The following is a 56,820-nucleotide window of genomic DNA, read 5'->3' as shown; positions in this document are numbered from 1 at the left end:
ATTGCGCGCGCAAGTACGGCCTCGCGCGCTACCTGCGCTTCGGCGCCGACGTCGCGCATGCGCGTTACGACGAAGCCGCCGCGCTGTGGCGCGTCACGCTCGCCGACGGCACGACGCTGAGCGCCGCCGTGCTCGTCAGCGGCACCGGGCAACTGAGCCGCCCCGCGATGCCCGACCTGCCCGGCATCGACACGTTCCGCGGCCGCGCATTCCACTCCGCGCACTGGGATCACGACTATGCGCTCGCCGGCAAGCGCGTGGCGGTGGTCGGCACCGGTGCGTCGGCGATCCAGTTCGTCCCCGCGATCGCCGGCGACGTGCAGCGCCTGACCGTGTTCCAGCGTTCGCCGGCCTACGTGATGCCGCGCCCCGACCGTGCGTACCGTCCGTGGGAAAAGGCGCTGTTCCGCACGCTTCCGTGGGCGATGAAGCTGCATCGCGCATCGATCTACCTGCGCTACGAATCGCGCGCGATCGCGTTCACGCGCCTGCACGGGTTGATGAAGGTCGCGGTCGGCCGGCCCTTCCGCAAGCTGCTCGCGCGCGACGTGCCGGACGCCGCGTTGCGCGCACGGCTCACGCCCGACTACCCGATCGGCTGCAAGCGCATCCTGCTGTCGAGCGACTACCTGGCCGCGATGAGCCGCGACAACGTCGAACTCGTCACGCAGCGGATCCGGCGCGTGACGGAGCGCGGCATCGAGACTGTCGACGGCGTGCATCATCCGGTCGATGCCATCGTCTACGGCACGGGGTTCGCGGCGACCGAGTTCCTGTCGCCGATGCGCATCACGGGCCGCGACGGGCTCGACCTGAACGACGCATGGCGGCGCGGCGCGCAGGCGTATCTCGGGCTTACCGTGCCCGGTTTTCCGAACTTCTTCATGCTGTACGGCCCGAACACCAATCTCGGCCACAACTCGATCGTCTACATGCTCGAAAGCCAGATCGCGCACGTGATGCGCTGCCTGCACGCGATGCGGCGCAACGGCGCGCGCGAGATCGACGTCGACGCGCGCCGCTACCGGCGCTTCAACGCGCATGTGCAGCAGCGGCTCGAAGGATCGGTGTGGAACAGTTGCAAGAGCTGGTATGTCGATGCATCGGGACACAACAGCACGAACTGGCCGGGCTTCACGCTGACCTACCGGTGGATCACCCGCTTCACCGGGATGTCCGCCTACCGCTTCACGCATCCGGTGCCCGAATCGGCTGCCCCGACGCGCGACGTCGTGGTCGCGCCGCCCGCCGGCCCGCTGGAGGCGCTCACGGCCGCCTCGCTGCGCGGTTTCCTGCGCGTGGCGTTCCGGCCGCTGATCGGGCCGCCGTTCGGTGCACGCATGCAACGCCGCGTCGTCGCGCTGCTGTCGCCGCTGATGCCCGGCACGGGCGGCACGCTGCGCTACCGTACGCACGCGCACCGCGTGCCGGTCGAAGTGGTTGCGCCGAAACGCGGCGACACGGGCGGCGCGATCCTCTACCTCCACGGCGGCGCATTCTGCCTCGGCGGGCCGCATACGCATCGCGGCGTGACGACGCGGCTCGCGAACGATGCCGGCCTGCCGGTGTGGGTGCCCGATTACCGGCTGGCCCCCGAGCATCCGGGCCCGGCCGCGCTCGACGACGCGCTGGCCGTCTATGACGCGATGCGCGCGCAGGGTTACGCGCCGCACCGGATCGCGCTCGCGGGCGATTCGGCCGGCGGTGCGCTGGCACTGGCACTGGCCATCGCGCTGCGCGAGCGCGGCGAGCCGGCCGCCGCCGCGTTGCTGCTGATCTCGCCCGTGACCGATCCCGCGCTCGGCGGCGCGACGCTGGCTTCGCGCCGCCACGACGATCCGATGATCCGCCGCGGCTGGCTCGAGCAAGGGCTGCGCTGGTATCACGGCGCCGGATCGGCGGCGGCCCGCGGCCCGCTCGATACCGACCTGAGCGGCCTGCCGCCGATGCTCGTCCAGGCCGGCGACCAGGAAGTGCTGCTGTCGGACGCGCAGCGGCTGGCCAGTCACGCGCAGGCCTGCGGCGTGCCGTGCCGGCTGGAGATTCATGCGGCGCGCTGGCATGTGTTTCATCTGCAGTCGTTTTACCTGCGCTCGGCGCGGAACGCGTTGCGCACGCTGGCGGAGTTTGCGTCGGCACGCGTTGCCGCGACGGCATGACGATGCAACGGTAACGCACGAGGATTTTCCGGCGGACGCACCGCGCGATGCGCCCGCCGTCGGACTGTTCGCGCACTTGCTTCACGTCCCGCTCATGGCGCGTGCCCTCGGCACGCGCCATCGACACCGGCCATTCGGCCGAATCGCCACGCCAGGTAACGGATGAAAGAATGATCTTCGTCCGGGAAGCCGGTTTCGCCGCCTGCACTGCAACTGCCACGCATGCGGCGTCCTGTGTCGTTCCGGCTCGCCGATGCGCGCACGCCCCTGCGCACACCACCCGGCAACGCGCACGACAGCCTCCTTTCTCATCCACCTTTTTTGTAGCTTATAAGTTACAATGCTCTCCAAGTTCGAACTTCTTCGCTACCAGCGCGACGATGGTCGCGAGCCCTTCACCGAATGGTTGAACGCCGTGCGCGACAAGCTTGCTCAGGCCCGGATTCGCGAACGCCTGCGCCGCGTGCAGACGGGCAACTTCGGCGATTGCGAGCCTGTCGGCGAAGGCGTGATCGAACTGCGCGTCCACGTCGGCGCCGGCTATCGCGTGTATTTCGGGCGGTATGGCGGCGCACTGGTGCTGCTGCTGTCAGGCGGCGACAAAAGCAGCCAACCCGACGACATCTGGCGCGCCAAGGAACACTGGTCGAACTGGAAACGGAGGCAAACATGACCAAGCTCAAAGGTGCGGTATCGCACCACGACGCGGAAGTCGCCGAACTCGGCGCCGACCGCGAACTCGCAGTGGCCTATCTGCGCGTCGCGATGGAGTCGCTCGACGATCCCGACAACCGCGCGGCCGGCCTGCTCGCGCTGCGCACCGTCGCGGAAGCGTACGGCGGGCTCGGCGCGGTCGCGGCCGAAGCCGGCATCAGCCGCGAATCGCTGTATCGCACGCTGTCCCCCAACGGCAACCCGACGCTGAAAACGCTGCTCGCGGTGCTCAAGACCGTCGGCTTGCGCCTGTCCGTCGTCCCCGCGCAGCCGGCGCACGCGTAAGCGGCGCACGGCCCGCTCACGGCCTGACCATCCATACCAGCAGCATCTCGGCCGGCGCGGCCGTCGTCCCCGCCGGCGGATGCTCGATCGTCGGCTCGACCGCCAGCGCCTTCGCGATCGACGCCGCATCGTCGATCGTCGTCGAGCGCACGACCGTCATCAGCCGCGCCGGCCGATGCAGCGTCTCGCGATACAACGCGCCGTACCACAGCGGCCGCATGCCGAGCGCGTCCTGCAACACGTACGGATAACGCCACAGCCGCAGCACGAGGCGACTTTCCGGCTGGCCCGGATCGACGCGCACGAACACGCGGCGCGTGCTTTCGCCGTGCGTGTAACGCGGCAGCACCGGCAGCGCGTCGGCGGGCGCCTGCGGCAGCAGCCAGCGCAGCGCGGTGGCGGGCGACCACGGCGTCGCGCGCTGCCAGCCGGCCTGCGCGAGATGCCGGTCGAGCGTGTCCGACGTCGCGCTCCATTGCAGCGGCAGATATTCCTCGCGGTCGCCGCCGATCTCGGTACGCCGCACCGGCACGCGCTGCCATCCGCCGCGCAGCCACTGGTCGACGGTCATCGCGACCACGTCGCCGACATGCGGGCGCGCCGCGCGGTCGAGCTGCCATTGCGCGGGAACCGTCCATACGCCGGCCGTCGCGAGCACCACGGTCACCGCGATGAGCGCACCCCTCGGCTGCACGTGCTCGCGCACGCGCCAGTACGCATGGGCACCGGCCAGCAACGCGAACCAGGCCAGCCCGAGGCTCCAGCCGCCCAGCAGGCCCGACAGCCACGTGTCTCCGACATACAGCCGCGCGAAACCGCCGAGCACGATCCACAGCACCACCGCGGTCACGACCGGGATCCGCCACCGCGCGGGCCGGTCACGCGTCAGCACCCAGCCGAGGCCACTGCTTGCGAGAATCGCGAACGCGGCTTCGGCATCGGGCAGCGGTACGTGCAGCGCGCCGGGCGGCAGGCTCGCGGGCGTCGCGCCGGGTACGCCCGCACCGAACGCCGGCACGAGCACGACGGCGACGCCGACGGTCGCGAGCCACCACGCGGCGGTCAGCCAGCAGCGATGGATCATCAGCCAGACGAGAAACGCGGCCGCGACGATCAGCCCCGTATCGTGCCCGTGCAATACGGCAAGCGCGCGCATCACGGCGTCCACCGGCGGTGTGCGCAGGTTCTGCAGGAACGCATACAGCGCGATGTCCGCGTGCGTCAGCGGATCGTTCGCGACGACATCCTGCACGAGGCCCGCGAACAGCCACACACAGCCGACGAACAACAGCGCGAGCGCGGGCACCGCGCCCGGCAGGCCGCGCACGTATGCGATCGCGCCGTGCAGCCGCGCGCCGAACCGCGGCCAGCGGTGCGCGCATGCGTGCCCCCCTTCGACGAGCGCACGACGCAACAGCGGCCAACCGCGCCGCAGCGCGATGCGCACGCCGATCCACACGAGCGCGACCAGCGCCGCGACCACCAGCAGGATCACGGCAACCCGCACGCTGATCGCCGCCGCGAGCGCGGCCGACGCACCGAACACGATACCCGGCGCGACGTGCACGGGCGCCCAGATGAGTGCCGAGACGATGTTGACCGGATAGAACGACCGGCGCGGCAGCGTCGCGCAGCCGACGACGACCGGCACGACCGCGCGCACCGGCGCAAGAAAACGTGCGAGCACGATGCTCTTCACGCCATGGCGCAGCACGAACTCCTCGCCGCGCCCGTAGGCGTTCGCATAACCGAAGCGCGCCCATGCGTTGCGGATCATCCCGCGGTAGTGCCGCCCGAGCTCGTAGCTGATGCCGTCGCCGATCACGGCGCCGACTGCCGCGACGCCGATCGTCGTCCAGCCGTCGAGCGCGCCCGCGCCGATCAGCGCACCGGCCGCGAACATCACGGCGCCGGCCGGCACGACCGTGCCGATCAGCGCGATCGCCTCGGCGCACGCGGTCACGAACACGACCGCGAGCACGAGCAGCGGATGTGCGGCGATCGCGCCGATCCACGCGTGGATCGTGTCGCTCATTGCACGCTCCATGGCGAAGCGAGCCGGCGTGAGAACACCGGGCCGGCGATGGCATGGCGAGCGTTCATCGGGCGGTGCGCGCGGTCGCGCGGGCTTGGCGGATCAATCGAATTCGTGCTGCCGCGCGTCGGCCTCGAGCGGCGCGTCGTGGTAGCCGACCGTCGCGATCTCCTGCAGATAGCGCGCGAGAAACGCGCCGATCGATCCGGCGGCCTCGTACTGATGCACGTGGCGGAATTCGTGGGTCAGCAGGCGGCGCGTGTCCTGTCCGCGCAGCACGTACACCGCATGACCGAGCGTGAGCCCGATCGTCCCCGGCGACAACAGGCCCGTGTCGCGGGCGATCGCGGCGAGCGTCGGCGTCTCCGGAAACGGCATGCGCTCGACGATCACCAAGCGGGTCCGCTCCGGCTGCGCGACGCCCACCGCGCGCGCGTCGTCGGCCTGCGCCGGCGTCAGCGGCGCACCCTGCGCGATCCCGCGCGCCGCCTCCGCTTCGGCCCACGCGACGGCGGCAGGCAGTGCGGACGGCAGGATATCGGCAAGATCGATCATCACGGGGCTCCTCGTTAGTGTCGTGGCATCGGGCACCAGTTTAGTCCCGAATCCGGACGGTTCGCGGGGCGGTTCGCTGGACGGCTTGCGACCCGCAACCCGCCCGGCGCCCGCCGCCGCGATCGTCCGGGAATACCCTGATTCGCGACCGCCCCGCCGCGTATGTTTTCCCGGAAATTATTTCGTTTCAGTACACATTCATCGAAAACCCATCTCGAAAATTTCCCGGATGTGTACCGTTTTCGGATTCGGCGGAATATATTGATCAGAAGAACGGCCGCGGCGACCACCGGACAGCAGGGCGCGGCGTCATCCCGAAGAGGATCGCTAGATGATCAGGGTAATTCTGGCTGACGATCACGCAGTCATGCGGGACGGACTGCGTCACATCCTGGAAACGGCCGGCGGTTTCGAAATCGTCGGCGAGGCGAGCGACGGCTCGGCCACGCTCGCGCTGGTCGAGCGCGGTGCCGCCGACGTGCTGCTGCTCGACCTGTCGATGCCCGCGCCGACCGGCATCGAGCTGATCCGGCTGGTGAAGCACCACGCGCCGTCGCTGCGCATGCTCGTGCTGACGATGCACGCGGAGGCGCAATACGCGGCGCGCGCGTTCAAGGCCGGCGCAACCGGCTACCTGACGAAAGACAGCGCGACCGCGGAGCTCGTGGAGGCGGTCGGCAAGGTCGCGGCGGGCGGCGTCTACGTGAGCCCGTCGGCGGCCGAAAGCCTCGCGCTCACGCTGCGCGCGCCGGCCGCGGCACTGCCGCACGAACGGCTGTCCGCGCGCGAGCTCGACGTGATGCGCCGCATCGTCGCCGGCCAGACCGTCACGCAGATCGCGACCGAACTCGCGCTCAGCGCGAAGACGGTCAGCACGTACAAGACACGGATCCTCGAGAAGATGGAACTGCCGCACGAAGCCGCGCTGGTCCGCTACGCGGTGCGCCACGACCTCGACCCCGGCGGCGACGCATGACGGCCGCCTTCCACCTTCCGCCCTCGCCCCCGGACGACGACACCTCCGACGCGTCGCGCCTGTTCATGTCGTCGCTGCCGCCGGGCCGGCGCGAACGGCGGCTCGCGCTCGCGACCGTGCTCGTGTCCGCCGTGATCTTCGCCGCGCTTGCGCCATTCGCGGGCAGGCCGCTTGCGCCGGGCTGGGCGTTCATCCCCGTGTACCAGTCGGCGATCGTCGTCAACGACATGGTGACGGCCGGCCTGCTGCTCGGCCAGTACGCGATCCTGCGCGAGAAGCCGCTGCTCGTGCTCGCGGGCGGCTACCTGTTCACGGGTTTCATGGCCGGCACCCACATGCTGACCTTTCCCGGGCTGTTCGCGCCGACCGGCCTGCTCGGCGCCGGCGACCAGACCACCGCCTGGCTCTACCTGTTCTGGCACGGCGGCTTCCCGCTGGCGGTCGCCGCGTTCGCGCTGCTGCGTGCGGCATCGCGTGCCGCGGGCCCGATCCCGGCTCCGCAACGCCGCGCGGCGATTCCCGTGGTGCTGTGCATCGCGGCCGCGCTCGGTGCGACGGCCGCGCTCGCGCTGCTCGCGACGGTCGGCCACGACCTGCTGCCGCGCATCATGAATGGCAACCGGATGGCCGCGACGATGACGAACGCGATCACGATCGTCTGGGGGCTGAACCTGGTGGCGCTGATGCTGATGTGGCAGCGGCGGCGGCGGCATTCCGTGCTCGACCTGTGGGTGATGACGGTGCTCGTCGCGTGGCTGTTCGACATCGCGCTGTCGGCGATGCTGAATCACGGGCGCTACGATCTCGGCTTCTACGCGGGGCGCGCGTACGGTCTGGTCGCGTCCGGCGTCGTGCTGTTCGCGATGCTGTTCGAAAACGGCCGGCTGCATGCGCAGACGGTGCGCGCGCTGGCCGGCGCGCGCTACCAGCATCTGCTCGTCGTGCAGAAGAGCGCGCAGCTGAACGACGCGAACGAACGGCTCGAACAGCGCGTTGCCGCACGCACCGCGCAACTGAGCGCGTCGAACCGCGACCTGCGGCGCGAAGTCGAGGAACGCGTGCGCGCCGAGCGTGCGCTGCAGGCATCGCGCGAGGAGCTGCGCGAGATCGCCGCGATCAGCGCGAGCGCACGCGAAGCCGAGCAACGCCGCATCGCGCGTGAGCTGCACGACGAACTCGCGCAGACACTCGCGACACTGAAGAACGATCTGGAATGGCTGATCGATCGCGTGCCGCAGGACGACGCGCTGCTGGCGCGCAAGATCGCGGCGATGCACACGCTGGCGCGCGGCGCGGTGGCCGCGACGCGCCGCATCGCGTCGGACCTGCGCCCGCTGATGCTCGACGATCTCGGTTTCGCCGCCGCGATGCAATGGCTCGTGGAGGATTTCCGGCACCGTCACGGCATCGACTGTGCGCTGCATGTCGACCCGCCCGAACTGCAACTCGACGAGCCTTACGCGACGGCGGTGTTCCGCATCGCCCAGGAAGCGCTCGCGAACGTCGCACGGCACGCGGCCGCGTCGCATGCGAACGTCGCGCTCGTGCAGGCGAACCAGGCGATCGAGCTGACGATTCGCGACGACGGCGCGGGATTCGATCCCGGCGTGCCGCGCAAATCGGGATCGTTCGGGCTGGTCGGGTTACGCGAGCGTGCGTATCTCGTTGGCGGCACGCTGCGGATCGCGACGACCCTCGGCGAGGGCACGACGGTCGAGGTGGAGATTCCGCTGTCGCCTGCGCCTGCTGCGGTCGCGCATGGCGGGAATGGGGGGGCGAGGATTGATCGCTGATCGCGGCGGTAATGTCGGCGAATGCCGGCTGCCGCGTCGATCATGCTTCAGTGGTAGTCGTCTTCCCGTTGATGTCGCACGGCTAGAATCGTGACTTGCTCGGTCGCTTCAATTTCGAACAGCAGGACATAGCCCGACTTGCCGAAAGACACGATCAGCTCACGCAGGAACGGATTCCCATCGTCGATCTTGCGGCATGTGAACGGAAACATCCGGAGCACGGCGACACCTTGTTCGATCGCGTCCGCAGCCCGCGCCGCCGCATCGATATCGCGTTCGAGCAGGTATCGATACATCCGCACCAGATCTTCACGGGCCGCACGTGTATATCGGACCCGATAGATCAATCAGCCGCCCTCGCTGCTCTCGCAGCCTTCAGCATGCCCTCGAGTTCAGCCTGCACGTCGGCGGCATCGACGTATTCGCCGGTACGGCGCGCCTCGTCGCGCGATGCGAGGCCACGGGTGACGAACTCGCGCTGCAGGCGACGACGCGCGATACCATCGCGAAGCGCCGACTCCATGAACGCAGACAACGTCTCGTTTTCCTCAAGGACCGACTCTGCCGCCTCCCGCAATTGCGGATCGACACGCAGCGCCGGCATGGTCGCAGTTTTCATCGCACACTCCATGCATTACACATGTAATGCATGGTAGCACACCCTCTTTTACACGTGCAGTCGGCCACTTGGCCTAACCAACGTGTCCGGGACCACAATCCGGCCGCGCCGCGCGCCGCGCCTCACGCCCGCACCGCCACCATCCCCCGCTCCGAGCGGGTCCACGCGACCAGCGCGCCGATTCCGAGCAGCGCGAGGCACACGATCGGCACGATCATCGGCCCGAACGCGGTGCCCGTGACCTTGCCGGCAAACGGCATCAGGTTCTGGCTGAAGAAGCCGCCGAGGTTGCCGATCGAGTTGATCGCCGCGACGCTCGCCGCCGCCCGCGCGCCGGTGAAGTAGCGCGGCGGCATCGACCAGAAGCACGGATACAGCAGCGGAATGCATGCGCCGCCGAGCACCAGCGCGATGAAGCGCAGCGGCGTCGACGGCAGCACGAGGCTCAGCAGGAAGCCGAGCGCGCCAAGCGCCGCGACGATCGCGATCGTGCGCAGGATGCTCTTCGCACGGCGCAGTTTCCCCGGCAGCCACACCAGCAGCAGCACGGCAAGGGCCCACGGCAGCATGCTCAGGAAGCCGTTCGTCGTGCTGGACACGCCGAACGATTTCACGAGCGTCGGCAGCCAGTACGTCACGCCGTACAGCGACGTCGACATCAGCATGTAGGTCGCCGCGAACAGCATCACGCGCGGGTCGAGCAGCGCTTTCCACGGCTGGCCGTGCTCGGCCTGCGCGGGTTTCTCGCGTTCGAGCGCGGCCTCGACGATCTGCTTCTCGCGGTCGTCCAGGAAACGGGCGTCGCGCACCGACGCGGGCAGCACGCGGAACACGACGATCGCGACGATCACCGCCGGGATGCCCGTCGCCACGAACACCCACTGCCAGCCCGCGAGCCCCCACACGCCGTTCAGGCTCAGCAACACGCCGCCGACCAGCGAGCCGAGCATGTTCGCGAGCGCGCTGCCGAGCGTGAAGATGCCGAGCACCTTCGCGCGATAGCTCTGCGGAAACCACAACGTCAGGTAATAGATCACGCCCGGATAGAAGCCGGCCTCGGCGATGCCGAGCACGAAGCGCAGCGCGCAGAACGCGGGCATCGACGTCGTGAAGCCCATCAGCACCGTGATCAGCCCCCACGTCAGCATGATCCGTGCGAGCCACACGCGCGCGCCGTAGCGATGCAGCGCGAGCGTGCTCGGCACCTCGAACAGCAGGTAGCCGATGAAGAACAGCGACGACGCGAGCCCGAACGCGGCTTCCGTCATCCCGAGGCTGTGCACCATCTGCAGTTTCGCGAAGCCGACGTTCTGCCGGTCGATGAACGCGATCAGGAACATCACGACGAGGATGGGCAGCAGGCGCCGCGCCATCTTCGACATGATGCGCTGTTCTTCGGCGGACGCGGGGTCCAGGGTGTCGGTAGCATTCACTTCAGGCTCCTTGCGTGAATCGGTTGCATAGCGGTTGCATGTCGTTTGAATCGGCGCCGCGCGCAACGATCGCGCGGGTGCGGGGCATGTCGGGGAAAGGAAGCGGCGGCATCAGCGCGACCGGTAGTCGTCGAGCATCGGCGCGAACATCTCGTGCCATGCGCGCGGCTTCGCCTTGATCGTGCCGGCCAGGTACAGGAATTCGACGTAGTCCATCAGCTGGTTCGGCAGTACCGAGAAACGTGTGTCGGGCGCGGCGAGCATCCGCATCACGTCGTCGTGCGACACGCCGACGCCCGACGACGCCGCATACAGCGCGGCCGCCGCGCGCGGGTCCTGCGCGATCAGGCAGTTCGCTTCGTCGAGCGCGCCGAGAAACGCGACGGCCAGCGCGGGGTCCGTATCGACGAGCCGCTTCGGCGCGAATACGACGTCGAGCGTCAGCGGGCCGAGCACGTCGACCGAATTCACGACGCGGTGAATGCCCGGCTGCCGCAGCTCGAGCGTCGAGAACGGCGGCGACGTGAAGTGCGCGGTCACGCCGTTCTCGCGCCGGATCAGCGCCTGCATCGCCTGCGGATGCGGCAGGTTCACGGTGATCGAATCGAGCTGCGCGAAATGCTTCGCGCCGAGCTGCCGGCTCGCGACCATCTGCAGCACGACCGCCGACAGCGACGTGCGGATGCCGGGCACCGCGATCCGGTCGGACGGCGTGAAGTCGCGCAGCGACACGAGGCCCGCTCGGTTCGCGTTCAGCGACAGCGACGTGGTGGACAGCCCGCTGATGCCGATCACCTCGACGTTCGGAATGCCGCGCGCCCGCGCCCACAGCTCGATGAAACCCGGTGCGCCGGCGCCCGCGAAATCGAGCGTGCCGGCCATCATCGCGTCGTTGACGGAATTGCCGCCGTCGAGCAGCACCCAGTCGACCGCGACGTCGCGCACGCCGTGGCGCGCCGCGTGCCGCTCGAACAGCCGCTGCTTCTCCATCACGAGCAGCGGCAGGTACAGCACCCCGAAGCCTTTCGAGATCCGGACGGTGCGCGGCTTCGCGCGCACGAGCGGCGGCGCGGCCAGCATGCCGATGCCGGCGGCGATCAATGCGCGGCGGCGCGGCGACGTCGTCATGCGCGGGCCGCCGTGCGACGCACGGCAGACGGCCACGCGAAAGCCCGCGTCGCGCTGCGTCGCGCGTTCGTCGTGCCCGTGACATGCTGCATGTTGCCGTCTCCTTGAATATTTCTGGTATTAATGCCGTCCTTGCGTGCTGCATCCGGCTCGACACAGGTTATCGACCGAGTCTGAGAAAATGCTGACATCCCGGCCCCGGGAAAACCCCTAACCCACTCATCTGCGAAACGGCACCATGCGCATTCTCGTCGTGGAGGACGATGCCGAAATCGGCGCGGCGATCCGCAGCCGCCTGGCGCGGCTCGGCCATGCCGTCGATCTCGAGACCGACGGCGCAACCGCGAACGGGCTGCTGCGCGTCGAGCGCTTCGACCTCGTCGTGCTCGACGCGAACCTGCCCGGCATGGACGGCTTCACCGTGCTGCGCAACCTGCGCGCGTCGGGCAGCACGACACCCGTGCTGCTCGTCACCGCGCGCTCGGCGATCGACGACCGCGTGAGCGGCCTCGGCCTCGGCGCCGACGACTACCTCGTGAAACCGTTCGACTACCGCGAACTCGACGCGCGCGTGCAGGCGCTGCTGCGCCGCAACAGCGGCCACGCGAACGACGTGCTGACGCTCGGCGGCCTCGTGATCGACCGCAGCAGCCGCCTCGCGGAACTCGACGGCCAGCCGCTGTCGCTGTCGCGCCAGGAATTCGCGCTGCTCGAAATCCTCGCGAGCCGCCCGCAACGCATCTTCTCGAAGGACGAACTGCTGAACCAGCTGTTCAGCTTCGGCAACGAGCCGACTGCGAATGCGGTCGAGCAATACGTGACACGCGTGCGCAGGAAGCTGCAGGGCAGCTCGGTCGAGATCCGCACCGCACGCGGGATGGGGTATCAGATTGCCGCGCACTGACTGGTTCCCGAAGACGCTGTTCGGGCGCACGCTGCTGTTCATCGCGCTCGTCGTCGCGTCCGGCGCGCTCGCGCTCGCGGCGATCGCGCGCTACTACGCGGGCGTCGCGGCCGAACGCGCGTACGACCAGCTGCTTGCCGGCGCCTCGATCCAGGTCGCGGAAAACCTCTACGTGCAGGGCGGCGTGCTCGCGCTGAATCCGCCGGTGGCCGCGCTGTCGACACTGTCGCGCTACGACCTCGTCTACTACAAGGTCGTCGATTCGCGCGGCATCGTCGTGGCCGGCTACGGCGATCTCGCGAGCCCCGCAACGCTCGCCGCCGCGAAACAGGGCCCGGCGTTCGCGAACGGCCTGTACCAGGGGCACCGGATCCGCACGGCAACGATTGCGCGCTACATGCCCGAGGAAAGCACGCCGGGCTGGGCGCTCGTGACCGTTGCGCAGACAACCAACGCACGCCAGCAGCTCACCAACGACATGAGCCTCAAGGTATGGACGCTGATCCTGCTGATGAGCGTGCTCGCGATCGGCGCGAGCGGCCTCGCGATCCGGCGCGGGCTGCGCCCGCTCGCGCAGATCGGCACGATCATCGCCGCGCGCGACCCGGCCGACCTGCGGCCGGTGGCCTTCGACACGCCGAGCGAGATCGACGCGATCATCGGGTCGATCAACGGATTGATACACCGCCTGGCCGAACGCATCAACGCGATGCAGCGCTTCATCGCCGACGCCGCGCACCAGATGCGCACGCCGCTCGCGCGGCTCGACGCGCAGATCGAACTGCTCGACGGCGAATCCGATCCCGCGCGCCATGCGGCACGCCTCGACGCGCTGCGCGCGACCAGCGCGGACGTCGGTCGTCTCACCGGCCAGTTGCTCAATCACGCGATGGTGATCCATCGCACCGAAGCCGTGCCGCTGCAACCGGTCGAACTCGTCGCGCTCGCGAAGGACGTGCTCGGCCGCACGATTCCGCTCGCGGGCGAGCGCGATGTGGCCGTGGCGTTCGCAAGCGATGCGCCGCTGGCGTGGATCGACGGCGACGCGATCAGCCTGCAGGAAGCGCTGTCGAACGTACTGCACAACGCGTTGCTGCACGGCCACGCGGACGACATCGTCGTTTCGGTCGCAACCGCCGGTCACCCCGACGGCGCGATCACGCTGACCGTCACCGACAACGGCCGCGGCATCCCGCGCGAACACTGGGACGCCGCATTGCAGCCATTCGTGCGGATCGCGCCGGACGGCAGCGAGCGGCGCACCGGGTCGGGCCTCGGGCTCGCGATCGTGCAGGAAGTGATGAAGGCGCACGGCGGGCGCGTCGGATTCGCGTTTCCCGACGCGGGCGGGTTCGCGGTCGTGCTGACGTTTCCGCGCGCGGCGGCGGCCGGTACGAAAGAGACTTAGACCGCCGGCATCGTGCATGCGGCGGCACCTGATGCGGATGCGCGACAGCGATCAATCGTCGCTGTCGCCGCCAGACGCCGTCGCGCTGCGCTCCGCGTGCCGCGCCGCCAGCCGGTCGAGTTCGTCGTACCGGCGGTCGCAAAACAGCCGGCACAACGTGTCGACGTCCGCGCGCGATTCGACGTCGATCGTGTCGACGTTCCGCTCCAGCTTGCCCTTTCCGAGGCCGAACAGCCCCTTCTTCATCCGCATCGAAACGGCGAACAACTGGAAGCCCGACGCATGTGCATCGCTCAGCGCGGTCACCCACAACTCCCGCTGATCGTCGGCATGCTGCAGCACGAGGGCCGGCAACGGGCCCGTCTGCGTGTCGTCCCACTGCGCATGCTGCGCGACCCACGGGAACGCGTCGAACGCGTGCATGAACGACGCGTAGTCCGTCGCGCCTTGCGGATCCAGCTGATCGAAGTTGTAGCCGACTTTCTGGACGGAATAGGTCAACATGCGCGGCACTCCGTGGCGTTCGAGATCGCGAAAACGTCAATCTACCTTGAATGCCGCCACCGATCATTATTTTTCGCAGGCCTGACGGAACGGCGCGGGAGCCACGTCACGCGACGTGGCCCGGCAAACCGCACCGGCCTCCCGTGCATCGCCGCGCCATCGGCACGGTTCGACATCGCGTCGAACGGGAACATGGCCGGCATGCCAGGATCGATTCGCCACCGTTGCGGCATGCAGGCCGCCGGGCCATTCAAGAACGCCCGGCCGCTCCGCCGGCACGCCGCAAGTCATTCGTGCGCGGCATCGTACGCAATCCGGAAGCCCGTGTGTCCGGTCGACGTATCCCGCGGCCGGCCTGTCCGGGCGGCGATGCGGTAGCGATAACAGTAGTCGCGGTGACACAGATACGAGCCGCCTTTCAGCGTGTGCTCCCGCTCCGCGAGCGCCTGACGGTTCCGGGCCTTTCCCGCGCTCGACAACGACTGCGTCAGGAACGGATCGGCGCACCATTCCCACACGTTGCCGCTGCAGTTGTACAACCCGGCGGGATTCGGCGAAAACGCATCGACCCGAACCGTGCCGGCATACCCGTCCGGCGACGTGTTCAGATGGGGAAACACGCCGTGCCAGATATTGCAGCACTGCATCTCGTCGGACGGCTCCTCATCGCCCCACGGATACCGGCGCGCCTGCGTGCCGCCTCTTGCCGCATGCTCCCACTCGGCCTCGGTCGGCAGCCGGCCGCCGCACCACGCCGCGAAGGCGCACGCATCGTTCCACGAAACATGCACGACCGGATGCTGCTCCCGCCCGCCAAGCGTCGAACCGGGCCCCTCCGGCGCCGCCCAGTTCGCGCCGTCGATCGCCAGCCACCACGGCGCGTCCGCGGTGCCCACCAGATGGTTCGCGGAAACGGCGGACGATCGAAACACGTAGCTCCAGCCGATGCGCTCGGCTTCCGTGCGATACCCGGTCGCGGCGACGAACTCCGCGAACCGCGCATTCGAGACGGCATAACGATCCATCCCGAACGCGCGCAGCGTAACGCGCCGCCGCGGCCCCTCGCCGTCCGCCTTGATGACGGGCGTATCGGTGCCGACCCAGCTCTTGCCGGCCTCGAACCAGACGATGTCCCGGTTCGACGGCACGCCGGCGCCCGTGCTGTGGATGCCCGACGCGCACGCATGCGCCGAAACGGCGGGCAGTTGCTGGCGCTTTCCCGCGCCGGGACAGCACGATCGATGCTTGTCGTTGTTCAATTTTCCTCCTCGCCGGACCACCGTTTCTCCGACTCTGCCGGCCACGGCATGTCAAAACCCGGATTGCATCGCACGTCAATCACCCGACGTCGCCCCGGCCGGCGCCGCGCGCTTGCGCTCGATCTCGGCGCGCATCGCCCGTGCCTGGACGGCCAGATGCGCACGCAACCGTTCGGCGCGATCCGCGTGGCTGCGGGCCAGGAGCTGTGCGGGCTCGATCGCGCCGGTGGACGGCAGCCCGAGCCGCGTGTATTGCTCCTGCGGCGCATCGTTGGCCCGCATCAGGTCGCGCATGAGTCCGGCCATCCGCAGTTCGACCGACTCGTCGTACAGCGGACGCTCCTGTTTCGGATCGTCATGCAGGTCGAACAGCAGCGTTCCCGACCGGTACGCATACCCGATCGGCCGGCTCGCGATCTTCATCGTCCGCACGCCCTTCGTAAACGAAAAGGGTTCCGACAGTTCGATATCCTGCAGTTCATCGACACCGAACATCTCCCGCATGTGGGTCGGCATCAACGTGTATTCGTACAGCGGTTCGTTACGGTCCGGGTCGGCGCCCGAGCGCATGTACACGTAACGACCGTCGGTCACGTTGACCTGTTCGCCATGCATGCCGAACAGCGCGGCCTCGCGAACGGGAACGTCTTCGTCGATCGTTTTCCCGAGCGCGCCGCCCTGCATGTCCGGCGTGGGCTCCAGGCCGAAGAAATCGAGCAGCGTCGGCGCGATATCGATCATCTGAACGAGCGACTGGCGCCGCACGCCTGCCCGACGGCAGCGCGGATCCCAGATGAACAGCGGTGTGTTGGCGAGTTCGTTGAACCACGGCTGGACCGTCTTCGCCCACCATCCGTGTTCGCCGAGCATGTACCCGTGGTCGGTGCACACGATCAGCATCGTGTCGCGCCACAGATCGAGCTCGTCCATCAGGTCGAGAACCCGCCCGAGCGAACGGTCGCACATGGACACGAGCGCGGCGTACCCGGCTTGCGCGGTACGCATGTCGCCGTCCGTCTCGCCGGCGGAGACGGGGCCGTAGGGCGGCCAGTCGAAGTGCGCGTCGCCTCGATCGCCCGGGTAAAGGTCGCGATACTTCGGATAGCTGGCGAACGGCTCGTGCGGATCGAATGTCTCGATCTGCAGGAACCACGAATCCTTGTCGTGATTTTTTCTCAGGAACGCTTCGCCCGCATCGAACGTCAGCGTTTGCGGATGAAGATCCTCGGTCGGGTAATACTGGCGGTTCACGAAATCCTGCCGCGCGGCGCTCTCCTTCAACGCGCCCTTGAGCCGGGCCGGCATCGGAGGCGGCCCGAGCTCCGCCTTCCATGGATCGCCCTCCTGCCCCCGGAAGAATTCCCAGCTGCTGTATCGCGTGTGATAGGTCGCGCCGCCATCTTCCCAGTAATGCGGATGATCGCTCGCCAGATGGGCATGAATGCCTTTCTTGCGGAGCATGGCCGGCATCGAATCGTCGAACGGCTCCAGCGGCCCCCAGCTGCGATGCAGAAAGTTGTAGCGCCCGGTATGCAGTTCCCTGCGCGCCGGGATGCAGGCCATGCTGCCGATATAGCAGTTGTCGAAAGTCGCGCTGCGATCGGCGAGCCGCTGAAAATTCGGCGCGTGGACCCAGGTGTTGCCGTACGGCGGCAGCATGTGCCGATTCAGGCTGTCGTACATCACGAGTATGGCTTTCATGACCGGTTCAATTCACTCTACGTTTGATGCGCTGTGCGTGGCTGCCTCGTTCACGCGTGTTTCGCCGCCGGAACGGTCGTGCCGTCATGCCCGATGCAACGCACGCGATGATTCAAAGGGTGCCCGTCTTACCGGGTCTGCGGACTGATGCGCAGCCGATTGCGTACCTCGCCGACACCCGGCACGCGCTGCGCGGCCGACACGGCCAGCGCGGCCTGCTCGGCATCGGCCACCTCGCCGGACAGCGTGACGACGCCGGACTTCGCGAAGATGAGCAGACGGCTCGCATCGAGACGCTTCGTTCGCGCCAGCACGCCTGCCACCTGCTTGCGCAACTTGCGATCGGCCGCCTTCGTCGCCTTGCGCGACTCGCTGCCCGATGCCGACGCCGACGCTACCGCCGATGCCGCCGATACCGCGTCCGGCGTCGATGCCGCGCCACCCTGCGATTCCTGAGCCGCCGCGCTCAGCGCACTCAATGCGATCATCGCTGCCGCAACGTAGCGGCATCCCGTTCTGCCAACCTGCATGTCGTTTCTCCCGTGATGCCCCGGCAATGCGGCGCTTCATGCGCCGCGACGCCATGGGCAATATCTCTAGAACTGCGTCATGACGCCGATCGATACACCGCTCACCGTGCGCCCGTCCGGACGCAGATTCAGTGCCGACACGTTCGTCGGATCCTTCTTGTAGGCCCCCGAGAAGCCGTTCCGGTCGAACTCCACATAGAGTTCCGACCGTTTCGACAGGAAATATTCGAGCATCGCGTACGAGGTCATCTTCCGGCCATCCGCCCCGGCAACGTTTTTCAGGTTGCTGGCCATGTCGTAATAGGTGGCGCCGGTGAACTGCAACGTCGGCGTGATCTGGTAGACGATGCCGACCCCGGGAATGTTGTCGCGCCGCTCGCTGCCGGCCGCGCTCGCCGCGGAAACCGCCAGCGTGCTGTAGCTCAGGTACAGCCGCGTCGGCCCGAGTTGCCACGTCGCGCCGCCCATCGCGGTTTTCGCCCACTGGTTGGTGGTGGCGCTGTAGGTCTTCTGGTACGCGGCCGCCAGCAGCAGCGAGCGGAACTGATAACTGGCGCCGACGGACAGATTCGTACCCGTGTGCCAGTCGCCGGCCACGCCGCCCGGCGAATAGCTTGCTCTCAGCGCAAACCCGCCGAGTCGGCCGACGTATTTGACCGTGTTGTTGAAGCGGGCATCGAGCGTAAAGAAATTGCCGCCCCAGACAATGCCGGGCGTCATCGCAAGCGTCGAGCCATTGGCCTGGTTCGGATCGAGTTGAACGCCGATATCTTCGGCGGCGTTCAGCTGGCGCCCGAGCGTCAGCCGGCCGAATCCCCCCTCCAGCCCGACGTACGCCCGCTGCGAGAAAAGCGTACTCGACGATTTCAACGCACCGGTGCCCAGGTTGAAGCCGCTCTGCAGCAGGAACACGGCTCTCACTCCGCCGCCCAGGTCCTCCTTGCCCGTGAAACCGAGGGTATTGCCCGCAATCGGATTGTTGTCGAAGCCAACCTGTTGCCCGCCCTTCCCGCCATCGGTCCATCGAACACCGCCGCCGAGCGTGCCGAACAGCGTCACGCTCGACTGCGCGTGCGCGCTTCCGCCAATCACCAGCGCAACCATGCCTAATGTCAGTCTCCTCACCGCACCGCTCCTCCAATAATTAATCATCCTTATTAAATTGCACGTTCAACCGGACTACATCTCGCCTGGCTTCTCCGAGCCCGTGCGAGCCGGGCGCGAATGCGTAGTGAACGTACCGCCTTCGCGCCCGGTTATTGCCTATCGATCTTCCTGCGCACTCCACTCGCCGGGTCGCGGCAAATCGACCGGCGGGAAACGGGAGCCTTTCGAGGCGGGCAGGACGTCAGACGTCTCGACTTGCCAGCGCAACAGGCGCTCCAGCAGCCCGGCCTCGATGTCGGCATACTCCGGCTGGCCGGCCAGGTTCGTCGTCTCGCTCGGATCGGTCGTGCGTCGATACAGCTCGGGCGCCTCGTAAAGGCGCCACACGTACGTCCATTCCGGCGTCCGTATGACCGCGGCCTTGCCCACGGTCTCCGGTTGCCCGCTTTGCAGCTTCGCCTTGATGTCGTACGGAAAGCCGGCCTGCTCGAAATGGTCGACTTCCCGGGTCAGGAAGCCGCCCTCGCTGAACACCTGCTCACGATGCGTCTCCCCGGCCGCCCGAAGGCAGGGTGCGAAGCTCTTCCCGTAGTGCGCATGCGTCGCTTCCAGCCCCGCCAGCTCGAGCAGCGTGGGAAACACGTCGATCATCTCGACCATCGCGCTCGAGGTCGTGCCGGCCACCTCAGGCCCGGACGCGCCCGATACGATCAGCGGATTGCGCAACAGGCATTCGTGCACGCCCGACGGCCACTTCTCGGCGAGCCCGAAATCCCCGAGGTATTCACCGTGGTCCGAAAAGAACGTGGTGATCAGGCGCTCCGGCTCCGTGGCCCGGGCAGCCGCGTCCATCACGCGGCCGACATGATGATCGAGTCTCGACACCATGCCGTAGTACACGGCGCGCAGTTCCCGCCATTGCGCATCGGTCAGCTGGTCCCATCCATGCGCGCTGGACAGCGCATCGACATACGCCGGCATCCGGCCACTGCCGACGGCACGCTCGGGCACCGCGGCGCGGTCGTACATCGAGAACCACGGCTCCTCCGCTTCGAACGGCGGATGCGGCGCGAACAGCGGGACATACAGCACCCACGGCTCGCGGGGCGGAGCGGCAAGCCAATGCTCCGCCGTGCGGATCACCACTTCGTCGTATTCGATCGCGGCCTGCTCCTGCGAACGCTGCCCCCGAAAGAACGCGCGCACCATCGGGTCGGTTGGATCTCCCTTTGTCTTGCTCTGCAGGAATTCCGCCGCGCTTCGCCGCGTCTCCTCCGGCAGGAAACCATACTCGTGCGCCGAACGCTCGGTCGCGCCGGGCGCGAACGAGTCGCCGCGACCGCCTGCCATCGCGACGTGATAGCCGTTTTCCTTGAAGACGCGCAGGAAATTCGGCTCGTCCGGCCCCAGCAGGTAACCGAGCGTGCGATGGCCGGCCACGTGCGGATACTGTCCCGACAGGAACGACACGCGCGACGGTGAACAGACACTGTGTTGTCCGAATGCCTGTGTGAATGCGACACCGCCGGCGGCGAGCCGATCCAGGTTCGGTGTGAGGACGGGCGTCGCGGGATGGACCGCGTGAACGCAGTCGGCACGCAACTGGTCCGCGACGATGATGACGAAATTGGGCTTCGTGTTCATGAAATATCCGTTGGAAAAATACGCGTCGAGGTCAACGAACCGACCTGATCGCGGCGATGACGATCCCGCCGAGCAACACCGCGCAACTTGCCGCGATGAACAGCGCGTCGAAGCGGATCGCACCGCCCGGCCCCGTCAGCCAGGTGGCGAGAAGGGACAGGGACAACTGCGGCACGACGTTCGCGAGATGGAACACGCCCATGTCCTTTGCCGCGGCATTACGATCGGGCAGCACTTCGGTCACCAGCGCGAGGTCGACGGCCAGATACGCGCCCTGCGCCACGCCGATCCACGCGATCACGACCAGCAATTGCGGGAACGTCGTGCAGCACAGGAGCACCGGAAATCCGAGCGCCATCCCGATGCCGGCCCCGATCACGAAGACCTTGCGGCGCCGCAGCCGATCCGACAGGCGACCGAACACCAGTGCGCTGGCCGTCATGGCCGTCGTGGCCACCAGCAGGCACAGGAACATCGCGTGCGGCGTCTCTTTCGTCGACAGGCCGAGCCGGTCGCGCAGATAGAACAGCAGGTAGTACTGCAGGCTGCTTACGCCGAACAGCACCAGCGCACGCGACAGCCACGCGATCGCGAAGTCGGGATGCCTGACCGGATTGGTCCAGAAACTCGCCGCCAGTTGCCGCCACTGCAACGGTTTCACGTGGCCGGCATCCAGCGTCCGGTCGTTGGTCAGCATGACGAAGCAGACAATCGCCACCAGCGCGATCGCCCCCTGTACCAGCGCGATCGAAACGAGGTCGGGCGCCAGTTGCCTCGCAATCCCGACGCCCAGCAACACACCGATCGGCGGCGTGAATCCGACGAGCGACGAATAGACGCCGAGCTTTTCGGACCGGACCTGATCCGGCAGCACCGCGTTGAGACCGCTCAAGGTCGAATTGAAGGTCAACGCCATCAGTCCCCATCCGAGCGCGAGCTGCGCGGGTGTGCGAGCGGTCGCCATGACGGCCATCGCACCGAGCCCGCCCAGCATGCCGCCCAGAATCCACGGCTTGCGCATGCCCCAGCGCGAGCGCGTGTGATCGCTCAGCACACCGAAGATCGGCTGCGCGATCAAGCCGATGAACGAGCCGATGCCGAGTGCCCGCGCCAGCACGGCTGCCTTGTCGGTCGGCGAGATTCGTTCCGCCAGCATCGGCAGGATCACCATCGGATACGGCAACATCGCCAGCCAGACGCCGACGAAGGCGACCGTCAACGTCACGCCGAGATACCGGTTGCCCGTTTTGCGGGCCGATACAACCATCAATTCGTCCATAACCTCTCCATTCATCGTCCGCCGCCGTCCGCTCAGCGCCCGAACACCCGCCCGTCGAGCTGCACCGCCCCGACGATCGCGTGATCGGTCGCCGCATGCGCCAGCGCGATGCGATACGTGCCACCGTCGATCCGCCACTGTCCGGCCTGTCCGTCGAACCGGGCCAGCAGGCGCGGATCGACCTTCAGCGACACACGGACGGATTCGCCCGCGCGCAGCGTCACGCGCTCGAAACCGAGCAGCCGCATGCGCGACTCGCCGCATGCATCCGTCAGGTAGAGCTGCGGCACGTCGTCGCCGTCGCGCGTGCCCGTGTTGGTCACCGTGAAACGCGCCGTTACCGTGTCGCCGCCTTCGAGCCGCAGGTCGTCGTACGCGAAGCGCGTATAGCTCAACCCGAAACCGAAGCCGAAACGCGGCGACCGCCCCGTCTTCGCGAACCAGCGATAACCGACCTCCGCGCCCTCGTGGTAGTGCACGTCGATCGGCGTGCCGAGTTCGACATCGGCACCCGGCAGCGCCGGATGCGGCGTATCCGCGACATCGGCCGGAAACGTGACCGGCAGCCGGCCCGACGGATTGACGCGCCCCGTCAGGATCTCGGCGATCGCCTGCGCGCCCGCCTGCCCCGGATACCACGCCTGCACGATCGCGGCGACTTCGCCGCTCCACGGCATCGCGACCGGGTTGCCGGTCTGCAGCACGACGACCGTATTGGCGTTCGCGCGCGCCAGCGCGTCGATCAGCGCATCCTGGCCGAACGGCAGCGTCATGTCCGGACAATCGAAACGCTCGCCTTCGTGACGGATGGCATTGACGATCACGACGTCGGCGCGGCGCGCGAGCGCGACCGCGTCCGCGACGTGCGCGCCGCTGTCGTATTCGACGATCGCGTCCGGCCGTTGCGCACGCAGCGCCGCGAGCGGCGACGCGCCGCCGATGCACATCGCGGTCGGCCCGAGCAGCGGATGGCTGCGCATCGGCACGACCGCCGCATAACCGCCGTGCGGCATCACCTGGCTGGAGCCCGACCCGGACAGCACGCCCGCCTGCGCGAAACCGCCGATCACCGCGATGCGCCGCGCCGTTTGCGCGAGCGGCAGCACCTCGCGTTCGTTCTTCAGCAGCACGATGCCCTCGCGGGCGATCTGCAGCGCGATCGCGTCGTGCGCGGCGAAATCGACCGGCTCCGGCGCGCGCTCGCGATCGATGCCGACCGCATAACAGGAACGCAGGATGCGCGTCACCATCTCGCCGATGCGTGCCGGCGGCACCTTGCCTTCGTCGTACGCGCGCCGCAGCGGCTCGTTGAACCACTCGGCCTCGTCGAGCTGCGCGCCCGAATGCTGGTCGAGGCCCGCGAGCGCGGACTCCCAGCCGTACACCGCGCGCCAGTCCGACATGATCCAGCCCTTGAAGCCCATCGCGTCCTTGACGACGTCCTGCATCAGATGCCGGTTGCCGCTCGTGTACTCGCCGTTGACCCGGTTGTACGCGGTCATCAGCGCGCCGGGATCGCCCGCCTCGATCGCGATCTGGAACGCGAGCAGGTCGCTCTCGCGATGCGCATCCGGATCGATCACGGCGTTCAGGAAGAACTTGTTGGTCTCGCTCGCATTGAGCGACACGTGCTTGAGCAGCGCGATCACGCCCTCGCGCTGCGTGCCGGCCACCACGCAGCCGCCGATCCGCCCGGACAGCAGCGGATCTTCCGATACGTATTCGAAGTTGCGACCGTTGCGCACGTCGCGCACCAGATTGATGCCGCCGCCCAGCGCGACGTTGAAGCCGCGTGCGCGTGCCTCCTTGCCGATCGCCGCGCCCATCGTGCGCGCCAGCGCCGGATCGAAGGTCGCGCCGAGCGCCAGGCCGGCCGGGAACGCGGTCGCGCGCTCGTCCGCGGTTTCGGTATGGCGCAGGCCGAGGCTGGCGTCGGCCAGCTTCAGCGCCGGCACGCCGAGGCGCGGCACGCCGGGGACGTAGCCGGCGATGACGGGCAGGTCGGCCGGCACGCGCGGCTCGCGGCCGGTGCGGCCGAACACGCGCACCATCAGGCTGTAGAGCAGCGAAAACCGCTCGTCTTCGGTCATGCGGGCTTCGGTCTCCCGCGCACGGGCGTCGGGACAATCCGCCGGCGCCATGCTCTCGGCGGCCGGGGATTCGATGGGGGTCTGCAGTCGAGTCGAGGATGTCATCACGCGTTACTTCGTATGAATGGGACCGGCCGACACCACGCTTGCACCGCCAGCCGAACTGTTTCCGCCAAATAATTATCCGAGTGGATAATTATTGTTTTGAGCGTGAGTGTCAAGCGGGTAAAGGCGGCAACGACGACGGGGTTTTCCCCGACCCGGGCGGGCCAGGAGGTCGCCCCCGGCGCGCGGCAGCGGGTCGGGACGGCCCGTTGCGGCCGATCCGCGCGGACGGCACAATCCGGGGATTCGATCAAGGACAGGACAGATGCAGATTGCAAGGCAGGCACAGCAGGAACGCAGCGAGCAGACCCGTTCTGACATTCTGGGGATCGCGCTCGAACAGTTCTCGACCCGCGGTTTCGACGCGGTCAGCCTGCGCGACATCGCGGACGCGGCAGGCGTGAACCACGCGATGATCCGCTACTACTTCGGCAACAAGGAGAACCTGTGGCGCGCCAGCGTGACGCAGCTGTTCGACCGGTTCATGGAAGGCGTCGCGTTGCCGGACCCGGCGTCGGACACGTTCTCGATCGACGCCGTCAAGCAGTACATCCGCAACTACGTGCGCTATTGCGCCGCGCATCCCGAGCACGCGCGGCTGATGATGCAGGAGGCCAATCGCGATTCGGAACGCCTGAAGTGGATGGCGGAAACCTTCGTGCGGCCGCGCCACGATCGCTCGGTGCCGCTGGTGCGCTACGTCAGCGAAACGACCGACGGGCTCGCGCGGATCGACCCGGTCGTGCTGCTGTACATGATTACCGCGATCGCGCAGGTGCCGTACCTGCTGACCGCGGAAATGCGCTACGCGCACGGCATCGACGCGCTCGACGAGAAAGCGATCGATGCGCATTGCGACGCGGTCGTCGCGTTTATCTTCCGTTGAAGCGGCGGGTGCGCGGGCGGGCCATGCACCGCCGCGCCCCCGGCCCGGATCGCGCGATCAGGCCGCGACCTCGCCGCCGAGATACGCGTCCCTGATCCGCTCGTCGTCGAGCAGCGCCCTCGCCGGGCCTTCGAGCACGACGCGCCCGGTCTGCAGCACGTACCCGTAATGCGCGATCTCCAGCGCGAGGCTCGCGTTCTGTTCGACCATGAACACGGTCACGCCCTGCTTGTTGATCGCATCGATCAGTTCGAGCACCTTGTCGACGTAAAGCGGAGACAACCCCATCGTCGGTTCATCCATGCAGATTAGCTTCGGCCGCGCCATCAGCGCGCGCGCCATCGCCAGCATTTGCTGCTCGCCGCCCGACAGCGTGCCCGCCCGCTGCGTCAGCCGCTCGCGCACGCGGGGAAACAGGTCGAGCACGCGTGCGTAGTCCTCCGCCACCGCCGTGCGGTCGCCGCGCGTGTACGCGCCCATCAGCAGGTTCTCGCGCACGCTCATGTCGCCGAACAGCCGCCGCGCCTCGGGCACGGCCGCGATCCCGCGCCGCACGCGCTGCGGCGTCGTGAGCGCCGTCACGTCGTCGCCGTCGAAGCGCACGATGCCGCGCTTCGGCCGCATCAGCCCGAGAATCAGCTTCATCGTGGTCGACTTGCCGCTCGCATTGCCGCCAAGCAGGCTGACGATCTGGCCGCGACCGACTTCGAAGTTCACGTCGAAATGCACCTGCACGGGCCCGTAGAACGTGTCGAGGTGTTCGAGTTTCAGCAGCGCATCGGTCATGTTCATTCGCAATCCGGAATAAGTGTCGGTCATGCGGCTGCCTGCGCCGCCCGGTCGGCCGGCGTGCCGCCCGCATGGCGGCGGCCGAGGTATGCCTCGATCACGTGCGGATCGTGCCGCACGTCACGCGGCGCGCCTTCGGCGATCTTCACGCCGTTGTCGAGCACCATCACGCGGTCGGACACGCGCATCACGAGTTCGAGCTTGTGCTCGATCAGCAGGATCGTCAGGCCGCGCGCCTTCAGCGACTGGATCAGTTGCAGCATTTCGGCTGTCTCCGTCTCGTTCATCCCGGCCGTCGGTTCGTCGAGCAGCAGCAGGCGCGGATGCAGCGCGAGCGCGCGGCCGATCTCCACGCGCCGCCGGTTCGCATACGACAGGCTGTGCGCCGGATGATCGATGCGCGGCGTAAGCCGTTCGCCGAACCCGGCGATGATGTCGCGCGCCTCGTCGCGCAGCGCCGCTTCCTCGCGTCGTACCGACGCGGGCCGCACGAGCGCGCGCCACACCTCGGCCGCCGCGCCGAGCGCGGGCCAGCCCGGCCGCGCCGCACGCAGCCGCGCATGCGCGCCGATCAGCACGTTGTCGAGCACGCTCAGGTTGCCGAACACGCGGCCGTGCTGGAACGTGCGTGCGATGCCGAGCGCCGCGAGGCGCTCGGGCGCCGTGCCCGTGATGTCGCGGCCGTCGAACGTCACACGGCCGGCGTCAGGCCGGTCGGCGCCCGCGATCAGGTTGAACAGCGTCGACTTGCCCGCGCCGTTCGGGCCGATCACGCTCAGCAGCTCGCCGTCGGCGAGTGTCAGGCTCGCACCGTCGAGCGCGGTCACGCCGTCGAAGCGGCGCGTCAGGCCCTGCACGTCGAGCAAGGGTCGATTGGTGGTCATCGCGTTCCTCCTCACACCGTGCCGAGCAGGCCCTGCGGCCGGAACCGGACGAGCAGCAGCAGCACGAGGCCGTAGATCAGCATCCGGTAATCGGCCGCCCAGCGGAACAGCTCCGGCAGCCCGATCAGCGCGATCGCGCCGACGATGCCGCCGAGCACGTTGCCGAGCCCGCCGAGGATCACCATCGTCAGCGCGAGGATCGACACCTGCGAATCGAAGGTCTGGTGATTGATGTAGCTGTAAAGGTGCGCGGCAATGCCGCCGCTCACGCCGGCCGCGACGCCGCCTACCGCGAATGCGATCGCCTTGTAGCGGTTCGGCGCAATGCCGTGTGCGCGCGCGGCAACGTCGTCCTCGCGCACCGCGCGCAGCGTGCGGCCGAGATGCGAGCGCAGCAGCCGCACCTGCACGAGTGCGAACGCGACGAGCACCGCGAACGTGAACCAGTACGCGGCGCGCGCGGTGCTCGCCCACGGCAGCGGCGCGATACCGGTGATGCCGAGCGGGCCGCGCGTGAGGCCATCCCAGTTCAGGATCACGAGGCTCACCACTTCGCCGATGCCGAGCGTCGCGATCGACACGTAGTGCCCGCGCAAGCGAAACGCCGGATAGACGAGCAGCGTGCCGAGCACGGCCGTGATGACACCCGCGCACGGGATCGTCACGGCCGGCGACCAGCCGAGATCCGACGACAGCAGCGCCGACGCGTACGCGCCGATCACGAGCAGCGCGGCGTGGCCGAGCGAGATCTGCCCGACCGCGCCCGCGACGAGCGTGAGGCTCAGCGCGAGCAGCCCGTACAGCCACGCGTTGGTCAGCGTCTGCAGCACGTACGGCGACGCGCCGAGCCACGGCAGCACGGCGGCCAATGCGATCAGCGCGACGAGCACCGGGCACGGCACGCGCACGGCTTTCGCGGCCGCGAGGAAGGTGCCCGTCATCGGTTCCGGCGGCAGCGCGCGGTTCGCGCTGAACAAGCCGTTCGGCCGCCACACGAGAAACACGATCAGCAGCCCGAACGCAAACAGGTCGCGATAGCTGGTGCCGAACAGCGCGACGCCGTAGCTTTCGACGAGACCGAGCAGCAGGCTGCCGGCGATCGCGCCCGGCACGTTGCCGAGCCCGCCGATCAGCAGCGCGACCACGCCTTTCAGCGTCGCCTGGAAACCCATCGCCGGGTCGATGCTGTTGTAGTACATGCCGACCAGCAGCCCGCTCACGCCGCCGAGCGCGCACGCGATCGCGAACACGGTCTGGTTCACGCGGTCGACGTCGACGCCCATCTGCAGCGCCGCGTCGCGATCCTGCGCGGTCGCGCGCACGGCCCAGCCGAGCCGCGTGAAACGCAGGAAGCCGTACAGCAGCGCGGCCGCCGCGATGCCGATGCCGGCGATCAGCAGGTCGAGCGAGCCGAGCGTCGCGCCGGCGATCCGCACGTGCCAGTCCGGCAGCGGCGTCGGCACCGCGCGCGGGTCCGCGCCGAACGCGAGCTGCGCGAGCTGGTCGAGGATGAAGCTGATGCCGATCGTCGCGAGCAGCGGCGCGATGCGCGCCGCGTGGCGCAGCGGCCGCAGCCCGATCCGCTCGATCGCGACGCCGAGCGCGCCGCAGCCGACGACGACCGCCGCGAGCGCGACCGGCAGCGGCAGCCCGAAGCGCGTCAGGCACAGCCAGCCGATGAATGCGCCGACCATGTACACCGAGCCGTGCGCGAAGTTGATCAGGTGCGACACGCCGAAGATCAACGCGAGCCCGACCGCGAGCAGCGCGTAGATGTTGCCGACGATGAGGCCGTTGAGCGTGTAGTCGAGCCAGGAAGCCATCACGATGCGTCCGTCACGTGCATGCGGTTCGGGGTCAGCGCGCGGCGAGCTGCGGTTTCGCGCCGTCCCACAGCGCCCACTGCCCCTGCTTCACGACGAGATACACGGTGCGCGCGCCCGCGACGCGGCGCGTCTGCGGATCGAAACGCACCTTGCCGAAGATCACGCTCGGCACGTCGCTGATTTTCGCGAAGCCGTCGTGTGCGGCCTGGCGCGTCGTGCCGTAGCGGCGCAGCACTTCCGCCGACAGGATCAGCGCGTCGTATGCGCGCGCGACGAACGAATCGGGATCGGCATGGAATTTCGCGCGATAGCGCTGCACGAACGCCTGCACCTCGGGGCGCGGTTCGGCCGGGAAGAAATTCGATTCGGTATACACACCATCGACGGCCGCGCCGCCCAGCTCGAGGAATTTCGGCGAATACACGGAGCCGACCGCCGCGATCGGCAGCGTGACGCCCGACGTGCGCGCCTGCCGCACGATCTGCGCGCCGTCCGCGTAGTACGAGATCAGCACGATCGAATCGGGCTTCGATTCGCCGATGCGCACGAGCGTCGAACGGAAATCCTTCTCCGCCGGCTGGTAGCCTTCGGCCGCGACGACCTGCGCGCCGAGCCCGGCCACCGCCTTCGCGAAGATGTCCTTGCTGGTGCGCCCCCAGTCGGTGTTCAGGTACAGCACCGCGATCCGCTTGAAGCCGAGCTCCTTCACCGCGTAGCGCGCGAGCAGCGGCTGCTCCTCGGCCTGGCTCAGCGCGGTGCTCCACAGATAATCGCCGCCTTTCGTGAAGTCCGGGTGCGAGTTCGTGAAGCCGAACTGGATCAGCTGCCCGCGCTGGTAGATCGGCGATGCGGCCATCGACGTCGCGCTGGAGAAGTCGCCCAGCTCGATCGCGATGCGCGGATCGGCGACGAACTTCTGCGCGATCGCGACGGCCTGGCGCGGGTCGCTGCGGCTGTCCTGGAAGTCGATCGCGAGCGGCCGGCCATGGATGCCGCCACTGCCGTTGATCTCGTCGAGCGCGAGATCGAAGCCGCGCTTCCATTGTTCGCCGTATTGCGCGTCCTGGCCCGTGAGCGGCCCGCTCACGCCGATCACCACCGGCTCGCCCGATACGCCCGCCGCGAGCGCGCCGCCCGTCGACAAGCCCCATGCGGCAGCGAGCGCCGCCACCGTGCCCAGCACGCGCCGCCATGCGCCGCGTGCGTCGTTCCCCGAAACGTTCATGCGTCCCCCAGCTTCAGTCAGTCGAAAAGAGTGAGGGCATGTAACCATCCGGTTCAGGACGATCCAACGAAGTTTTGCGTATATCGATATCGGGCGCGGCGCGAAGCCGGCGACGCCCGCGAAGGGGCGCCTGCACGCGCCGCCGCGCGCGATGAGGCGGCACGCATCGCATCGCGTTGATTCGATTGGCGTTTCCGGTATGTCACGCGTCGCCACCGATGTGCCCGCGCGCCCGTCCGGCCATCGCGACGATCCTGCGCTTCGCAGTTTTCGCGCTGTCGATAGCAAAATTCATTATATGAATCACGCATGCTCACACTCCTACAATGCGCAAATCGCATCATCGGAAGGTGTCATGGAGCTGCATCAACTCGAAGCGTTTTCCGCGGTCATGTCGGCCGGCAGCGTGACCGGTGCGGGCGAACTGCTCGGCCGCTCGCAGCCGGCCGTCACGCGGCAGATCCAGGAGCTCGAAGCCGATCTCGGCTACGCGCTGTTCGACCGGCACGGCCCGCGCGTCACGCCGACACGGCGTGCCTTCCTGCTCTACGAGGAAGTCGAGCGCTCGCTGGTCGGCCTGCGTGCGATCGAGGCGCGCGCACGGGCGCTCGGCGACGAAACCGCCGAACCCGTGCGCATCGCGGCGACGCCTTCGCTCGCGGCGACGCTCGTGCCGGCCGCGCTCGCGGGCCTGCCCGACGACGCGCAGGCGCCGCACTACCAGTTGCGCAGCGAATCGGCCGAGCATGTCGTGCACGAGGTGCTGGCCGGCACGGCCGACATCGGCGTCGTCACGCTGCCGATGGCGCATGCGGGGCTCGACGTGCACTGGATCGCGCAGACGCCGTGCGTCGCCGTGCTGCCCGCCGGCGACCCGCTCGCGGCGCAGCCGCGCATCGCGCTGCGCGATCTCGCGCGCCGCCGCATCGTGACGGTCGCGAACCGGCACCGGCTGCGCCAGCGGATCGATGCGGCATTCGCGGCCGCGCGGGTCGACGCACGCGTCTTCATCGAAACCAATGCGTCGCTGAATGCGGTGATGGCCGCGCGTGCCGGCATCGGGATCGGCATCGTCGATCCGGCCACCGGTGTCGCCCTGCCGGTGGACGGCGTCGTCGCCCGCCCGCTCGACGTCGACATCCCGTTCGCGTTCGGCGTCGCGACGCCGGCCGGCAAGGCGCGCACGGCGGCCGTCGATGCGCTGCTCGACGCGCTGCACCGTACGACGCGCACCCTGCTCGACGACGTGATCTTTCACGAGGCCGCCGCGCACGACGCGCTGCTGCGCGGCGACCGGCTGCGTGCCGGGCGCCCGTCACGTCCTTCAGATCCTTCACGCCCTTCCAGCCCGCCACGCACGACACGATCGCGCCGCACGCGCCCGGAGGCCGCATGACGATGCCCGCCGATGCACTCCACGCACTCGAAACCCGGCTCGCTCAAGACCTGCGCTGGCTCGACCTGCCCGCGCCGTCGTGGGTGCCGCCGCGCGACGCCGACGGCACACGCGTGCTCGACGTCGCGATCGTCGGCGGCGGCATGGCCGGGCTCGCGGCGGCCGCCGAACTGCGCCTGCTCGGCATCGACAACCAGTGCGTGATCGACCGCGCGCCCGCCGGTTACGAAGGGCCATGGGTCACGTTCGCGCGGATGGACACGCTGCGCTCGCCGAAGCAGCTCGCGGGCCCTGCGCTCGGCCTGCCCGCGCTGACGTTCCGCGCCTGGTTCGAAGCGCAATACGGCCGCGATGCATGGGACGCGCTCTACAAGATTCCGCGCACGCAATGGATGGATTACCTGCGCTGGTACCGGCGCGTGCTCGACCTGCCGGTGCGCAACGACACCACGCTCGTCGCGCTGCGCCCGCGCGACGACGGCCTGCTCGCGCTCGACGTGCGCGGCAACGGCGAAGCGCAGACGCTGCTCGCGCGGCACGTCGTGCTCGCGACCGGCCGCGACGGGCTCGGCGGCCCGTACGTGCCGCCCGTCGCGCACCGCGCGCCGCGCGCGCGTTGGGCGCATTCGTCCGAGCCGATCGACTTCGCGGCGCTCGCGGGCAAGCGCATCGGCGTGGTCGGCGCGGGCGCGTCCGCGTTCGACAACGCAGGTACCGCGCTCGAAGCCGGCGCCGCACGCGTCGACCTGTTTTTCCGCCGCGCGGACATTCCGCGCATCAACAAGCTGACGGGCATCGGCAGCCCCGGGCTCGTGCACGGCTATGCCGATCTCGACGACGCGACGAAGTGGCGCTTCATGCACTACGCGCTGACGTCGCAGACACCGCCGCCGCGCGACAGCGTGCTGCGCGTGTCGCGCCATGAGCATGCGCATTTTCATGCGGGCAGCCCGATCGAGACGCTCGCCGAACATGCGGACGGCCTCGACGTGACGACGCCGCGCGGGCGCTACACCGTCGATTTCCTGATCTTCGCGACGGGCTTTCATTCGGACTGGACGACGCGCGCGGAATTCGCGTCGTTCGGCTCGCACGTGCGGCGCTGGAAGGATCGTTATCGGCCGGCACCGGGTTTGTGGCTCGACGAACTCGCGGAGTCACCCGATCTCGGCCCCGCATTCTCGTTCCAGGAACGCGAGCCCGGCGCATGCCCGGCCGTCACGCGAATCCATTGCTTCAACCATGCGGCGAGCCTGAGCCACGGCAAGCTGTCCGGCGATATCCCGGCGATCAGCGCGGGCGCCGAGCGGCTCGCGCGCGGCATCGCGAGCCGGCTGTTCGACGCGGATCGCGATCGCCACTACGACGCGCTCGTCGCATACGCGAACGCGGAACTGCAAGGCGACGAGTGGCGCGACGCCGATGCATGAGCGCTCGCCGATCGACCACATAAACGACGAAGGAATCCTGAACGATGACTGAATCCATCACGCCGGCCGATGCGCCGGACACGATCGATGCGGTGGCCGGCCTGCACGACGGCGACGCGATCGCCGCACTGCGCCGCGCACGCGAGAAGGTGCTGCTTCATACGCGGCTGAGCGAGGCTGCCCTGTTCGATCCCGCGCTGCCCGATCTTTCGTTGATCGAAAGACTGCACACGGCCCGGTATGTCGCGCACAAATCGAAGGCGCCGGCATTGACCGACACCTATCGCGCGCGGCTGATCGACGCGGGCGGCACGCTCGACGATATCGCACGCGCGGATGCCGATGCGTTCGATGCGCTGCCTCGACGCATCGGCGCGATCCTGGCGCATGCGCGCCTGCTGACGCTCGCCCCTGTCGATGCGCGCCCGTCCGATCTCGACGCGCTGAAGTCGGCCGGGCTCACGACGCCCGCGATCGTCGCGCTGTCGCAGCTCGTGGCGTTCGTCGCGTACCAGTTGCGCGTCGCCGTCGCCGCGCAGGCGCTTCAGGCACGCACTGCAACGGAGGCCGCATGACGACGACCGCCCACGGCTTCACGTCCGACACGCTCGGCTGGCGCGCCTGGCTCGACACCGTTTCGCTCGATGCCGCGACGCCCGAGCAGCTGGCCGTGCTCGACGCGAGCCACCCGCAAGCGAAGACATCCGACTATTACCTGCTGCTCGTCCATCTGCCCGAGATCCTGCGGCAACGCTCGGGCGTGTTCAACGCGATCATGTACGGCCCCGGCGGGCTGTCGCGCGCCGAGCGCGAACTCGCCAGCACGGCCGTGTCGCGCGTGAATGGCTGCGTGTATTGCGCATCCGTGCATGCGCAGCGCTTCGCGCAGCTCGCGAAACGCACCGACGCGATCGAGCAGGTATTCGACGACCCGGCGACGGCCGGCACGACGGCGCGCGAACGCGCGATCGTGCGTTATGCGATCGCACTGACGGAGCGGCCCGAAACGGTCGATGCGCGCGATATCGCCGCGCTGCAAGCCGAAGGGCTGACCCATGAGGAGATTCTCGACCTGTCGCACGCGGTCGCGATCTTCGCGTGGGCGAACCGGTTGATGCTGACGCTGGGCGAGCCGGTGTTTCCGGAACCGGCGTCCAACGCCTGACCGCACGAAAAAGAGCATGACGCAGGCGCCGCCCGCGTCACGCCTTGTGCGTCGACAGCAAGATACTCGTCTCGGTATTCGCGATCCCGTCGATCAACCGGATCGCGCCGAGCACGCGATCGAAGTGCTCGAGCGAATCGGCATGCAGCTCGGCGACGAGATCCCAGCGCCCGTTGGTACTGTGGATCGATGTGACGTTCGGATGCCCGCGCAGCACCTTCACCACTTCCGCGCCGCGGTTGCCCTGCACGGCGATCGACATCAGCGCGCGGATCCGGTGGCGTTCCGCCGCCGGCTTGAGCCGCACCGTATAACCGACGATCACGCCGTTTTTCTCCAGCCGCGTCAGCCGGTTCTGCACGGTCGCGCGCGCGACGCGCAGTTCCTTCGCCAGCGCGACGACGGGCAGTCGCGCGTTGTCGCGCAGCAGCGCGATGAGCTGCCGGTCGACATCGTCGAGCGTGATCATGGGCGGAGCTTCCTGTTGAACGTGAACCGGCCGCCAGCGTGCCGGAGGCTGCGCATTCTGCGCCAGCGAAACCTGTCAAAGTGCCAGATCGGATTGGCATTCTGCCAAGTCTATCGATAAATCTGCCACTTTTGCTGTCTTTTTGTTGGCTCGACTCGCGGAAATAATGACGTATCGACCGGCCGGACACGCCGCGCCGCCGCTTTCCATACAAGCCCGAGCCGCGCCGAAGCACCGCCCGGTCGACCAGAACGCCAGGGACATCCGTACCGGCACTGAGAATTTGGAGACAGACGCATGACCCGCTTCCTCGACGTTCCCGCCACCGCCCGACTGATCGCCAGCACCGGCGTCACGACGTTCCTGCGCGAACTCGTCGACACGCTGCGCGCCGATTACCTGCGCTGGGCCGACTTCGACAAGTCGCCGCGCGTCGCGTGTCACTCGCGCGACGGCGTGATCGAACTGATGCCCGTCGCGAACGCGTCGCTGTTCGCGTTCAAGTACGTGAACGGCCACCCCGTCAACGCCGCGCGCGGGATGCACACGGTGATGGCGTTCGGCGCGCTCGCCGAAGTCGACACCGGCTACCCGCTGCTGCTCGCCGAACTCACGCTCACCACCGCGCTGCGCACGGCCGCCACGTCGGTGCTCGCCGCACAGGTACTCGCCCGCCCCGACGCGCGCACGATGGCGCTGATCGGCAACGGCGCGCAGAGCGAATTCCAGGCGATCGCGTTCCACACGCTGCTCGGCATCGACGAAATCCGCGTGTTCGACGTCGATCCGCGCGCGACCGACAAGCTCGTGCGGAACCTCGCCGCGTACCCGGCACTGCGCGTCGTGCGTGCCGCATCGACCGTCGACGCCGTGCGCGGCGCCGACATCGTGACGACCGTCACCGCCGACAAGGCATACGCGACGATCGTCACGGCCGACATGATCGAGCCCGGCATGCACCTGAACGCCGTGGGCGGCGATTGCCCGGGCAAGACCGAGCTCGAAGCAGGCGTGCTGCATGCGGGCCGCGTGTTCGTCGAATTCGAGCCGCAGTCGCGCATCGAGGGCGAGATCCAGCAGATGCCGGCCGACTTCCCCGTCACCGAGCTGTGGCGCGTGCTGCAACGCGAGACGGCCGGCCGCGAACGCGCGGACGAAGTCACGGTGTTCGACTCGGTCGGCTTCGCGCTCGAGGATTATTCGGCGCTGCGCTACCTGTATGCGCTCGCGCAGCAGCACAACGCGGGCGTCGAGATCGCGCTGATTCCGCCGGCCGTCGACCCGAAGAACCTGTTCGCGCTGATCGACGATCCGGCCGCGATCGCGCAGGGTCACGCGGCATACGTGACCGAAGCCGTCGCCGCGTTCGCGCGCTGACCGTGATGCCCGGGCGGCCGGTGCGCCGCCCGTTTTCTGCCCTTCGCTCCTGCCTGTCATGAATCTCGTATCGATCCAGGCGCCGGCCGCCGTCGTGATGATCCGGCCGCACCGCTTCCTGCCGAACCCGCAGACCGCGGCCGACAACGCCTTCCAGCGCACGGCCGGCAACGGCACGCCCGACCTGCCGTCGGTATCGGCCGCCGCGCGCGACGAAGTCACGGCCGCCGCGCAGACGCTCGCCGATGCGGGCGTGCGCGTGCACGTATTCGACGACCACGGCGAGCGCGACACGCCCGACTCCGTATTCCCGAACAACTGGTTCTCGACGCATCCGGGCGGCCATATCGCGCTGTATCCGATGTACAGCCCGAACCGCCGCCGCGAGCGGCGCGCGGACGTGATCGAGATGCTGAAGGCCGAATATCGCGTGCAGGACGTGATCGACTACTCGGGCCTCGAATACGACGACGTGTTCCTCGAAGGCACCGGCGCGATGGTGCTCGACCACGTCGCGCGGATCGCTTACACCGCGCGCTCGCGCCGCGCCGATCCGGTCGCGCTCGAACGCTTCTGCACGCATTTCAATTTCGAGCCGATCTGCTTCGACACGGCCGATGCCGACGGGCGCGCGATCTATCACACGAACGTGATGATGAGCGTCGCCACCGAATTCGCGATGGTGGGCCTCGACCTGATCGCCGACAGCCGGCGTCGCGGAGAAATCGCGCAACGCCTGACCGAAACGGGGCGCGCGGTGATCGCGCTCGATCCATCGCAGATCGCGAATTTCGCGGGCAATACGCTGGAATTGTCGGGCAAGGACGGGCGTGTGCTCGCGCTGTCGCGGCGCGCGTTCGATTGCCTCACGCGCGACCAGCGCACGGTGATCGAGCGCTCCGCGCGGCTGCTGCCGCTCGATGTGCCGACGATCGAGCTGGCCGGCGGGTCGGTGCGCTGCATGCTCGCGGGGATTCATCTCGCGCGGCGGGCCGTTGCGCCGGACGCGATCGCGGTGGAGTCGGCCGCATCGTTGCGTGAAGCGATGGCGCCGGTCTGACCGCCGCACGATCCGTACTAACGAAAACGGCTGCCGATGCATCGGCAGCCGTTTTTTCAAGGTCGTCGAATCCGTGAGTATCGACGGCATGCTCAGGTATCCCGACGATACCGTCGCGTCACCGCGCCGCTCACCCCGCCAGCAACTTCAACCCGGCCGGCAGCGTCTCGCCGAACACGCGTACCGTATCGGCTTCGTCGAACGCGATCGCTTCGCGCACCATGTCGATCCACGCCGGCGAAGCGTTCGCAGCCGACAGGCGCTTGATTACCGCGTCGCGCGTCACGTCCGGCAAATCGCGCGAACGGTCTCCGGTCATCCGCGCAATCTGCGCAGCGGCAAACGCGGCCGGCTCGACCTGTTTCCAGTCGAGCGCGAACAGCGCATCGAGCCAGCCACCGGCGACTTCCGCCGGCACGACGCTGTGCGCACTGCCGTAAAACGGCCGGCGCGCACCGATGCGCCCGAGCGCCCACGCGCACAGCGCACGCTCGGCAGGCTTCTGCAATTGCGCGATCAGGCGTTCGGCCAGTTCGACCTTGCGCTCGACGGGCAGCCGTTCGAGCGACGCGGACAGCCGCGTCATGTCCGCCGGGCCGACCTTGCCCGGATCGAACGGCAGCTTGCGCCGCTTGTCGTCGGACGGTTCGAGGAACGCGATCGCGTCGCGCACCTGCGTCTGCGCATCGTCGTCGAGGCCGCCGGCCACGCGACGCCACAGCGTCCACCACTCCGACCACACCTGCCCGTCGGTCACGTACTGGATCCCGTCGTCGAACAGCGGCCACAGCTGCTCGATGCGCCAGGCATCGAGCGGATGACCGAAACCCGGACGCAGGCAATACCCGGCAAGGTTCAGCCACGCACGCTCGTGATCGGCCGAGCGGCGGCGGCGGCGGGCGCGCGCGAGCAGCGCGTCGAACAGCTCACGCGCGAGCGCGACGTCCCACGCTTCACGCGCGCCGAGCACCTGTTCGAGTTGCGCGCGCAACCGGCGCGTGTCTTTCGGCGTGACACCTGCAGCCTTGCTGCCGAACGAGCGCTCGATCAGCTCGATCGCCTGATCAAGCCGCGGATGTCGCGCGGGCGCGGCGTCGTCGCCGTGCAACGGCGCATCGCCGCGCAACTGGAATTCGAGCTTCCAGCGGCGCGCCGCATCGTCGGTCGCGATGCAATGCATCTCGAGCGTGCCGACCTCGGTCAGCGACGCGGTGAGCTTCACCGGCGTTTCGCGCGCGTCGCCGCCCGCCTTCGCGTCGACGACCGTCGCGATCGGCGGCAGCCGCACGAAATCGCCGCCGTCGAGATCGACGAGATCGCCGGGCCGGTACGGGGTCTCGGCCACGGTCGACATCAAGTGAAAACGCACCGGCTGTCCGAGCTGCAACGCGAACGTGCGATCGTCGAGCCGGATCTCGCGGCCCTCTTCCGCACCGCGCGGCAGCAGGCAGACGCCGCGTGCGGCGGAATCGGCCGCGCCGTCGTCGAGCACGAGGAAATAGCTGCGCGCGGACCCGCCGCCGATGCGCGGCGCATGCCCGGCACGCGCGAGCCCGTACGCGACCGCGCCGCGTGCGACGGCCACGTCCGGATGCGCGTTGTGCAGCACGTCGAGCGGCGCGCCGCGCCATGCGCCGAGCGTCTGCGCAAGACGGCCGGCGAGCGCGCCCGCGCGGAATACGCCGCCGTTGAGCAGCAGCGTGTCGGGTAGCGGGCCTTCCGCGTGGCGCTGCAGGAACGCGGCGACATGCCGCGTGACGGCCGCGTCGCTCGCATACGGCAGACCGAATTCGACGATCGCGGCGCGCGCACGGCGCGGCAGCTCGCCGGCTTCGACCTGCGGGAAGAACCCGTCGACGACGATCTGCTCGACTTCCTGCCGCGTCAGCTCGGCCGAACGCGCGCCGCCGACGAGCCTGCTGCCCGCGCCGAGCAGCGTGACGGTGACCGACGCGGGCGCATCGTCGCCGAGCAGCCGTTCCTTCGCCGCGCGGCAGCGCTCGACGAGCTGCGACAGGCTCGCGGCCGACAGCCGCGTGCCGGGCTCGGTCAGCCGCGTCTCGACCAGGCGCGCGAGCGCGAGGTCCATGTTGTCGCCGCCGAGCATCAGGTGGTTGCCGACGCCGACGCGCGTGAAGGTGGGCTCGCCGTCGTCGCCCGGCGCGACATCGACGAGCGTGAGGTCGGTCGTGCCGCCGCCAACGTCGCAGATCAGCACGCGCCGCGCGGCGGCAAACGTGTCGCGCAGCGTGTCGCGCTGGCCGTACAGCCAGTCGTAGAACGCGGCCTGCGGCTCTTCCAGCAGCCGCAGCGCGGGCAGCTTCGCGCGTCGCGCGGCCTCGACCGTCAGTGCGCGCGCGCCGTCGTCGAACGACGCGGGCACCGTCAGGATCACGTCCTGCTTCGCGAGCGGCGCATCGGGGAAACGCGCGTCCCACGCATCGCGCACGTGCGCGAGATAACTCGCGCTCGCGTCGACCGGCGACACCTTCTCGACACCGTCGGCCGCGCCCCACGGCAGGATCGCCGCGAGCCGGTCGACCGACGCGTGCGACAGCCAGCTCTTCGCGCTCGTGACGAGCCGGCCCGGCACCTGCGCGCCGAGCGTGCGCGCGTAGCGGCCGATCACGGCCGGCGGATCGCCGGCCGCGTTTGCGTTTGCCTTCGCGGCGGCCGCCCACGGCAGCCGCAACGTGTCCGGCGGCAGCTCGCCCGCCGCCGGGTGATAGCGCACCGACGGCAGCAGCGGCTGCGCGGCCACCGCGCCGGGGCCGACCAGCTGCTCGACGTCGAACACGCGGATCGCATCGGAACCGGCCTCGACGTAAGCGACGACCGTATTGCTCGTGCCGAGGTCGATCCCGACCGTATAGCGCTTCATCGCGCTCAGGCGGCGCCGCGCACGTCGAACTCGACCTTCCAGCGCTCGTTCGTGCCGCTCGGGATCGCCTCGAGTTCGAGCGTGCCGGCTTCGGTCACGCGTGCATGCAGCTTCACGGGCACGACCTCGCCGACGGTGCGCCCTTCGGCCGGCAGCGTCGCCTGGATTTCCTCGAGCTCCTGCAGTTCTTCCGGCGACCAGTAGTCGAGCAGCGTGCCGACCTGGTCCTGGCGGCGCACCGACGAACCGAAGAAGCGGAACTGCACCGGTTCGCCGACGACGAGGCCGAACTCCTGCGGCGGCAGCGCCGCGTCCGAGCCTTCCTCCATCCCGAACGGCGCGACGCACAGCGCCTGCACCGGCGGCTCGAGCCCCGGCACCGCGGGCATCGCCGATTCGATCGCGACGTAGTACGCACGCGCCGTGCCGCCGCGAATGCGCACGCCACGGCCGCGCTTCACGTAGCCGTAGTACGCGGCGCCGCGCGCGACCGCGAGATCGAGATCCGCGCCTTCGAGCAGGCGCGCGGGCGGCGCGCCTTCGGCGGCGAGCCAGTTGTTGAGCGTATCGAGCACGCGCTGCGTGAGCAGCGTCGACTTGAACACGCCGCCGTTGAACAGCACGGCGGTCGGGTGCAGGAACGTCGCGCCCTGCGGCAGCGTGCGCTGCAGGCCCTCGAGCGAGTCGAGCGCCGCGACCTGGCGGCCGAGGAACGCCGCGAGATGGCGCGTGATGCCCGCATCCTGCGCATACGGCAGGCCGAGCTGCGTCAGGCCGACGCGTGCGCGGCTCACCGGGCGCGCGGCTGCGTCGACCTGCGGGAAGAAGCCTTCGAGGATCGTCTGCGTGAGTTCCGCGCGCGTGAGCTCCGTGCGGATCGACCCGCCGATCAGCTTCGAGCCGCGGCTCGGCACGACGAGCGGCACCGCGTCGGTCGACGGATCGGACAGCAGCGTTTCCTTCGCGGAACGGCATGCGTACGTGAGCGCCCGCAGCTGCCACGGATCGGCCTGCGTGCCCTGCTGCGCGAGCTTGCGCGCGACCACGTGCGCGAGCGCGAGGTCCATGTTGTCGCCGCCGAGCAGGATGTGCTCGCCGACCGCCACGCGATGCAGTTCGAGATTGCCGTCGCGCTCGACCACCGCGATCAGCGACAGGTCGGTCGTGCCGCCGCCGACGTCGACGCACAGGATCAGGTCGCCGATCTGCACCTGCTTGCGCCAGCCGCCCTGGCTCTTCTGGATCCAGCTGTAGAGCGCAGCCTGCGGCTCCTCGAGCAGCGTCATCCGCGAATAGCCGGCGGCGCGGGCGGCCTCGGCCGTCAGCTCGCGCGCGGCCGGGTCGAACGACGCGGGGATCGTGACCGTCACGTCCTGGTCGGCGAACGGCGCGTCGGGATGCGCGTGGTCCCACGCTTCGCGCAGGTGCGTCAGGTAGCGGATCGAGCTTTCCAGCGGCGACACGCGCGACACTTCCGGCGGCGCATCGCTCGGCAGGATCGCCGCGCGGCGATCGACGCCCGGGTGGCACAGCCAGCTCTTCGCGCTCGACACGAGGCGGATCGGCGTGCCGGCGCCGCGCGTGCGCGCCATCTCGCCGACGGCGAAGGCGCGCGAGGCCGTCCACGGCAGCGTCAGGTCGCCCTGCGTGAGTTCGCTTTCATGCGGCAGGTAGAGGAACGACGGCAGCAGGTCGCGCGACTCCAGCGCGCCGGGCGCGGTGAGCTGCGCGATCGGCAGCACCTGCTGCGTGATGGTTTCGCCGTCGCTCGCGGCGCTGTCGACATACGACAGCGCGCAGTGGGTCGTACCGAGATCGATACCGATCGAATAACGCGGATCGCTCACAGTTCCACCTCCGCCGGTGCGACGACCGAGGCGTCGTGGCTGCCCGTCAGCTTCGGCAGGCGCACGTCGGCCACCCGCCAGCCGCGATGGCTGACCGTGCCCGTGAACGGCGCGGCGCCGACCACGTTGCCGGTCACGCGCACGGCCGTCGCATCGAAACCGGCCGGCAGCGTCACGCGGCTGCCCTCGGCTTCGTCGCGCACCGGCACGATCGTGAAGTGTTCGCGCAGTGCGGCACGGCAGCCGTCGTGCACGAGGCGCGCGGCTGCGCCGATCTCGGCGTCCGCGTAACCGGCGATGTCTTCCTCGACGAAGTCGATGAAGCGCGCATCGCGCTGCAGCAGGCCGAGCAGTTGCAGCGCGGCCTGCGGGCTCGCTTCGCGCAGTTCGGGGGCAGGCGCCTTCACGGGCGCGGGGGCCGGCGCGACGGGCGCGGCAGCCGGGGCCGGGGTCGGCGCGACCGGCGCCGGGGCGCCGTCGCGCACGCGCAGCACGCCGGCCGCGAACTCGCGGTTGCCGAGCACGGAGAAGAACGTACCGACGGCAAGCGACAGCCGGCCGAAGAAGGACAGGTTGGATTCGGGCATGAGGTCTGGACTCCTGTGGGCTCGCGACACGGCGAGCGATCTTGCCTGGGCGCCCGGCGGCGGCGTGCGGATTGCGCACTGCCGCCGCCCGGCGCGTGATTCGGTCGCGCCCTCGCGGGTGCGGAAAACCCGTATTTTGCCCTGTGGCGGGCGAACCGGGCAGAAGTTGGGGGACAGAACATCGCGACGCGACGGTTTCGGCCGCGCCGGCGCGCACGGCGGCCGTGTCCGGCCGCGATGCTGCGGCGCGTCAGCGCGGCTTGCGCCGCCGGGCCGCCTTCGCTTCGAAATCGCGCGACAGCATGCCGAGCGTGACTTCGCCGAAGCGGGCGAGCAGCGTCGTCTCGGCCTCCTTCAGCGTGGCCGACAGGTGCGCGTTGACGGCCTGCTCGACCAGGCATTCGGCCTCGTCGTCGGTGACGAGATCGGAGAACAGCGGCGGCTCGCCCACCGCGCCATAGACGTCGAGCAGCGTGATGTCGTCGAGCGCGACACTCAGCGCCCACCCGCCGCCATGCCCCTTCTCCGACTGCACGTAGCCGTGGTCGCGCAAACCGCCGAGCAGGCGTCGCACGACCACCGGGTTCGTACCCAGCATCGTCGCGATCGTCTCCGACGTCAGCGGGCCGTCGGCCTGGTCCATGTGGATCAGCACGTGCAGCATGCGCGACAAACGGCTATCGGTTCTCACTGGCGGCGCCCCTCTCTCGAAACTTTTGAAGTTGCGTGAATGATACCATCGCCCTATCATGCAACTTCTCGTGTTTCATGAGTTGGCCGCCATCGGAACACGTCCTTCATTCACGCAGGTTCAGGAAAGGAGCGGGTGCATGCATGACCATCATGAAGTGATCGTGATCGGCGGCAGCTTTGCGGGGCTGTCGGCCGCGATGCAGCTTGCGCGGGCGCGCCGCCGCGTGCTCGTGATCGACGCCGGCCGGCCTCGCAACCGCTTTGCCGCGCACGCGCACGGCTTTTTCGGGCAGGACGGCAAGCCGCCCGCGCAGATCGTCGAGGAAGCCGCCGCGCAACTCGCCGCGTATCCGACCGTGCGGCGGATCGCAGGCGACGCGCGCACGGCCGAACGCGATGCGGACGGCCGTTTCCACGTGACGCTGGCCGACGGCAGCCGGGCCAGCGCCGACCGGCTGATCCTCGCGACCGGCATCCGCGACGAACTGCCCGCGCTGCCGGGGCTCGCCGAACGCTGGGGCGTCAGCGTGCTGCATTGTCCGTACTGCCATGGGTACGAGGTGAGCGGCCGCCGGCTCGGCGTGCTCGCCACGCATCCGCTGTCCGTGCACCAGGCGATCCTGATTCCGGACTGGGGTCCGACGACGTGGTTCACGCAAGGCGTGGTCGAGGCGAACCACGAAGAAGCCGCGTTGCTCGACGCGCGCGGCGTTCGCATCGAGCGCTCGCCGGTCGTTGAAATCCTGGGCGACGCGCCGCGTATCGAAGCGTTGCGGCTCGCCGACGGGCAGGTCGTGCCGGTCGATGCGCTGTTCGTCGGCGCGCGTACGGCAATGGCGAGCGATCTCGCGCAGCAGCTCGGCTGTGCATTCGACGACGGGCCGCTCGGCCCCGTCGTGCGCGTCGATGCGGGGAAAGAGACAAGCGTCGCCGGCGTGTTCGCGGCCGGCGACGCGTCGACGCCGATGAGCAACGCGACGTTCGCGTCGGCGTCGGGCGTGATGGCCGGGGTCGCCGCGCATCGGTCGCTGATTGTCGGGCTGCGCGCGTGACGCGGCGCGCAGCCCCGGGGCACACGATCAGGACTTCGCGATGTTCTCGAGCATGTGGCGCGCATCGTTGATCAGCACGCCGAAGTCGACCGTGTCCGGCGCGGTTTCGACGCCGGTGATCACCGCCGTGATCACCGCCTTCGACCCGTTGTGGTACGGATACACCTGCGTGACATACGTCATGTCGCGACCATGCAGCGTGGACACGAAGTAGCTGCTGTAGATCTTGCCCGTCACGGGATCGGCCCAGCCCTGCCGCGCGGTCATCGGACGCGCGAGACGCATGAAGTTCGCGGTCACCGATTCCGAGTTGTACGGCGAATCCACCTCGAAGCGGTAGACGATTTGCAGCGACGTCAACTGCGTGCGCAGGTCCGCGTCGTTGAAGTTCGGCACCGGAAACTTGCCGATCAGCCCCTGCTGATAGGCATTGCGCGTCATCGGCTGAAACGCGACCTGATAACCCTTCGGCGATTCCTGCACGTTGAAGTTGACGTCGTACTTCACGCCCGACCCGGCGACCCCGTTGTCCGTGCGCGCATGGACGACGAACGATCCGGGCGTCAGGTTCTCGAAGCGAAGCCGGTAGTACTGCGCGTTCGCGATGACCTGCACGCTGCGGCTGTCGTAGCCGACATCGCGGACGATGACCGTCGAATACGGCGCGACCTTGCGTGGCTGGATGCCGGGATCGTTCGGAATCTTCAGGACGACGGGCTTCTGGCTCGACACGTCGGTCCGGCCCGCGTCGGACGTCAGCGCGCCCATGATCCCCTGGCCGGCCTGTTGAAGCGGGTTCGTCGCGCCGCACGCGGCGAGCGAAGCGGCCGCGACGACGATTGCGAGGCGGCCTGCCAGGGGACGGGTAAAGACGGACTTCATAAGGTGAGAGGCTCCATTTTTTCGTTGGAATAGGTCTCGGCCTTCCACGGCATGCACCGTGCTGGTCTGGACACGTTGCACAGAAAGCCGGACGTCGTCTCTATATCGGCGCGACGCGACCGTTCTTTAAGCCGTCGATACCGGCGACGTCGCCCGCGCCGCCGCTCCGATGGCTACGACGCGTGATATGCGGTTTAATGCCCTGCATCGTTCACATTAAGAGACACGAAATGCTCGACCTCGACGACCTTCGGCTCGTACGCGCGATCGGTACGTCGCGCTCGCTGGCCTCCGCCGCCCGGCTGCTCGATCTCACGCCGCCCGCGGTCACGATTCGCCTGCAGCGGATGGAAGCGCGCCTGAACGCCAGGCTCGCGGTGCGGCAGCCGAAAGGGGTCGCGTTGACCGAGGAAGGGCAACGGCTGTACCAGGAAGCCGTCGGCATTCTCGAGCGCGTGGAGGCGCTGCCGGTCAGCATCGCGGGCGACCACGGCGACGTGCAGGGCACGCTGCGCGTCGTCGCCCCGCTCGGCTTCGGGCGAAAGTACGTCGCGCGGATCGTGCGCGACCTGCAGCGTGCACACCCGAAACTCGACATCGCACTCCACCTGTCGGACAGCCCGTTGACCAGCGCGTCGGGGGCCGACGTGGTCGTGCACGTCGGCAGCCTCAAGTCGTCGTCGTGGATCGGCTATCCGCTTGCGCCCAACGAGCGATTTCTGTGCGCGAGCCCTGCCTATGCGCGTCGCATCAAGGCATTGAACCATCCGTCCGACCTGGCCCGATACGACTGCCTGTGCCTGCGCGAGAACGACGAGGACATCCCGCGATGGCGCTTCTCGTCAGGCGGCGACGTCAAGGGTGCCCCACGCCGGTCCGCCGTGATCCGCGTCACCGGCGCGCTGTCCTCCAACGACGGCACCGTCATCACCGAATGGGCGCTGGCCGGGCTCGGGATCGTCGAGCGCTCCGAGTGGGACGTCGCGCCGCTGCTCGCGAACGGCAGGCTCGTCCGGTTGCTGCCCGACTGGCACCTGCCGCCCGCGCCGGTCACGGCGCTGTTGCCGTCGCGCACCGGCCGCTCCGCGCGGCAACGGGTCTTCCTCGAAGCCGCGACGCGGTTGCTGAGCCCGCCGCCGTGGCGCGGCAAGGCATGAGTTGCGCCGAGCTCGAGCTCGGGCTCGGGCTCGGGCTCACGCGATCCGGACGATTAAACCGTGTTTAATACCGTATTAGCGTTGCGTTAAACACGCGGCCCGTCGACGCCCCTACAGTGTTCGCATCGGCAACCTTCCGAGGCAACACATCGTGGACCTTCAAACCCTCAACACCCCGGCCGCCCTGATCGACGTCGGCCGCATGCGTCACAACATCGGCCGCATGCAGGCACATCTGGACGCGCTCGGCGTGCGGTTCCGGCCGCACGTCAAGACCACCAAATGCACGCATGTCGTCGATGCCCAGATCGCCGCGGGCGCGCAAGGCGTCACGGTGTCGACGCTCAAGGAAGCCGAACAGTTTTTCGCGCACGGTATCCGCGACATCGTCTACGCGGTCGGCATGGTGCCCGCGAAGCTCGGCCAGGCGCTCGCGCTGCGCCGGCAGGGCTGCGACCTGAAGCTGGTCACGGACAGCCTGCCCGCCGCACACGCGATCGCCGAATTCGGGCGCGCGCATGGCGAGCGCTTCGAAGTGTGGATCGAGGTCGACGTCGACGGCCACCGCTCGGGGATCCCGCCCGACGCCGGCCTGCTGATCGACGTGGGCCGCGCGCTCGTCGACGGCGGGATGGTGCTCGGCGGCGTGCTGGCGCATGCGGGCTCCAGCTACGACTACAGCACGCCCGAAGCGCTGGCGGCCATCGCCGAACAGGAGCGCAGCCGCACCGTGCGCGCGGCGGAACGCCTCCGGGCCGCCGGGCTGCCCTGCCCGGTCGTGAGTATCGGCTCGACACCCACCGCGCTCGCGGCGCGACACCTCGACGGCGTCACCGAGGTGCGTGCCGGCGTGTACGTGATGTTCGACCTCGTGATGCACAACATCGGCGTGTGCGACCTGTCCGACATCGCGCTGTCGGTGCTGACCACCGTCATCGGGCACCAGGAAGAGAAAGGCTGGGCGATCGTCGACGCAGGCTGGATGGCGATGAGCCGCGACCGCGGCACGCAGCGTCAGGCGCGCGATTTCGGCTACGGGCAGGTGTGCACCGAACACGGCGACGTGCTCGGCGGCTACGTGATGAGCGCCGCCAACCAGGAACACGGGATCGTGTCGCGCACGGGCGCACCCGACTCCGGCATCGCGCAACGGTTTCCGATCGGCACCCGCCTGCGCATCCTGCCGAATCACGCGTGCGCCACCGGTGCGCAACATCCCGAGTATCAGGCGATCGGCGACGACGGCAGCGCACAGGCGTGGCCGCGCTTCTACGGGTGGTGAGCCGAACCGCGCGCCTGCAACGTTTCTCGGAAACATTGACTATTTGTCCAAATCTGGACAAAATTTAAACACCCTCGTTTTGCGTTGCGCCGAAAGCGCTTGCCCGAACATGCCGACAGACGCCCGACTCCTGCTTCTCGACCGCGATGCCGTCGAACCCGCCCTCGAGGCCGCGCAAGTGACGGCCGCGGTTCGCGAAGCCTTCGTGCTGCACAGTCAACGGGCCGGACGCGTGTTTCCGGTGGTTCGCGAGAAGCTGCACACGGGCGGCGTATTCGGGATCAAGTCGGGCGACGTCGCGCGCCAGGCGCTGCTCGGCTTCAAGGCGGCCGGGTTCTGGCCCGGCAACCGGGCGCTCGGCGGCGAACCGCATCAGGCCACCGTCGCGCTGTTCGATCCGGCCACGGGCCGCCCGCTGTGCATCATGGACGGCAATGCGATCACCACCGCGCGAACCGGTGCCGCCGGCGGCCTCGGGCTGCAACTGCTCGCGCGGCGCGACAGCACGCGAATCTGCGTGTTCGGCACGGGCGTGCAGGCGCGCGTCCAGCTCGACTACGCGCTCGGGCTGCTGCCGCAACGCTGCACGGTGCGGTACGTGAACGTCAGCGGCGAGCCCGACCCGGGGTTCGAATCGGCGTTCCGGGAGCGATGCACGATCGGCGTGGCACGCGACCGGAACGACGCGGTGGCCGATAGCGACGTGGTCATCACGGCCACGCCGGGCGGCGGCGCGCTGTTCGATGCGGATGCGGTTCGGCCGGGCACCCACCTGACCTGCGTCGGCGCCGACACGGCCGGCAAGCGCGAGCTTCCGGCCGGCGTGCTGGAACGCGCGCGCATCGTCGTGGACGATCACGATCAGGCGCGCAGCATCGGCGAGTGCCAGTGGGCGCCGGATTTGCCACGCACGGAAATCGGTGACATCCTCGCCGGAACCGCGTCGGTCGACCGCGCGCCGCACGAGATCACCGTCTTCGACATGACCGGGCTGGCGCTTCAGGACCTGACCGTCGCCCGCTTCCTGTATCGACAGGCCCTCGAAAACGGCACCGGCATCTCCATTCCGTGGCCGTGGTAAACGAAACCCTCTCGTCAACCGCCATGCGTCTCGCCAAAGTTTCCGCCCTCTCGTTCGACCTGGACGACACCCTGTGGCCGTTCGGGCCGGCTGTCGTACGGGCCGAAGCGGCGCTTCACGCATGGTTGATCGAGCACGCGCCCGGTACCGCGCGTGTGCTGTCCACGCAGCAGGCGTTGAGCGGATTGCGTGAGGAATACGAACGATTGTGCCCCGGGCTCGCCGGCGATTTCCGTGCGATGAGGATCGGATCGATCCGGCTTGCGCTGGAGCGTGCGAACGAGGATGTCGCACTCGCCGAGCACGCGTACGCGGCGTTCTTTGTCGCGCGCAACCGGGTCGAATTCTATGACGATGCGTTGCCGGCGCTCGCGTGGCTGAGTGCGCGGTTTCCATTGATCGCGGTGACCAACGGCAACGCCGACCTCCGGATGACCGGCGGCGGCGAATACTTTCGTGCGACGCTCAGCGCGCAGGCGTTCGGGGTCGCGAAGCCGGAGCCCGGGATCTTCCATGCGGCGGCGGAAACGCTCGACGTGCAGCCGGCGGAACTGCTGCACGTCGGGGACGACTATCACCTCGATATCGTCGGTGCATTGAACGCGGGGCTTCAGGCAGCGTGGGTGGTTCGCGACCCGCATCCGGAACCGGAACGCGTGCAGCAACAGGCCGCCGCGCCGCACCTGACGCTCAACGACCTGTCGATGCTGTGTCGCGCACTCGGCGGGCCTGACGACGTAGCGTGAGCGCAAGCGCCTGCGTGCGCCGCGTGCGCGACGCACGCATTACCGCCATGACTTGCTGATGACAGGCACTCGCCCGCTGCGCAAATGGAACGGCCGGCCGCCGCACGCTCACGCCGCCTTGCGCGCGTCCGCGATCCGCTGCGGCGCGTTCGGCCGCGCATACAACCGTTCGAGGTACGCCCGCAGCTGCGGGAACGATTCGATCAGGTTGCACTCGCCGGCCCAGTCGATCAGGTAAGCCGTCACGCAGTCGGCCACCGTCAGCGTGTCGCCGACGATGAACTCGCGCCCTTCCAGATGCTTGTCCAGAATCGCGGCCATCGTCCTGAAATCGTCGCGCGCCAGCTCGATGTCGGCCGGCGAGCGCTTCTCCGGCGGATACAGGAACGAATGCCGCGTGATCCGCCACAGCGGCTGCTCGAGCTCCGTCACCGCGAACATCACCCACCGGTAGGCCTGCGCGCGCAGCGCCGGATCGACCGGCAGCAGCGCCTTCTCCGGGTACTTGTCCGCGAGATACAGCACGATCGCGGCCGATTCGGGAATCACGAGGTCGCCGTCCACCAGCACGGGCACCTTGCCGGCCGGATTGAGGCGCAGGAATTCGGGCCGCTTGTGCTCGCCCTGGAGCAGGTTCACCGAGACGAACTCGAAGTCGGCATCCAGCTCCTTCAGCCCCCACAGCGCGCGTTGCGAGCGGGTGCCGGCAAATCCGTAAAGCTTCATCGCCAGTCTCCATCCAGAATGTCGGAAATGTCCGCATGCCGGCCACGGCGCTTCGCCGATCCGCAACGCCTGGCCTCGCGCGTCGGCGCGTCGTTTACGCGCCGGGAATCGCCAGCACCGGCATCACGTCGATCGCCACGCCCGGGAACAGCGTGAAATGCGGATGGCCTTCGAACAGGGCGGCCGCCGCATCGTGCGACACCGCCCGCACGACGGTAAAGCCGCTCATCGCGTTCGACGTGTCGGTGACGCCGGCCGCATCGATCGTCTTCGTCTTGCCGAGCGGCCCGCCCATCTCGACGATCGCGTCGCGATTGCGGTCGACCCAGGCATGCCACGCGGCGATACCGTCGCGCTCGCGCGTGCGCCGTTCGTCTTCCGGCAGCGCCAGCCAGGCCTTCATGGCCGGGCTATCCTTGGCGCCGAGAAATACCGCGAGATACAACTGCTGTTGAGCACTCATGCCGCCTCCTCCGGTGACGGGCACGACGGACTGCCGCGCCTCGACCTTGACACGATAGGTTGATATCAACACAATTGCAACATGGCACGAAAAGAAAAGCTCCCTTTCGAAACGACGCTGATGGTGCGCGATTGCTGCCTGTGCCTGCACATGCAGCGCGCGGCGCGTAATCTTGCGCGGATCTTCGACGATGTGCTGCGCCCGCTGGACCTCACCAACGGCCAGTTTTCGCTGCTGATGTCGCTGAACCGGCCGCAGCCGGCGCCGATGAAATCGGTCGCCTCGCTGCTCGCGATGGATCGCACCACGCTCACGGCCGCGCTCAAACCGCTCGAGCGGCGCGGCCTCGTCACGATCGCGCAGGACCCGGACGACCGGCGCAGCCGTCTGCTCGAACTGACGCAGGCCGGCCACGACCTGCTGGCCGAGGCATTTCCGCTGTGGCAGCAGACGCATGCCGAGATCGAACGGCCGTTCGCACCGGGGGAAGTCGATCAGTTGCGCGGCCAGTTGCGTGTGCTGTCCGTCGATCCGGCCGCACGCGGCTGAACGGAACCGGCGCGCGACTTACCGCGGCAGGCCGGCCGGCTTCCGGCCCTTCTTCGGCAACAGCAGTCGGGCGAATTCCTGCAGGAAGGCCACGGGCCCGTGCGCATGCAGCGCGTGCCCGCTGCTCAGCGCGCCGTCGATGACGGTCGCGAGCCGCAGCGCGAAGGTTTCCGGTTCGTCGACGCCCATCGCGCCCGCCAGCTCGGTCAGCCGGCGCCGCAGCTCCTGCTTGTGCGCGACGGCCACCTTGCGGGCCGGATGATTGCCGTCCGCGTATTCGGCGGCGATGTTGATCTGCGGGCAACCGCGATAGCCAGGGCGCGCGATGCGTTCACCGATCCATTGCAGCTGCGCATCCAGTTCCTCGCGCGGCGTGCGACGGTACCGCGCGGCCACCGCATCCCAATGCGCCCAGAAATCGGCGTCCTCGCGCAGCAGGAACGCTTCGATCAAGTCGTCCTTCGTCGCGAAGTGACGATAGAGGCTCGTCTTCGCCACACCCGCCTGCGCGACGATCAGGTCCACGCCGACCGCGCGCGTGCCCTCCCGGTAGAACAGCTCGCTGGCCGTTTGCAGAATGCGTTCGCGCGTATCGGGCGCGTTCCCTGGTGTACCTGTTTCCTTTTTCATCCCGACCCGGCCGTGCTGGCCGCCCTTGCCGCAACAGTGAGCCGATCATAGCACCGCAGGATTGACGACGATACAGGTCTGTACTATAAAACAGACCGTTCTGTATCGGAGTTGATCATGGACGATCGAATGACGGTTGCAGTCTATGGCGCCACGGGTCATACCGGGCGGTTTGTCGTCGCCGAGCTGGCACGGCGTGGCCTGCGCGCGATCCGCATCGGCCGCGATGCGGCGCGGCTCGCGGAAGGCGGCGGCGAAGCGTCGCTCGCGCGCGTCGCCGCGATCGACGATCCGGCCGCGCTCGACACCGCGCTGCGCGGCGCGGATACCGTGATCAACTGCGCGGGGCCGTATCTCGATACCGCGCTGCCGCTGGCCGATGCCGCACTGCGGGCCGGCATCCCCTATCTCGACCTGACGGCCGAGCAGCCGTCGGTGCTGGCGCTGGCCGAACACTGCGATGCCCGGGCACGCGCCGCGGGCGTGACCGTCGTGCCGGCCGCGGCGTTCTACGGCGGCCTGGCCGACCTGCTCGTCACGGCCGTCGTGGACAGGAACCTGCCGATCGAGCGCGTCGATATCGCGACCGGGCTCGACCGCTGGCACCCGACGCGCGGCACGCGCGTGACGGGCGAACGCAACCGCGCGGTGCGGCTCGTGCAGAAGGACGGGAAACCGACGCCGGTGCCGTCGACCCCACGCGAACGCGCATGGCCGTTCCCGCCGCCGATCGGCCGGGTCGACGTCACGCTGCTGCCGTTTTCGGAAGTGATGACGCTCTCGCGCCACCTGCGCATCGACACGATCGAATCGTGGCTCGCGACGCTCGCGCTGCGCGACGTGCGCGATGCCGCCACGCCGCCGCCCGAGCCGACCGACGCGCTGGGCCGCTCGGCGCAGCAGTTCGCGATGGACGCAATCGTCGTGCAGGGCGGCACGACGCACCGCGCAACCGCGTCCGGGCGCGACATCTACGCGGTCAGCGCACCGATCATCGTCGAAGCCGCCGTGCGCCTGATGACGGGCCGCACCGTCGTGTCAGGCGGCGTGCGCAGCCTCGGCGAACTGTTCGACGCACGCGACTTTCTCGCGGCGCTCGATTCGGTGGCAGTATCGTTCGGCACGACGACCGACCCGGTTTTCCACAAGGAGACACAAACATGAGCAGCAACGAGAAAGGCGCGTATTTCCGGTCGCTTCACCGCGCGGGCCAGCCGCTGGCGCTATTCAACGTGTGGGACGCCGGCAGCGCGCGCACGGCGGCCGACGCGGGCGCCGTCGCGCTGGCAACCGGCAGCTGGTCGGTCGCGGCGGCCAACGGGTTCGTCGACGGCGAGCAGATGCCGCGCGCGCTCATGATGGACGTGCTCGAGCGCATCACGCGCGCGACCGACCTGCCCGTCACCGTCGATCTCGAAAGCGGGTACGGCGAGCGGCCGGAAGATGTCGCCGCAACGATCGCGCTCAGCATCGAGGCCGGCGCGATCGGCTGCAACCTCGAGGACAGCTTTCCGGCGACGGGCGAATTGCGTGACGTCGAAGCCGCCGCTGCGCGTCTCGCGGCAGCCCGGCAGGCTGCGGATCGCGCGGGCGCCGACTACTTCATCAATGCACGCACCGACGTGTTCTTCAAGGCGCCGGCCGACACGCACGACGAGCGCCTGCTCGATGCCACGCTGGCCCGCGCACACGCATACGCGGCGGCCGGCGCCGACGGGCTCTTCGTGCCCGGGCTGCGCTCGCCGGCGCTCATTCGCGCGCTGACGGCCGCATCGCCGCTGCCGGTGAACGTGATGCGCGTCGCGGAAACGCCGACATTGGCCGAACTCGCGGACTACGGCGTGGCCCGCATCAGTCACGGGCCGTATCCGTACCTGCAGGCGATGAAGACGCTGGCGGAGATGGTCAGGCAAGGCGGCTAGGCGATTCGCGGGACGAACGGCCTCGCGCGCGCATCGATCGAACGATTACATCCCATGTAATTGGCGCACGACACGGCCGCTCCTACGCTTCGGGTGTCGCGCCGCCATTCCGGCGGCGCTCATCGCCCCGGAGACGTCATGTCCGCCTACCCGCTTCACACCCTCGCCTCGGCACCGGCTGAATCGAAGCCCGCGCTCCAGCAACTCCAGCACACCTTCGGCACGGTCCCGAACATCGCGGCGGCCATGGCCGCGTCACCGGTGCTGATCAACGGCTTCATCGGCCTGTTCGAGCGCGTGCACGCAAGCAGCCTCACCGAGCCGCAGATCCAGACGCTCCTGCTCACCAACGCGGTCACGAACGCGAGCGAGTGGCCGGTCGCATTCCATACCGCGCTGGCGCTGAAACAGGGTGTGACCCACGCCGACGTCGATGCGATCCGCCACGGCAACCTGCCCGGCGACGCGCAACTGGCCGCGCTGTCGGCCACGGCACGCCAGTTGATCGACACCCGCGGCCGCCTGGCCGATGCCGACCGGCAGTCGTTCCTCGACGCCGGCTTCAACGATGAACAGTTGCTGGAAGTGATCGCGGTGGTCGCCGCGTCGACGATCACGAACTACGTCGGCAGCGTGACGCGGCCCGCGCTCGAAGCGCCGTTCGACGCGTTCGCGTGGCATGCGCATGCCGCGTGAGTCCGATATAGTCGTTCGCGTCGCTCACGGAACGCCCACGGAGGCACGATGAACGCCAGCCGCCGCGATCGGCACGCGCCGCCGCACGAACTGGGCCGGTTGCTGCGCTACTGGCGAGACGTGCGCGGCGTGAGCCAGCTCGACCTGTCGCTCGACGCGGGCATCTCGCAGCGCCAGATCAGCTTCATCGAAAGCGGGCGCAGCGTGCCGGGCCGCGACACGCTGCTGACGCTCGCGCAGACGCTCGATGTGCCGCTGCGCGAACGCAACGCGCTGCTGCTCGCGGCCGGTTATGCGCCCGTGTATTCGGAAGCGCCGTGGGATGCGCAGGAGATGCACGGCGTGATCCGCGCGCTGGAGCGGGTCGTGCACCAGCACGAGCCGTTTCCGGCGATCGTGATGGACCGCCACTGGAACGTGCTGATGACCAACGACGCGGTACCGCGCTTTTTCGGCTGCTTCATCGACATGGCCGCGCGCGACGGCCCGCGCAACCTGCTGCGCCTGATGTTCGATCCGCACGGCATGCGGCCGTTCATCGCCGACTGGGATACGGTATCGCGCAGCCTGCTGCAGCGCGTGCATCGCGAATCGGTCGGCCGCGTGATCGACGACGACACGCGGCTGCTCCTCGACGACCTGCTCGCCACCTCCGATGCGCCGAGCGACCGGGCATCGCCGCCGGCCCCCGCCGCCGCGCCGTCGCTGCCGGTCATCCCGATCGGCTTCGTGCATGAAGGCGTCGTGCTGCGCTACTTCTCGCTGGTCACGACGGTGGGTACGCCGCAAAGCGCCGCCGCGCAGGAATTGCGCATGGAATGCATGTTCCCCGCCGACGACGCAACCGACGCGCGCCACCGGCAGTTGCTCGACGCACACGCGCCGATGCGCTGAGCGGGGGCATCCGGCGCACGCGCGACACCTTCGAAACTCAGGATGCCTTGACGAAATCGATGAACGCGCGCAGCGCCGGCGGCACGAGGCGGTGCCCCGGGTAGTAGAGAAACGGCCCCGAAAACGGTCGCCACCACGGTTCGAGCACCGGTTCGAGCGCGCCGCTGTCCATATGCGGACGCAGCCAGTCTTCGAACAGATGCACGATCCCGGTGCCGGCGATCGCCGCGTCGACCATCAGGTCCGTCGCGCCGCCGATCTGCACCAGCAGCGGCCCGGGGGCCGGCTCGACCCGCACGACCTCGCCGTCGCGCTCGAACTCCCACGGCGGCATCGCGCCGCTCGCGAAGCGTCCGCGCACGCAGCGATGATCGAGCAAATCGCGCGGGTGACGCGGCCGGCCATGACGGTCGAGATAACCGGGCGCGGCCGCGGTCGCGAAGCGCTGGATGCGCGGGCCGATCGGTACCGCGATCATGTCCTGTTCGAGCCGTTCGTCATAGCGGATGCCGGCGTCGCACCCGGCCGCCAGCACGTCGACGAAGTTCTCGTCGGCGATCACTTCGAGCCGGATATCCGGGTACGCATCGAGGAAACGCGGCACGATCGCGGGCAGCACGAGCCGGGCCGCGCTGACCGGCACGTTGAGCTTCAGCGTGCCGGCCGGCTTGTCCCGGAATTCGCCGACCCCGTCGAGCGCCGCTTCCACTTCGGTGAGCGCGGGCCCGAGGCGCAGAAGCAGCCGCTCGCCGGCTTCGGTGAGCACGACGCTGCGCGTCGTGCGGTGCAGCAGGCGCACGCCCAGTCGTGCTTCCAGCCGGCGCACGGCCTCGCTCAGCCCCGACGCGCTCAGGCCCGTCATGCGCGCGGCGTCGCGAAAGCCGCTGGCGCGCGCCACTGCCATGAACGCATTCAGGTCGCCCAGATCGGTTTGCATTGTTCGCCTTTTCGTACAACCCGTGCGGATTATGACGGCTTATCGCGCAGACGGCCAATGCCTATGCTGGACGCACTTTCGACAGGAGCACAGTCATGTCCGACATTCGACACACCGCCGCCTTCTGGCTCGGCGACCGCCACGTCAAACGCATCGGCTACGGCGCGATGCAGCTCGCGGGACCGGGCGTATTCGGCCCGCCGAAGGACCGCGACGCCGCCCTGAACGTATTGCGCGAAGCCGTCGCGTCCGGCGTCGACCATATCGACACCAGCGATTTCTACGGCCCGCACGTGACCAACCGGCTGATTCGCGACGCATTGCATCCGTATCGCGACGATCTCGTGATCGTCACCAAGATCGGCGCGCGACGCGGCGACGACGCATCGTGGCTGCCCGCCTTCGCGCCCGCCGAACTCGAACGGGCCGTACACGACAACCTGCGCAACCTCGGAGTCGACGTGCTCGACGTCGTCAACCTGCGCATCATGTTCGACCCGCACGGGCCGGCAGAAGGATCGATCGAGGCGCCGCTGAGCACGCTCGCCGACCTGCAGCGGCGCGGGCTCGTCCGCCACGTCGGCCTGAGCAACGTCACGCCCGCGCAGGTCGCGCAGGGCCGGCGGATTTGCGACATCGTGTGCGTGCAGAACCACTACAACGTCGCCCATCGCGGCGACGACGCGCTGATCGACGCGCTCGCCCGCGACGGCATCGCCTATGTGCCGTACTTTCCGCTCGGCGGCTTCTCGCCGCTGCAGTCGTCGACACTGTCCGACGTGGCGGCGCGCGTCGGCGCGACGCCGATGCAGGTCGCGCTCGCGTGGCTGCTGCGTCGCGCGCCGAACATCCTGCTGATTCCCGGCACGTCGTCGGTCGCGCATCTGCGCGAGAACCTCGCGGCGGCCGGCCTCGTGCTGCCGGACGATACGCTCGCGGACCTCGACCGCATCGCAGGCGCCGGCACCGCCTGACGCCCGACGGGCGGACGGCCGCCGGCGGGCCTGCACCACCGCGCCACCGCGCCGGCCCGCCGGCCGGTCAGGACGCGGCGACGCCG

53 protein-coding genes (1 of these 53 only partly in view) are annotated in these 56,820 nt (G+C 68.8%); 25 read left to right on the top strand and 28 right to left on the bottom strand.

The annotated features are described in order from the left end of the window. The 3 genes from L810_RS10835 to L810_RS10825 form a co-directional block, all read left to right on the top strand. A protein-coding gene (locus L810_RS10835; protein ID WP_021158407.1) for a flavin-containing monooxygenase crosses the window boundary here: on the top strand, positions 1-2,159 show its 3' portion. Its footprint begins 292 nt before the window's first position; the window shows 2,159 of its 2,451 coding nt (coding positions 293-2,451); its start codon lies off the left edge, out of view; its stop codon occupies positions 2,157-2,159. A 340-nt stretch (positions 2,160-2,499) separates the two neighbouring features. Next, positions 2,500-2,832: a type II toxin-antitoxin system RelE/ParE family toxin gene (locus tag L810_RS10830; RefSeq protein WP_021158406.1), complete on the top strand. Its 333-nt coding sequence runs from the start codon at positions 2,500-2,502 to the stop codon at positions 2,830-2,832. Next, positions 2,829-3,158 carry a helix-turn-helix domain-containing transcriptional regulator gene (locus L810_RS10825; protein WP_011356110.1) on the top strand — a complete coding sequence of 110 codons (330 nt, stop codon included), beginning with the start codon at positions 2,829-2,831 and terminating at the stop codon, positions 3,156-3,158. Before L810_RS10830 ends, L810_RS10825 begins: the two co-directional genes overlap by 4 nt. Before the next feature lie 16 nt (positions 3,159-3,174). On the opposite strand, the gene L810_RS10820 is transcribed toward L810_RS10825, so the two are convergent. Together L810_RS10820 and L810_RS10815 are read right to left on the bottom strand one after the other, a co-directional pair. Continuing rightward, a complete protein-coding gene (locus L810_RS10820; RefSeq protein WP_021158405.1) occupies positions 3,175-5,193 on the bottom strand; it encodes a VTT domain-containing protein in 2,019 nt (672 codons plus the stop codon). A 102-nt stretch (positions 5,194-5,295) separates the two neighbouring features. Further along, complete coding sequence (locus L810_RS10815) at positions 5,296-5,748, bottom strand: hypothetical protein (protein ID WP_021158404.1); 453 nt, start codon at positions 5,746-5,748, stop codon at positions 5,296-5,298. A gap of 331 nt (positions 5,749-6,079) precedes the next feature. On the opposite strand from L810_RS10815, the gene L810_RS10810 reads away from it, so the two are divergent. Then, on the top strand, positions 6,080-6,724 hold the full coding sequence (locus L810_RS10810; protein WP_042974036.1) for a response regulator: 645 nt from the start codon (positions 6,080-6,082) through the stop codon (positions 6,722-6,724). Beyond that, the gene (locus tag L810_RS10805) at positions 6,721-8,517 is read left to right on the top strand and encodes a sensor histidine kinase (protein ID WP_021158403.1); all 1,797 of its coding nucleotides are present in this window, start codon (positions 6,721-6,723) and stop codon (positions 8,515-8,517) included. The genes L810_RS10810 and L810_RS10805 overlap by 4 nt, the downstream gene beginning before the upstream one ends. A gap of 47 nt (positions 8,518-8,564) precedes the next feature. Here L810_RS10805 and L810_RS10800 read toward each other — a convergent pair whose 3' ends face one another. The 4 genes from L810_RS10800 to L810_RS10785 all read right to left on the bottom strand — a co-directional run bounded on the left by L810_RS10800 (position 8,565) and on the right by L810_RS10785 (position 11,697). Next, positions 8,565-8,864: a type II toxin-antitoxin system RelE/ParE family toxin gene (locus tag L810_RS10800; protein WP_042974033.1), complete on the bottom strand. Its 300-nt coding sequence runs from the start codon at positions 8,862-8,864 to the stop codon at positions 8,565-8,567. After that, a complete protein-coding gene (locus tag L810_RS10795) occupies positions 8,861-9,136 on the bottom strand; it encodes a YlcI/YnfO family protein (RefSeq protein WP_042974040.1) in 276 nt (91 codons plus the stop codon). The genes L810_RS10800 and L810_RS10795 overlap by 4 nt, the downstream gene beginning before the upstream one ends. 122 nt (positions 9,137-9,258) lie before the next feature. Further along, positions 9,259-10,569 (bottom strand): MFS transporter, encoded by a 1,311-nt coding sequence (locus L810_RS10790; protein WP_021158399.1) that lies wholly within the window; start codon positions 10,567-10,569, stop codon positions 9,259-9,261. A gap of 111 nt (positions 10,570-10,680) precedes the next feature. Continuing rightward, positions 10,681-11,697: an ABC transporter substrate-binding protein gene (locus tag L810_RS10785; RefSeq protein ID WP_021158398.1), complete on the bottom strand. Its 1,017-nt coding sequence runs from the start codon at positions 11,695-11,697 to the stop codon at positions 10,681-10,683. A 238-nt stretch (positions 11,698-11,935) separates the two neighbouring features. On the opposite strand from L810_RS10785, the gene L810_RS10780 reads away from it, so the two are divergent. Further along, entirely contained in the window at positions 11,936-12,601 is a 666-nt protein-coding gene (locus L810_RS10780; RefSeq protein WP_021158397.1) for a response regulator transcription factor, read from the top strand. Next, positions 12,588-14,009 (top strand): sensor histidine kinase, encoded by a 1,422-nt coding sequence (locus L810_RS10775; RefSeq protein ID WP_021158396.1) that lies wholly within the window; start codon positions 12,588-12,590, stop codon positions 14,007-14,009. The genes L810_RS10780 and L810_RS10775 overlap by 14 nt, the downstream gene beginning before the upstream one ends. A 51-nt stretch (positions 14,010-14,060) precedes the next feature. Here L810_RS10775 and L810_RS10770 read toward each other — a convergent pair whose 3' ends face one another. The 8 genes from L810_RS10770 to L810_RS10735 all read right to left on the bottom strand — a co-directional run bounded on the left by L810_RS10770 (position 14,061) and on the right by L810_RS10735 (position 24,123). Continuing rightward, positions 14,061-14,513 carry a hypothetical protein gene (locus L810_RS10770; protein WP_021158395.1) on the bottom strand — a complete coding sequence of 151 codons (453 nt, stop codon included), beginning with the start codon at positions 14,511-14,513 and terminating at the stop codon, positions 14,061-14,063. A 287-nt stretch (positions 14,514-14,800) separates the two neighbouring features. Continuing rightward, complete coding sequence (locus tag L810_RS10765; RefSeq protein WP_021158394.1) at positions 14,801-15,772, bottom strand: formylglycine-generating enzyme family protein; 972 nt, start codon at positions 15,770-15,772, stop codon at positions 14,801-14,803. A gap of 75 nt (positions 15,773-15,847) precedes the next feature. Further along, entirely contained in the window at positions 15,848-17,473 is a 1,626-nt protein-coding gene (locus L810_RS10760; RefSeq protein ID WP_021158393.1) for a sulfatase, read from the bottom strand. 128 nt (positions 17,474-17,601) lie between these two features. Continuing rightward, a complete protein-coding gene (locus tag L810_RS10755; RefSeq protein WP_042974031.1) occupies positions 17,602-18,003 on the bottom strand; it encodes a BON domain-containing protein in 402 nt (133 codons plus the stop codon). A 66-nt stretch (positions 18,004-18,069) separates the two neighbouring features. After that, complete coding sequence (locus L810_RS10750; protein WP_021158391.1) at positions 18,070-19,107, bottom strand: porin; 1,038 nt, start codon at positions 19,105-19,107, stop codon at positions 18,070-18,072. A 159-nt stretch (positions 19,108-19,266) separates the two neighbouring features. Continuing rightward, the gene (locus tag L810_RS10745) at positions 19,267-20,754 is read right to left on the bottom strand and encodes a sulfatase-like hydrolase/transferase (RefSeq protein WP_021158390.1); all 1,488 of its coding nucleotides are present in this window, start codon (positions 20,752-20,754) and stop codon (positions 19,267-19,269) included. Between the two features lie 31 nt (positions 20,755-20,785). Further along, complete coding sequence (locus tag L810_RS10740) at positions 20,786-22,033, bottom strand: MFS transporter (RefSeq protein WP_021158389.1); 1,248 nt, start codon at positions 22,031-22,033, stop codon at positions 20,786-20,788. A 32-nt stretch (positions 22,034-22,065) separates the two neighbouring features. After that, positions 22,066-24,123: a beta-glucosidase family protein gene (locus L810_RS10735; RefSeq protein WP_021158388.1), complete on the bottom strand. Its 2,058-nt coding sequence runs from the start codon at positions 24,121-24,123 to the stop codon at positions 22,066-22,068. Positions 24,124-24,493: 370 nt separating this feature from the next. On the opposite strand from L810_RS10735, the gene L810_RS10730 reads away from it, so the two are divergent. Then, positions 24,494-25,114 carry a TetR/AcrR family transcriptional regulator gene (locus L810_RS10730; protein WP_021158387.1) on the top strand — a complete coding sequence of 207 codons (621 nt, stop codon included), beginning with the start codon at positions 24,494-24,496 and terminating at the stop codon, positions 25,112-25,114. 57 nt (positions 25,115-25,171) lie between these two features. Here the strand turns inward: L810_RS10730 and L810_RS10725 are convergent, their stop codons facing one another. The 4 genes from L810_RS10725 to L810_RS10710 are packed head-to-tail and all read right to left on the bottom strand — an operon-like array spanning position 25,172 to position 29,838. Then, positions 25,172-25,900 carry an ABC transporter ATP-binding protein gene (locus L810_RS10725; RefSeq protein ID WP_155836163.1) on the bottom strand — a complete coding sequence of 243 codons (729 nt, stop codon included), beginning with the start codon at positions 25,898-25,900 and terminating at the stop codon, positions 25,172-25,174. A 29-nt stretch (positions 25,901-25,929) separates the two neighbouring features. Further along, positions 25,930-26,787: an ABC transporter ATP-binding protein gene (locus tag L810_RS10720; RefSeq protein ID WP_021158385.1), complete on the bottom strand. Its 858-nt coding sequence runs from the start codon at positions 26,785-26,787 to the stop codon at positions 25,930-25,932. 11 nt (positions 26,788-26,798) lie between these two features. Next, on the bottom strand, positions 26,799-28,610 hold the full coding sequence (locus tag L810_RS10715) for an ABC transporter permease (RefSeq protein WP_021158384.1): 1,812 nt from the start codon (positions 28,608-28,610) through the stop codon (positions 26,799-26,801). A 34-nt stretch (positions 28,611-28,644) separates the two neighbouring features. Continuing rightward, complete coding sequence (locus L810_RS10710) at positions 28,645-29,838, bottom strand: ABC transporter substrate-binding protein (RefSeq protein WP_021158383.1); 1,194 nt, start codon at positions 29,836-29,838, stop codon at positions 28,645-28,647. A 355-nt stretch (positions 29,839-30,193) separates the two neighbouring features. Between L810_RS10710 and L810_RS10705 the strand changes: the two genes are divergently transcribed. Genes L810_RS10705 through L810_RS10690 form a run of 4 tightly spaced genes read left to right on the top strand, consistent with a single transcriptional unit; the run spans position 30,194 to position 33,829 of the window. Beyond that, positions 30,194-31,234 (top strand): LysR substrate-binding domain-containing protein, encoded by a 1,041-nt coding sequence (locus L810_RS10705; RefSeq protein WP_021158380.1) that lies wholly within the window; start codon positions 30,194-30,196, stop codon positions 31,232-31,234. Further along, positions 31,231-32,664, top strand: a complete 1,434-nt coding sequence (locus L810_RS10700) for a flavin-containing monooxygenase (RefSeq protein ID WP_021158379.1) — start codon at positions 31,231-31,233, stop codon at positions 32,662-32,664. Before L810_RS10705 ends, L810_RS10700 begins: the two co-directional genes overlap by 4 nt. Positions 32,665-32,708: 44 nt before the next feature. Then, positions 32,709-33,239, top strand: a complete 531-nt coding sequence (locus L810_RS10695) for a CMD domain-containing protein (RefSeq protein WP_021158378.1) — start codon at positions 32,709-32,711, stop codon at positions 33,237-33,239. Beyond that, the gene (locus tag L810_RS10690) at positions 33,236-33,829 is read left to right on the top strand and encodes a peroxidase-related enzyme (RefSeq protein WP_021158377.1); all 594 of its coding nucleotides are present in this window, start codon (positions 33,236-33,238) and stop codon (positions 33,827-33,829) included. Before L810_RS10695 ends, L810_RS10690 begins: the two co-directional genes overlap by 4 nt. Before the next feature lie 37 nt (positions 33,830-33,866). Here L810_RS10690 and L810_RS10685 read toward each other — a convergent pair whose 3' ends face one another. Continuing rightward, positions 33,867-34,298: an Lrp/AsnC family transcriptional regulator gene (locus L810_RS10685; protein WP_042974028.1), complete on the bottom strand. Its 432-nt coding sequence runs from the start codon at positions 34,296-34,298 to the stop codon at positions 33,867-33,869. A gap of 297 nt (positions 34,299-34,595) precedes the next feature. Here L810_RS10685 and L810_RS10680 point away from each other — a divergent pair, with 297 nt between their 5' ends. Next, the gene (locus L810_RS10680) at positions 34,596-35,675 is read left to right on the top strand and encodes an ornithine cyclodeaminase (RefSeq protein WP_042974026.1); all 1,080 of its coding nucleotides are present in this window, start codon (positions 34,596-34,598) and stop codon (positions 35,673-35,675) included. Between the two features lie 58 nt (positions 35,676-35,733). Beyond that, on the top strand, positions 35,734-36,735 hold the full coding sequence (ctlX, locus tag L810_RS10675) for a citrulline utilization hydrolase CtlX (protein ID WP_021158376.1): 1,002 nt from the start codon (positions 35,734-35,736) through the stop codon (positions 36,733-36,735). 130 nt (positions 36,736-36,865) lie between these two features. Here ctlX and L810_RS10670 read toward each other — a convergent pair whose 3' ends face one another. From L810_RS10670 to L810_RS10655, 4 genes are all read right to left on the bottom strand, one after another. Then, positions 36,866-39,616, bottom strand: a complete 2,751-nt coding sequence (locus L810_RS10670) for an Hsp70 family protein (RefSeq protein ID WP_021158375.1) — start codon at positions 39,614-39,616, stop codon at positions 36,866-36,868. A 5-nt stretch (positions 39,617-39,621) separates the two neighbouring features. Beyond that, positions 39,622-41,463 (bottom strand): Hsp70 family protein, encoded by a 1,842-nt coding sequence (locus L810_RS10665; protein WP_021158374.1) that lies wholly within the window; start codon positions 41,461-41,463, stop codon positions 39,622-39,624. After that, positions 41,460-42,050, bottom strand: a complete 591-nt coding sequence (locus tag L810_RS10660) for a DUF2760 domain-containing protein (protein WP_021158373.1) — start codon at positions 42,048-42,050, stop codon at positions 41,460-41,462. Before L810_RS10660 ends, L810_RS10665 begins: the two co-directional genes overlap by 4 nt. 250 nt (positions 42,051-42,300) lie before the next feature. Beyond that, positions 42,301-42,741, bottom strand: a complete 441-nt coding sequence (locus tag L810_RS10655) for an Rrf2 family transcriptional regulator (protein ID WP_042974024.1) — start codon at positions 42,739-42,741, stop codon at positions 42,301-42,303. A gap of 139 nt (positions 42,742-42,880) precedes the next feature. On the opposite strand from L810_RS10655, the gene L810_RS10650 reads away from it, so the two are divergent. Continuing rightward, positions 42,881-43,795: an NAD(P)/FAD-dependent oxidoreductase gene (locus L810_RS10650; RefSeq protein WP_042974023.1), complete on the top strand. Its 915-nt coding sequence runs from the start codon at positions 42,881-42,883 to the stop codon at positions 43,793-43,795. Positions 43,796-43,822: 27 nt separating this feature from the next. Here L810_RS10650 and L810_RS43925 read toward each other — a convergent pair whose 3' ends face one another. Beyond that, on the bottom strand, positions 43,823-44,677 hold the full coding sequence (locus L810_RS43925; RefSeq protein WP_021158371.1) for a hypothetical protein: 855 nt from the start codon (positions 44,675-44,677) through the stop codon (positions 43,823-43,825). A 230-nt stretch (positions 44,678-44,907) separates the two neighbouring features. On the opposite strand from L810_RS43925, the gene L810_RS10640 reads away from it, so the two are divergent. From L810_RS10640 to L810_RS10625, 4 genes are all read left to right on the top strand, one after another. After that, the gene (locus tag L810_RS10640; protein WP_021158370.1) at positions 44,908-45,834 is read left to right on the top strand and encodes a LysR family transcriptional regulator; all 927 of its coding nucleotides are present in this window, start codon (positions 44,908-44,910) and stop codon (positions 45,832-45,834) included. A 151-nt stretch (positions 45,835-45,985) separates the two neighbouring features. Next, positions 45,986-47,116, top strand: coding sequence for a DSD1 family PLP-dependent enzyme (locus L810_RS10635; protein WP_021158369.1), 1,131 nt, complete (start codon positions 45,986-45,988; stop codon positions 47,114-47,116). A gap of 109 nt (positions 47,117-47,225) precedes the next feature. Continuing rightward, entirely contained in the window at positions 47,226-48,197 is a 972-nt protein-coding gene (locus L810_RS10630; RefSeq protein ID WP_042974016.1) for an ornithine cyclodeaminase family protein, read from the top strand. 23 nt (positions 48,198-48,220) lie between these two features. Further along, complete coding sequence (locus L810_RS10625; protein WP_042974015.1) at positions 48,221-48,943, top strand: HAD family hydrolase; 723 nt, start codon at positions 48,221-48,223, stop codon at positions 48,941-48,943. Between the two features lie 108 nt (positions 48,944-49,051). On the opposite strand, the gene L810_RS10620 is transcribed toward L810_RS10625, so the two are convergent. Together L810_RS10620 and L810_RS10615 are read right to left on the bottom strand one after the other, a co-directional pair. Next, the gene (locus L810_RS10620) at positions 49,052-49,669 is read right to left on the bottom strand and encodes a glutathione S-transferase family protein (protein ID WP_021158365.1); all 618 of its coding nucleotides are present in this window, start codon (positions 49,667-49,669) and stop codon (positions 49,052-49,054) included. Between the two features lie 94 nt (positions 49,670-49,763). Beyond that, positions 49,764-50,132: a hypothetical protein gene (locus L810_RS10615; RefSeq protein ID WP_021158364.1), complete on the bottom strand. Its 369-nt coding sequence runs from the start codon at positions 50,130-50,132 to the stop codon at positions 49,764-49,766. An 81-nt stretch (positions 50,133-50,213) separates the two neighbouring features. On the opposite strand from L810_RS10615, the gene L810_RS10610 reads away from it, so the two are divergent. Further along, entirely contained in the window at positions 50,214-50,681 is a 468-nt protein-coding gene (locus L810_RS10610) for a MarR family winged helix-turn-helix transcriptional regulator (RefSeq protein WP_021158363.1), read from the top strand. A gap of 18 nt (positions 50,682-50,699) precedes the next feature. On the opposite strand, the gene L810_RS10605 is transcribed toward L810_RS10610, so the two are convergent. Next, entirely contained in the window at positions 50,700-51,311 is a 612-nt protein-coding gene (locus tag L810_RS10605; protein ID WP_021158362.1) for a TetR/AcrR family transcriptional regulator, read from the bottom strand. 117 nt (positions 51,312-51,428) lie between these two features. Between L810_RS10605 and L810_RS10600 the strand changes: the two genes are divergently transcribed. The 4 genes from L810_RS10600 (at position 51,429) to L810_RS10585 (ending at position 54,823) form a co-directional block, all read left to right on the top strand. Further along, entirely contained in the window at positions 51,429-52,475 is a 1,047-nt protein-coding gene (locus L810_RS10600) for a saccharopine dehydrogenase family protein (RefSeq protein ID WP_021158361.1), read from the top strand. Further along, entirely contained in the window at positions 52,472-53,233 is a 762-nt protein-coding gene (locus L810_RS10595; protein WP_021158360.1) for an isocitrate lyase/PEP mutase family protein, read from the top strand. The genes L810_RS10600 and L810_RS10595 overlap by 4 nt, the downstream gene beginning before the upstream one ends. A 138-nt stretch (positions 53,234-53,371) precedes the next feature. After that, positions 53,372-53,929: a carboxymuconolactone decarboxylase family protein gene (locus L810_RS10590; protein WP_021158359.1), complete on the top strand. Its 558-nt coding sequence runs from the start codon at positions 53,372-53,374 to the stop codon at positions 53,927-53,929. 48 nt (positions 53,930-53,977) lie between these two features. Next, on the top strand, positions 53,978-54,823 hold the full coding sequence (locus L810_RS10585; protein ID WP_021158358.1) for a helix-turn-helix domain-containing protein: 846 nt from the start codon (positions 53,978-53,980) through the stop codon (positions 54,821-54,823). 37 nt (positions 54,824-54,860) lie between these two features. Here L810_RS10585 and L810_RS10580 read toward each other — a convergent pair whose 3' ends face one another. Further along, complete coding sequence (locus L810_RS10580) at positions 54,861-55,760, bottom strand: LysR family transcriptional regulator (protein ID WP_021158357.1); 900 nt, start codon at positions 55,758-55,760, stop codon at positions 54,861-54,863. Between the two features lie 95 nt (positions 55,761-55,855). Between L810_RS10580 and L810_RS10575 the strand changes: the two genes are divergently transcribed. After that, positions 55,856-56,734 (top strand): aldo/keto reductase family oxidoreductase, encoded by an 879-nt coding sequence (locus L810_RS10575; protein ID WP_021158356.1) that lies wholly within the window; start codon positions 55,856-55,858, stop codon positions 56,732-56,734. Positions 56,735-56,820 lie beyond the last annotated feature (86 nt).

This window comes from Burkholderia sp. AU4i (genome assembly GCF_000466765.1).
In the GTDB taxonomy this organism is placed as follows: Bacteria; Pseudomonadota; Gammaproteobacteria; order Burkholderiales; family Burkholderiaceae; genus Burkholderia; species Burkholderia cepacia.
Note: the sequence above shows the minus strand (reverse complement) of the source record. Positions and strands in the feature narration are given on the sequence as shown.

Excerpts from the sequence above, each read along its gene's own strand:
- L810_RS10830 (WP_021158406.1), top strand. The coding sequence starts at position 2,500 with ATGCTCTCCAAGTTCGAACTTCTTCGCTACCAGCGCGACGATGGTCGC.
- L810_RS10825 (WP_011356110.1), top strand. The coding sequence starts at position 2,829 with ATGACCAAGCTCAAAGGTGCGGTATCGCACCACGACGCGGAAGTCGCC.
- L810_RS10820 (WP_021158405.1), bottom strand. The coding sequence starts at position 5,193 with ATGAGCGACACGATCCACGCGTGGATCGGCGCGATCGCCGCACATCCG.
- L810_RS10815 (WP_021158404.1), bottom strand. The coding sequence starts at position 5,748 with ATGATCGATCTTGCCGATATCCTGCCGTCCGCACTGCCTGCCGCCGTC.
- L810_RS10810 (WP_042974036.1), top strand. The coding sequence starts at position 6,080 with ATGATCAGGGTAATTCTGGCTGACGATCACGCAGTCATGCGGGACGGA.
- L810_RS10805 (WP_021158403.1), top strand. The coding sequence starts at position 6,721 with ATGACGGCCGCCTTCCACCTTCCGCCCTCGCCCCCGGACGACGACACC.
- L810_RS10795 (WP_042974040.1), bottom strand. The coding sequence starts at position 9,136 with ATGAAAACTGCGACCATGCCGGCGCTGCGTGTCGATCCGCAATTGCGG.
- L810_RS10785 (WP_021158398.1), bottom strand. The coding sequence starts at position 11,697 with ATGACGACGTCGCCGCGCCGCCGCGCATTGATCGCCGCCGGCATCGGC.
- L810_RS10780 (WP_021158397.1), top strand. The coding sequence starts at position 11,936 with ATGCGCATTCTCGTCGTGGAGGACGATGCCGAAATCGGCGCGGCGATC.
- L810_RS10770 (WP_021158395.1), bottom strand. The coding sequence starts at position 14,513 with ATGTTGACCTATTCCGTCCAGAAAGTCGGCTACAACTTCGATCAGCTG.
- L810_RS10760 (WP_021158393.1), bottom strand. The coding sequence starts at position 17,473 with ATGAAAGCCATACTCGTGATGTACGACAGCCTGAATCGGCACATGCTG.
- L810_RS10755 (WP_042974031.1), bottom strand. The coding sequence starts at position 18,003 with ATGCAGGTTGGCAGAACGGGATGCCGCTACGTTGCGGCAGCGATGATC.
- L810_RS10750 (WP_021158391.1), bottom strand. The coding sequence starts at position 19,107 with ATGGTTGCGCTGGTGATTGGCGGAAGCGCGCACGCGCAGTCGAGCGTG.
- L810_RS10745 (WP_021158390.1), bottom strand. The coding sequence starts at position 20,754 with ATGAACACGAAGCCCAATTTCGTCATCATCGTCGCGGACCAGTTGCGT.
- L810_RS10740 (WP_021158389.1), bottom strand. The coding sequence starts at position 22,033 with ATGGACGAATTGATGGTTGTATCGGCCCGCAAAACGGGCAACCGGTAT.
- L810_RS10735 (WP_021158388.1), bottom strand. The coding sequence starts at position 24,123 with ATGACCGAAGACGAGCGGTTTTCGCTGCTCTACAGCCTGATGGTGCGC.
- L810_RS10730 (WP_021158387.1), top strand. The coding sequence starts at position 24,494 with ATGCAGATTGCAAGGCAGGCACAGCAGGAACGCAGCGAGCAGACCCGT.
- L810_RS10725 (WP_155836163.1), bottom strand. The coding sequence starts at position 25,900 with ATGACCGATGCGCTGCTGAAACTCGAACACCTCGACACGTTCTACGGG.
- L810_RS10720 (WP_021158385.1), bottom strand. The coding sequence starts at position 26,787 with ATGACCACCAATCGACCCTTGCTCGACGTGCAGGGCCTGACGCGCCGC.
- L810_RS10715 (WP_021158384.1), bottom strand. The coding sequence starts at position 28,610 with ATGGCTTCCTGGCTCGACTACACGCTCAACGGCCTCATCGTCGGCAAC.
- L810_RS10710 (WP_021158383.1), bottom strand. The coding sequence starts at position 29,838 with ATGAACGTTTCGGGGAACGACGCACGCGGCGCATGGCGGCGCGTGCTG.
- L810_RS10705 (WP_021158380.1), top strand. The coding sequence starts at position 30,194 with ATGGAGCTGCATCAACTCGAAGCGTTTTCCGCGGTCATGTCGGCCGGC.
- L810_RS10700 (WP_021158379.1), top strand. The coding sequence starts at position 31,231 with ATGACGATGCCCGCCGATGCACTCCACGCACTCGAAACCCGGCTCGCT.
- L810_RS10695 (WP_021158378.1), top strand. The coding sequence starts at position 32,709 with ATGACTGAATCCATCACGCCGGCCGATGCGCCGGACACGATCGATGCG.
- L810_RS10690 (WP_021158377.1), top strand. The coding sequence starts at position 33,236 with ATGACGACGACCGCCCACGGCTTCACGTCCGACACGCTCGGCTGGCGC.
- L810_RS10685 (WP_042974028.1), bottom strand. The coding sequence starts at position 34,298 with ATGATCACGCTCGACGATGTCGACCGGCAGCTCATCGCGCTGCTGCGC.
- L810_RS10680 (WP_042974026.1), top strand. The coding sequence starts at position 34,596 with ATGACCCGCTTCCTCGACGTTCCCGCCACCGCCCGACTGATCGCCAGC.
- ctlX (WP_021158376.1), top strand. The coding sequence starts at position 35,734 with ATGAATCTCGTATCGATCCAGGCGCCGGCCGCCGTCGTGATGATCCGG.
- L810_RS10670 (WP_021158375.1), bottom strand. The coding sequence starts at position 39,616 with ATGAAGCGCTATACGGTCGGGATCGACCTCGGCACGAGCAATACGGTC.
- L810_RS10660 (WP_021158373.1), bottom strand. The coding sequence starts at position 42,050 with ATGCCCGAATCCAACCTGTCCTTCTTCGGCCGGCTGTCGCTTGCCGTC.
- L810_RS10650 (WP_042974023.1), top strand. The coding sequence starts at position 42,881 with ATGCATGACCATCATGAAGTGATCGTGATCGGCGGCAGCTTTGCGGGG.
- L810_RS43925 (WP_021158371.1), bottom strand. The coding sequence starts at position 44,677 with ATGAAGTCCGTCTTTACCCGTCCCCTGGCAGGCCGCCTCGCAATCGTC.
- L810_RS10640 (WP_021158370.1), top strand. The coding sequence starts at position 44,908 with ATGCTCGACCTCGACGACCTTCGGCTCGTACGCGCGATCGGTACGTCG.
- L810_RS10630 (WP_042974016.1), top strand. The coding sequence starts at position 47,226 with ATGCCGACAGACGCCCGACTCCTGCTTCTCGACCGCGATGCCGTCGAA.
- L810_RS10625 (WP_042974015.1), top strand. The coding sequence starts at position 48,221 with ATGCGTCTCGCCAAAGTTTCCGCCCTCTCGTTCGACCTGGACGACACC.
- L810_RS10620 (WP_021158365.1), bottom strand. The coding sequence starts at position 49,669 with ATGAAGCTTTACGGATTTGCCGGCACCCGCTCGCAACGCGCGCTGTGG.
- L810_RS10615 (WP_021158364.1), bottom strand. The coding sequence starts at position 50,132 with ATGAGTGCTCAACAGCAGTTGTATCTCGCGGTATTTCTCGGCGCCAAG.
- L810_RS10610 (WP_021158363.1), top strand. The coding sequence starts at position 50,214 with ATGGCACGAAAAGAAAAGCTCCCTTTCGAAACGACGCTGATGGTGCGC.
- L810_RS10605 (WP_021158362.1), bottom strand. The coding sequence starts at position 51,311 with ATGAAAAAGGAAACAGGTACACCAGGGAACGCGCCCGATACGCGCGAA.
- L810_RS10600 (WP_021158361.1), top strand. The coding sequence starts at position 51,429 with ATGGACGATCGAATGACGGTTGCAGTCTATGGCGCCACGGGTCATACC.
- L810_RS10595 (WP_021158360.1), top strand. The coding sequence starts at position 52,472 with ATGAGCAGCAACGAGAAAGGCGCGTATTTCCGGTCGCTTCACCGCGCG.
- L810_RS10590 (WP_021158359.1), top strand. The coding sequence starts at position 53,372 with ATGTCCGCCTACCCGCTTCACACCCTCGCCTCGGCACCGGCTGAATCG.
- L810_RS10585 (WP_021158358.1), top strand. The coding sequence starts at position 53,978 with ATGAACGCCAGCCGCCGCGATCGGCACGCGCCGCCGCACGAACTGGGC.
- L810_RS10580 (WP_021158357.1), bottom strand. The coding sequence starts at position 55,760 with ATGCAAACCGATCTGGGCGACCTGAATGCGTTCATGGCAGTGGCGCGC.
- L810_RS10575 (WP_021158356.1), top strand. The coding sequence starts at position 55,856 with ATGTCCGACATTCGACACACCGCCGCCTTCTGGCTCGGCGACCGCCAC.